Consider the following 57,671-nt stretch of genomic DNA (forward strand, 5'->3'; position numbering starts at 1 on the left):
TACCCCACCCCGATCACCTTCTGCGAGATCTTCCCGCCGGACGACTTCCCGCTGTACTTCTACCGCCGTCCCAAGGCGCCCGATCTGGAGATCCACTCCGCTGAGCTGGACCTCGACGCCATCCGCGCCGCCCGGATCTTCTGGATGACCGGCACCGGGCTCAGCGAGGAGCCCAGCCGCACCAGCACCCTCGCCGCGCTCGCCGCCCGCGCCAGGAGCGGCACCACCGTCTTCGACCTCGACTGGCGGCCGATGTTCTGGGCCGATCCGGAGACCGCCCGACCCTTCTACGCCGAGGCGCTGCGCCACGCCACCGTCGCCGTCGGCAACGTCGACGAGTGCGAGATCGCCACGGGCGCGCGCGAGCCCAAGGCATGCGCGCAGGCGCTGCTGGACGCGGGCGTGGAGATCGCCGTCGTCAAACAGGGCCCGCGCGGGGTGCTCGCCGTGCACCGCGACGGCACCACCGCGGAGGTCCCGCCGGTCCCGGTCGAGGTGGTGAACGGGCTCGGCGCGGGTGACGCGTTCGGTGGCGCCCTGTGCCACGGGCTGCTCTCGGGCTGGCCCCTGGAGCGCGTGATGCGGTACGCCAACGCGGCGGGCGCCATCGTCGCGTCCCGCCTCGCCTGCTCCTCCGCGATGCCCACCACGGCGGAGGTCGAGGCTCTGCTGGCCGGGGACTGACCCCGGCGCCAGGCCCTCCCCCTCGTCCGGTCATGCGGTCCCCGCGCCCCGTGTGCCCTTCATGAATCGCGAATGCGAGGAAAATCCCTTGAGTATCAGCGTTTCCGACCTTGTGACGGTGCGCAGCCGCCACCCGGAGGCCATCGCCGAGGCGGCCGCCCGCCGGGTCCGCCGCCCCCTCATCGGTGACAGCGGCCGTCTGATGATCGTGGCCGCCGATCACCCGGCGCGCGGCGCCCTCGCCGTCGGCGGCCACAAGCTGGCCATGGCCAACCGGGTCGAACTGCTGGAGCGGCTGTGCGTGGCGCTGTCCCGGCCCGGGGTCGACGGGGTGCTCGCCACCGCCGACATCCTCGAGGACCTGCTGCTGCTCGGCGCCCTCGACGGCAAGGTCGTCATGGGCTCGATGAACCGCGGCGGCCTCGCCGGGGCCTCGTTCGAGCTCGACGACCGGTTCACCGGACACCGCCCCCAGGACATCGAGCGCCTCCGCTTCGACGCCGGCAAGCTGCTGCTGCGCATCGACTACGAGGACGCCGGTTCGCTGACCACCATGGTCACCACGGCCCGCGCCATCGACGACATGGCGGAGCGGCGGCTGCCCGTCTTCGTCGAGCCGTTCATCTCCCGGCGGACGGGCGGAAAGGTCGTCAACGACCTGTCCGCCGAGGCCGTCACCAAGTCCATAGCCATCGCCTCCGGCCTCGCCGGAACCTCCGCCTACACCTGGCTGAAGGTGCCCGTCACCGACGACGCCGACGAGATGGCGGCGGTGATGGAGACGAGCACTCTTCCGGCGGTGTTGCTCGGCGGCGACGTGGGCAAGTCTCCGCAGGACCAGGAGGAGGCGTACGAGAAGTGGCGCAAGGCGCTGGGCCTGCCCACCGTGCAGGGGCTGGTCGTCGGCCGCTCCCTGCTCTATCCGGCGGAGGGCAGTGTCGAGACCGCCGTGGACACCGCCGTCGGACTGCTGTGACGCTGTAAGAAAGGCAGAGACTTCACGCCATGACCACCACCGATCCGTTCCCCGGCTTCCATGTGCAGGCCGGCAAGGCGGCCGACGGCCCCTACGCCGTGGACATCGACCCCGAGCGGGCCGGCTGGGGCCACTCCAGCCTGCGGATCCTCGATCTGCCGCCCGGCGGTTCGCACTCGCTGGCCACCGGGGACAGCGAGTGGATCGTGCTGCCGCTGAGCGGCGGCTGCACCGTGATCGCCGAGGGCGAGACATTCGAACTGCTCGGCCGGGAGAGCGTGTTCAGCGGGGTGAGCGACTTCGTCTATCTGCCGCGCGACTCCCACGCCCAGATCGCCAGCGGCGCGGGCGGCCGCTTCGCGCTCACCGGCGCCCGCTGCGAGCGCCGGCTGCCCGCGCGCTACGGACCGGCCTCCGCCGTCCCCGTCGAACTGCGCGGCAGCGGCAACTGCTCGCGCCAGGTCAACAACTTCGCCGCCGCAAGCGTCTTCGAGTGCGACAAGCTCATCGCCGTCGAGGTGCTCACCCCGGGCGGCAACTGGTCCTCGTACCCGCCGCACAAGCACGACCAGTGCCGCCCCGGTGAGGAGAGCGAGCTGGAGGAGATCTACTACTTCGAGATCGCCGAGGCCCACGGCAACGAGGGCGTCGGCTATCAGCGGGTCTCGCCGTCCGGCCACGGCCGCGGCACCGATGTGCTCGCCGAGGTCCGCTCCGGTGACACCGTCCTGATCCCCGACGGCTGGCACGGCCCCTCCATCGCCGCCCCCGGGCATGACATGTACTACCTCAACGTCATGGCGGGACCGGAGGCGGAGCGCGCCTGGCTCATCTGCGACCACCCCGACCACGCCTGGATCCGCTCCACCTGGCCGGACCAGCCCGTCGACCCCCGTCTGCCCCTCTACCAAGCACCCGCTGGAGAACCACGATGAACGCTTCGGCAGTGCGCCGCCTCACCGTCGCCCAGGCACTGGTGGAGTTCCTGGCCCACCAGTACACCGAGCGGGACGGGCAGCGGCATCGCCTGATCAACGCCACCTGGGGGATCTTCGGCCATGGCAATGTGGCCGGGCTCGGCCAGGCGCTGCTGGAGTCCGGGCCGGACACCATGCCGTACCTCCAGGGCCGTAACGAACAGGCGATGGTGCACGCCGCGGTCGGCTACGCCCGGCAGAACAACCGGCTCGCCGCCCAGGCCGTCACCACCTCCATCGGCCCCGGCGCCACCAACCTGGTCACCGGTGCCGCGCTCGCGACCGTCAACCGGCTGCCGGTGCTGCTGCTGCCCGGCGACACCTTCGCCACCCGGCCCGCCGACCCGGTGCTCCAGCAGCTCGAAGTGGGTTACGCGGGCGACATCTCGGTGAACGACGCGCTGCGCCCGGTCTCCCGCTACTTCGACCGGGTGGTGCGCCCCGAGGCGCTGATCCCGGCCGCGCTCCAGGCCATGCGGGTGCTGGCGGACCCGGCCGAGACCGGCGCCGTCACGCTGGCCCTGCCGCAGGACGTCCAGGCCGAGGCGTTCGACTGGCCCGAGGAGTTCTTCGCCGACCGGGTGTGGCACGTGCGCCGCCCCGTCCCCGAGGCGGCCGAGGTGGCCGCCGCCGCGCGGACCATCCGCGCCGCCCGCCGGCCGCTGATCGTCGCGGGCGGCGGGGTCCACCACAGCGAGGCCGAGGACAGCCTGCGCGCCCTCGTGGACGCGACCGGCATCCCGGTGGCCTCCACCCAGGCGGGCAAGGGCTCGCTGCGCTACGACCACCCGGCCGACATCGGCGGCATCGGCCACACCGGCACCGCCGTCGCGGACGACCTCGCCCGCACCGCCGACCTGGTCATCGGCGTGGGCACCCGCTACAGCGACTTCACCACCGCCTCCGCGACCCTGTTCGCGGACCCGGCCGTCCGCTTCCTCAACCTCAACTTCACGCCGTTCGACGCCCATAAGCTCGGTGCCACCACCGTGGTCGCCGACGCCCGCGCCGCGCTCGAAGCGCTCACCGCCGAGCTGACGGGCCATCGCGTCGACGAGACGTACGAGGCCGAGTACCGCACCGGGAAGACCGCGTGGGAGCGCCGGGTGGACGCCGCGTACGCCGCCGGGGACGAGACCGCCCGCCCGTCCCAGACCCAGGTCCTGGGCGCGCTGGACGCGGTCGTCGGGGACGAGGACGTGGTGATCAACGCGGCGGGCTCGCTGCCGGGCGACCTCCACAAGCTGTGGCGCGCCCGCTCCCCGCGCCAGTACCACCTCGAATACGGCTACTCCTGCATGGGATACGAGATCCCCGGCGCCATCGGCGTACGGCTCGCGGCGCCCGGCACCCCGGTCTGGGCGCTGGTCGGCGACGGTACGTATCTGATGATGCCCACCGAGATCGTCACCGCGGTCCAGGAGGGCATCAACATCAACGTCGTGCTGCTCCAGAACCACGGCTACGCCTCGATCGGCGGTCTGTCGGAGACCACCGGCGCCGAGCGCTTCGGCACCGCCTACCGCTTCCGGGCGGCCGACGGGCAGTACACCGGCGATCCGCTCCCGGTCGACCTGGCCGCCAACGCCGCCTCGCTGGGCATGGACGTGCTGCGCGCGGAGAGCGTGGGCGGGCTGCGGGAGGCGCTCGCCGAGGCCCGCGCCTCGGACCGGCCCACATGTGTCTATGTGGAGACCGAAACGGCCGACACAGTGTCCGGCGCACCCGAGGCACAGGCGTGGTGGGATGTGCCTGTCGCCCAGACCGCGACCCGTCCGGCCGCCGTGAAGGCCCGCGAGGACTACGACCGGCAGGCCGCCGCACGCCGCCGCCACCTCTGACGTTTTTCTAGAGAAAGGCTCCGCACCCATGCAGACCGTCAACCACTGGATCGGCGGCAAGACCGTCGAGGGCGCGACCGGCGCGTACGGGCCGGTCTACAACCCCGCCACCGGCGCCCAGGACACCCAGGTCGCCCTGGCCTCCGTGGACGAGGTCGACGCGGCCGTGGCCGCGGCCAGGGAGGCGTTCCGCTCCTGGGGCACGGTGTCCCTCGCCAAGCGCACCGCGATCCTCTACAAGTACCGCGAGCTGCTGGACGCCCACCGCGACGAGATCGCCGAGCTGATCACCGCCGAGCACGGCAAGGTCCACTCGGACGCGCTCGGCGAGGTGGCCCGCGGTCTGGAGATCGTGGAACTGGCCTGCGGGATCGCCGAGAAGCTGAAGGGCGAGCTGTCCACCCAGGTCTCCACCGGGGTCGACGTCTCCTCGATCCGCCAGCCGCTGGGTGTGGTCGCGGGCATCACGCCGTTCAACTTCCCGGCCATGGTGCCGCTGTGGATGTTCCCGGTGGCCATCGCCTGCGGTAACGCCTTCGTCCTCAAGCCCAGCGAGAAGGACCCCTCGGCCTCCCGCCGGCTGGCCGAGCTGGCCTCCGAGGCGGGGCTGCCGGACGGGGTGCTCAACGTGGTCAACGGCGACAAGGTCGCCGTCGACCGGCTGCTTGAGCACCCGGACGTCGCCGCCGTCAGCTTCGTGGGCTCGACCCCGATCGCGAAGTACATCCAGTCCAAGGCCGTCGAGCACGGCAAGCGGGTGCAGGCGCTCGGCGGCGCCAAGAACCACATGCTGGTGCTGCCCGACGCCGATCTGGACTTCGCGGCGGACAACGCCATCAACGCGGCCTACGGCTCGGCCGGTGAGCGCTGCATGGCGGTCTCCGTCGTGGTCGCGGTCGGCGACGCGGGCGACGACCTGGTGAAGAAGATCGCCGACCGGGCCGCCAAGTTGCGGATCGGCCCCGGGAACGACCCGGCCTCCGAGATGGGCCCGCTCATCACCAAGGAGCACCGCGACAAGGTCGCCTCCTATGTGCACGGGGCCGCGGCCCAGGGCGCCGAGGTGGTCGTGGACGGCACCGGGTACTCCGTGGAGGGCCATGAGAACGGCTTCTTCATCGGCGTCTCGCTGCTGGACCGGGTCCCGCCGACCGCCGACGCCTACCGTGACGAGATCTTCGGCCCGGTGCTGTGCGTGGTGCGCGCCGAGACCTACGACGAGGCCATCGCGCTGATCAACAGCTCGCAGTGGGGCAACGGCACGGCCATCTTCACCCGTGACGGCGGCGCCGCCCGCCGCTTCCAGCTGGAGGTGGAGGCGGGCATGGTCGGCGTCAACGTGCCGATCCCGGTGCCGGTGGGCTACCACTCCTTCGGCGGCTGGAAGGACTCGCTCTTCGGCGACCACCACATCTACGGCAACGACGGGGTGCACTTCTACACCCGTGGCAAGGTCGTCACCACCCGCTGGCCGGAGCCTTCGGAGGAGGTCGGCATCAACCTCGGCTTCCCGAAGAACCACTGAGGTGTATGTGACGTGTGATGCGCACGTCTGAGTGGTTTCCCCGCCCCCTGCCGGACCCGGTCCGGCAGGGGGTTTCGCCGTTGTGAGGTGCGGGGATCCTGCGGGGATCCCAGGGGCCGCATGCGAAGTTCTCATGTCCCAGGGACAGTTGAGCAACCATTCGAGGGGCTGAAGGGTCTTCTTGTGTGCTCGCCCGGCTAAGGGGCGAATCATCAGCGCAAGACCATACACAGGGGGATTTTCCATGCTTGATTCCATTCGTGCGCTTCGTTCCCGAGCCGCGGTGGCCGGCGGCTGTGTGGCCGCGCTCGGCCTCGGATTCGCCCTGGCCGCCGGGTCGCCCGCCTCGGCCACCGAGCGGACCGACCCGAACGGCCGCTACACCGCCGAGGAGATCCACCACTTCCTGGAGGGCTTCTACGGAAACCACGGCCCGCGCCCCTGGGAGCGGGAGCACCTGGTCTCGGACCAGCTCAAGGAGGAGGCCGCCCAGACGCCCGACTACGACCTGCTGCTGTGCGCGCAGAACGAGCCGCAGGACATCGAGGTCGGCGAGGTGACCACGGCCCAGTCGGCGCGGGTCGGCTGGGCGACCATCACCACCCACTGGGGCCAGGCACCGACGACCCGGTCCTTCACCGCGTATGTGGACCTCGACGCCAGCCGGCCGATCCAGCTCCTCCAGGTGGACTGCGCGCCCGGGGACTGACCCCCGCCAGGGGCCGTGCCTGGGAGAACCGGACCGGAACGGCTGGTTCAGTTCTCCCGGGGCCACCCCGTAGTCTCGCCGCATGACCTGGTCGCACGCGCTGAAGGAGACCGCCCGGACGGGCCTCGCGATCGAGCGCACCAGGACCGAACCACTGGTCGCGGTCCGCGGCGCGTGCGGGGTCGCGCTCGTCGTCGGGGTGGCGCTGTGGCTGGGCTCGCCGACACTGGCCGTCTCGGCGGCCTTCGGCGCCTTCTCCGCCGGGATCGCCACCTTCCAGCGCAGCTGGCGCCCCCGCCCCTGGCTGGCGCTGGCCGCCGCGAGCGGTCTCGCGGTGAGCACCTTCCTCGGCTATCTGGCCGCCGCCCACACCCTCACCTTCGTCCTGATGCTCGCCGTATGGACGCTGATGACGGGCATGTCGTGGGCGGTCGGCCCGGTTTCCGGGCTGGTCTCCACCCAGATGGTGGCCGTCATGCTGATCACGGTCACCCTCCCGACCTCGGTCACGGGCGCCCTCGGGCACGCCCTGCTGGTCGGGCTCGGCGGTGTGGTGCAGGCCGCGCTGATCGTGCTCTTTCCGGTGCGGCCGTGGGGTGTGCAGCGCGACGCCCTCGCCGACGCGCTCGCCGCCGTGGCCGACTACGCCCGCAGGCTGCGCCACGAGCCGGTGGCGCCCTTCGACCCCAAGCCGCTGATGGACGCCCGCGGCGCCGCCGCCGTGACGCCCCGTCAGGCCCGGCGGCGGCCCCGGCAGCTCAGCGGCTACCGGCTGCTGGCCGAGCGGATCCGCCCGGTGCTCGCCTCGCTCGCCGACCCGGTGGTCGGCGCCCCCGAGGAGGGGCCCGAGCGGGACCGGGTGCGGGAACTGCTGGCCGCCACGGCCACCGTGCTGGACGCGGTGGCCCACGCCATCCGCCACGGCACACCGGTGCGGGTGCCCTCCGGGGCCATGGCCGTCCTGCGGATGCCGGCGGACGGACCCAAGCTGACCGGTGCCGCCCGCCGTGCCGCGCTGCGGCTCTTCTCACTGGTGGCGGACGTGGTGGAGGCGTCCGACGAGCCGGTGGAGGAGGTGTCCGCCGAGGGCCGGACGGTGCACCGCTTCCTGCCCCGCCCCGGTATCGGGGGCACCGCCGCCATGGCGCTGCGCGCCGTCCGCCGCGAGACCCGCTGGTCCTCGCCGGTGCTGCGCCACGCGGTGCGGCTGTGCGCGGTGAGCGTCAGCGGCTATCTGCTGAGCACGACGCTGCCGCTGGGCCACTCCTACTGGGCGCCGCTGACCTCCACGATGGTCCTGCGGCCGGACTTCGCCCAGACCTACTCCCGCGGTGTCGCCCGCTTCCTGGGCACCCTGGCCGGGGTGCTGGTCGGCGGCGGGGTGGTGGCGCTGGTCCACCCCGGTTCGTATCTGAGCGCCGGGCTGGCCGTGCTGTCCGTCCTGTCGATGTATCTGCTGCTGCGCACCGGCTTCATCGTGACCTCCGCGTGCGTGAGCGCGTACGTGGTCTTCCTTCTCAGCATCGCGGGCGAGGCATGGCATCAGACCGTGCAGGCACGGGTGGCGCTGACGCTGCTCGGCGGGGTCCTGGCGATGGTCGCGTACGCGGTCTTCCCCGCCTGGGAGACACCGCGGCTGCGGGACCGGCTCGCGGACTGGCTGGCCGCCAACGGCGCGTTCGCCACCGCCGTCTTCGACGCCTACGCCCGGCCCGCCGACCGCCGTCCCCGCCAGGTGCGGGACGCCCTGCTGGACGCCCGCGCGGTGCGGGCGGCCTGGGAACAGAGTGAGACCCAGGCGCACCGCGAACCGGTGCGCCACCGCGGGCTGTCGCGGCCCGCGGCGCGGGCCGCGCAGACGGCGCTGTCCACGATGGGCCGGGTCGCCATGTTGCTGGAGGCGCATCTGCCGGAGCGGGACGCGCCGCCGTCGGAGGAGGCCGGGGATTTCGCCGAGGCGCTGCGGCAGGCGCTGCCGGAGGCGGTGAAGGCGGTACGGGAGCGGCGGCCGCTCAACTGGTCGCCGGTGCACCGGTCGCTGGAGCGTTGGCGGCAGCGGTCCGGGGACCGTCCGGGGGTGGCGCTGCGCGACGCGGAGCAACTCGTCGACGCCCTGGACGATCTGGTGGAGGCGCTCAACAAGAGCGCACGACAGTCACGCACGCCCCGTGACCCCAGTCAAGAAGAATCCCCCTAGACTAGGGGTGCCCCCTACATCATTGGGCGTGTTAATCATGAAGGGGCGGTGCTTGCCGACGTGTCCTCGGGCGCGTGCCGGGTACGCTCTGCCGTCTGTCCCCCACATATTGCTTGACGAGCGAAAGACTTTCCCTACGCATGGGTGCACAGCGAGAAGACAGCGTCTGGATACGACGATTCCATCCGGTGCCCGAGAGTCGCGCCCGTCTGGTCTGTCTGCCCCACGCCGGGGGTTCGGCGTCGTTCTTCTTCCCGATGTCCCAAACGCTTTCGTCGTCCGCCGATGTCCTGTGCGTGCAGTATCCGGGGCGTCAGGACCGGCGGCAGGACCCGCTGATCGAGAACATCGACGAGTACGCCGACGCCATCGCCGCGGAGTTGAAGCCCTGGCTCGATCTCCCGGTCGTCTTCTTCGGGCACAGCATGGGCGCCGTTCTCGCGTTCGAGGTGGCCCGCCGGCTGGAGGAGGCCGACCCGGAGTTCTCCGCGCTCGCCCTCTTCGCCTCGGGCCGCCGGGCGCCGTCCCGTTACCGCGACGAGAATGTGCACCGGCGCGATGACGACGGCGTCGTACGCGAGATGAAGCTGCTGAGCGGCACCGATTCCCGCGTCCTCGGAAATGAGGAGATCCTGCGCATGGCGATGCCGGCGATTCGCGGTGACTACAAGGCGATCGAGACCTACCGCTCGCTGCCCGGTGCCGCCGTCCGTTCGCCGATCACCGTGCTGACCGGCGACAACGACCCCAGGACCAGCCTGGAGGAGGCCGAGGCGTGGCGGTCGCACACCACCGGCGCGTGTCACATCCGGGTGTTCCCCGGTGGTCACTTCTTCTTGGCCGGGCAGCAAGGGCCGATTATGAGTCTCGTCGCGGAGGCGCTTTCGGGGTCGAGACCCTGAGCCGGCCGCCTCAGGAACTTGCCCGACGCTCCGGAAAACACCACTCGTCATGCTCGATGCCCCCGGCGGTCCGCTGGGGGCATCAGGTGGCTTCATCGGGGGATGAATTTCTTTGCCTGCGAACCTCTTCGAATGGGAGAACCACCTCTCCGCGCTGCGTGAGATGCTGCGCGGCGCGACGCAGGGCCGGGGCCGGCTGGCTCTTGTCAGCGGTGCGGTGGCCAGTGGCAAGACCACACTGCTGAACACTTTTGCCGAACAGGCCATCGAAAGTGGTGCGTTGCTCCTGGAAGCGACCGGTTCGCGGGCCGAGCGGGACCTTCCCTTCGGAATTGTCCGAAAGATTTTCGATAACGGTGCGATGCCCGCCGATGTGCGATCCGAAGTGATCGCGCTACTTGACGGAAACACACTGGAATCCACCGACGCGGGGCGCATGCACGTCATGTCCCAGATTTCCTCGGCGCTGCTGCGAATGGTCGACGATCGCACACTTGTCGTCCTTGTCGACGATGTGCACTGCGGCGACGACCAGTCCCTGCAATTCCTGCTCCACCTGGCCCGCCGGGTGCGGCAGGCGAAGGTTCTCATCGTCCTCACCGAATCCCCCCGGCTTCGCCAGGAACAGTTCACCTTCCACGCCGAGCTGCTCCGCCAGCCCAACTGTGTGCGCATGCGGCTGCACATGCTCACCGAGTCGGGCGTCGCCGAGGCGCTGTCCGGCACCCTGTCCGCCACCGTCGCCGCCCGCCTCGCCCCCGAATGCCACCGCGTCTCCGGCGGCAACCCACTGCTGCTGCGCGCCCTGCTGGAGGACTGGCGGACCGTCGGCGAGCACGGCGAGGCCCAGCAGCGCCCGGTGCCCGGCGAGGCGTTCGCCCACGCCGTCCTCGGCTGTCTGCACCGCGGCGAGCCCGAGGTGCTGCGGATCGCCCGCGGGGTCGCCGTCCTCGGCGACGCCCGCTCCCCACGGCTGCTCGGCCAGCTCCTCGACCTCAGCGCCAGCACGGTCCAGCAGGGCGCCCAGGATCTGCACCAGTGCGCCATCCTCGAGCACAACGCCTTCCGCGACGAGGTGGCCCGTACCGCGGTGCTCGACGCGACCCCCGCCACCGCCCGCGGCGCACTGCACACCCGCGCCGCCCGGCTGCTGCACGCCGACGGCGCCTCCGCGCTCGACGTGGCCCGCCAACTGGTCTCCGCCCGGCAGGACGCCGAGCGCTGGGCCGTCCCCGTGCTGCGCGAGGCCGCCGAATTCGCCCTGGTCGAGGAGGAGTTGGAGTTCGCGCTCCGCTGCCTCGAATGCGCCCACCACGCCTGCGCGCCCGGCCCCGAGCGTACCGCGCTCAAGGCCCGGCTGGTCAGCATCGCCTGGCGGATCGGCCCGGCCGCCGCCGAGAGCCATCTGCCGGAGCTCACCGAGGGCGCCGAGCGGGGCCGGCTCGCCCCGCGCGACGTCGCCCCGATCACCTCCTACCTCGCCTGGTCGGGACGGCTGGACGCGGCGACCGGCGCCGTCTCCGCGCTGGCCCGCTCGGCCGCCACCGGCGACGACCCCGCGATGACCGCCGCCGTCTCCGCCTCCGCCCAGTGGCTGACCATGCTCAGCCCCCCGCTGCGCGACCGTCTCCCCACCGTCGGGACCGGCGCCACCGGCGCCACCGCCGGAGCCCCGCGCGACCTGGCCGACCTGGCCCACGCCCACGCCGCCGCCACCATGTCCGCCGTGCTCACCGAGGGCCAGGCCGACCGGGCCGTCATCGAGGCCGAGCGGGTGCTGCAGCGCTACCACCTGAGCGACAGCACCCTCCAGCCGCTGGTCGTCGCGCTGATGGCACTCGTGCTGGCCGGCCGGCTCGACCTCGCCCTGTCCTGGTGCGAGCGGCTGCAGGGCGAATGCTCCGCCCGCCGCGTGCCCACCTGGCAGGCGCTGCTGTCCGCCGTACGGGCCGAAATCGCGCTCCGCCAGGGCGATCTGCAGGTCGCCGCGCACCAGGCGCGCACCGCGATGTCGCGCATCTCGGTCCAGGGCTGGGGCCTCGGCATCGGACTGCTGCTGTCCACCCTGATCCAGGCCGAGACCGGGATGGGCCACTACGACGAGGCCATGGCGCTGCTCGAACAGCCCCTGCCCGAGGAGCTCTTCCAGACCCTCCCCGGGCTGTTCTACCTGCGCGCCAGAGGCCGCTGCCATCTGGCCACCGGCCGCTACCACGCCGCGCTCGGCGACTTCACGGCCGCCGGTGAGCTGATGGGCGCCTGGCGGACGGACATCCCCCTGCTGACCCCCTGGCGGCTGGACGCCGCCGAGACCTGGCTGGCCCTCGGCGACCCCGGGCGCGCCCGCGCGCTGGCCGAGGAGCAGCTGCGGCAGGGCCCGGAGGACGCCCGGCTGCGCGGCGCCCTGCTGGTCGTCCTGGCCCGCACCGACGAGCTCAAGCGCCGGGTGCCCCGGCTCAAGGAGGCCGTGGAGATCCTGGAGGGTGGCGAGGACCGCGTCCAGCTGGCCGTCGCGCTCGGTGAACTCGGCCGCGCCTACCGCTCGCTGGGCGACTTCAACCGGGGCCGGGTGCTCGTCCGCAAGGCCTGGCACGTGGCCAAGACCTGCGGCGCCGATCCGCTCTGCCGTGAGCTGATGCCCCGGCACGCGGACCCCGGCGAGCTCGCCGCGGCCACCGCCCAGCCGGGCCAGGGGACCGAGGCGCAGCGCGATGTGGAGGCGCTGACCGAGGCGGAGGTGCGGATCGCGGTGCTGGCCGCGCACGGCAACACCAACCGGGAGATCGCCTCCAAGCTGTTCGTCACCGTCAGCACGGTGGAGCAGCACCTGACCCGCATCTACCGCAAGCTGAACGTCAAGCGCCGCCGCGACCTCCCCGCGAAGCTCTCCGACAGCAGCCTCACGGGGACGGTGTGAGCGCCCTCAGTTCAACAAGCCAAGCTCCAAGGCCTTCATCACCGCGGCCGTGCGGTCGGAGACACCGAGCTTCCGGTACGAGCGCAGCAGATGCGTCTTGACCGTGGCCTCGCTGACGAACAGCTCGGCGCCGATCTCGGCGTTGGTCAGCCCCCGGCCGACCAGCCGCAGCACCTCGCGCTCACGGCCGGAGAGCGGGGACGGCTCGGGGGCCCGGGTGCGGAAGAGCTTGCCCGCGAGGGACGGGGTGAGCACGGTCTCGCCACGCGCCGCGGTCTGCACCGCGTCGATCAGCTCCTGGCGTGAACTGCCCTTCAGCAGATAGCCCGCGGCGCCCGCCTCCACCGCGCGCAGGATGTCGGAGTCGTCCTCGTACGTGGTCACGATGACCACCTTGCAGCCCGGCACCTGGCGCAGGATCTGCCCGGTGGCCTCGACCCCGTCCATTCCGCCCATGCGCAGATCCAGCAGGGTGATGTCCGGCCGCAGCGCGACCGCCTGGACCACCGCCTCCTCACCGGAACCGGCCTGCCCGACCACCGTGATCCCCTCGGCGGACTCCAGCATGGCGCTCAGCCCCTCCCGCACCACGGGATGGTCGTCGGCCAGCAGGACCCTGATCGGGCTCGGCCCGCCCGGCGTACCCTCAGCCATTCACTGTCTCCCCGGCCGGCGCCGTCATCGGCACGCTCACCTCCACGGTGGTGCCCCGTCCGGGGCCGCTGGTGATGGACGCCACCCCGTCGATCTCCTCCACCCGGGCCTGCATACCGCGCAGCCCGTAGCCTTCCTGGGTGCCGTCCGGGGTGAACCCCTCGCCGTCGTCGCGGACCAGCAGCCGGACCCCGCCCTGGTCGAAGACCACGATCACATCGACCGTACGGGCCTGTTCGGCGTGCTTGCGCACATTGGCGATGGCCTCCTGCACCGTACGCAGCAGCACCACGCTCACCGCCATCGGCAGCGACCTCTCCTCGCCCATCACCGAACACCGCACCTCCAGGCCGGTCTCGGCGATCAGCCCGTCCGCCTGCCGCCGCACCGCCTGGGAGAGCGAACCGCCGCGCAGCGCCGGCGGGGTGAGGGCGGCCACGAAGCCACGGGCCTCGGCGAGCGACTCCTTGGCCACCCGCCCGGCCAGCGACAGATGGCTCACCGCCTGGTCCGGGGTCTCGCGCACCTCCGACTCGGCCGCCTGCACCAGGCTGATGATGCTGGTCAGGCCCTGCGCCAGGGTGTCGTGGATCTCCCGGGCCAGCCGCTCGCGCTCGGCCGAGATACCGGCCTCGTGGGAGAGCCGGGCCACCCGCTCCTGGCTGCGCCGCAACTCCTCGATGAGCAGCCCGCGCTCCTTGCTCTGCCGCACCACCCGCTTGATCCACATCCCCAGCAGCACCGACAGCGCGATGCTCAGCAGCGAGATGGGCAGAACGCCCAGGACGCTCAGCCCCAGGTCCTCGCCGGTGAACGCCACCACCAGCACGGGGCAGAGATTGGCCACCGTGGCCAGCACCACCGCCGAGACCATCGGCAGGCTCATGATCAGCATCGGGATGACGGCGAACAGCGCGAACGCGCCGATGAGGTTGAACGCCGTGGTGAGACAGAACAGCGTCACCAGGCCGGCCGCGAAGACCAGGTTGCGCGGGCCGTAGGTGTCCTCGATCATCAGCGTCCGGCCGACCGCCGCGTACCAGGGCACGGTCAGGGTCAGCGCGGCGATCGGGATGGAGTGGTTGACCTGCGAGCCGCCGGAGAGGAAGAGCAGGACCGCCGTAACGAGATAGGAGACGGCGAAGAAGCCGTCCCACAGGCCGAACCAGCGGGTGCCGGACTCGGGACCGTAGTACGCCCCGGTCTGCGAGCCGTCCCCCGGAGAGTGATTGCGCACGGCTCAGTACTACCACGCGTGTCCACCGTGTCCACCGGACGGTTGACAGCCAGAACCCACCGTTCAGTCGTCTCGCGGTGGCGCGCCCGCTTCTAGCGTTGAGCTAGGTGAGGCGGAGAACCGTCACACCGAACGCACATCCCCGTTTGGCTTGGAGAACGTCGCATATGCCACAGATGAGCCAGTTCCTGTCCGCACTGATCGCCAGTGGCACGATCCTGATCATCATCCTGGCGACCGACATCGGCCGCCGCCGCATCACCACGATGCGGATGGTGCGCTCGGTCATCGCCGTGGCCGTGGTCATCGCGATCTTCGTCGAGTCCTTCCCGACCAAGGGCAATGACATTTCCCTGCAGCTCGTGGGCGTCGGCACCGGAGTCATCTGCGGCCTGATCGCCGGAGTGCTGCTGCCCGCCTACAAGGACGCCACGTCCGGTGAGCTCTACACCATCGGTGGCATCGGCTACGCCCTGGTGTGGATCGTCCTCTCCGGCGGACGCATCCTCTTCGCCTACGGCGCCGAGCACTGGTTCACCATGGACCTGGTCAAGTTCTCCATCGACTACAAGATCAGCGGCCAGGACACCTACGCCAACGCCTTCGTCTTCATGTCGCTGGCCATGGTGCTGACCCGAACCGCCGTACTGCTGGCCAAGATGCGCAAGCTGAAGGACCAGCACACCGGAAGCGGTCAGCTGCCGCAGCAGACCGCCACCGGTGCGTCGGTCTGAGCCGCCTGATTTCATAGTCCACCAACCCCCGCCGGGCCCCGCCCCGGCACCCGTCAGACGCAAGAGCAGGGTGAAGCAGTGGAACGCCATGACAACCTGAGGCTCCGACCGCCTCGGCACCGGGTCGACCGCCGTGCGATCGGCTGGTGGACGCTGCAGTCCGCACTCTTCGCCCTGCCCCTGCCGCTCGTCTTCGGGATCCTGTGGGCCTCCATTCCCCCCACGCGTGAGTTCTTCATGTGGGCCACGCTGATCTCGCTGGTCCCCGGGCTGCTCTACATGGCCGTCATGCCGGCCTGGCGCTACCGGGTCCACCGCTGGGAGGCCACCGACGAGGCGGTCTACGCGGCCTCCGGCTGGCTCTGGCAGCAGTGGCGGGTCGTGCCGCTGTCCCGGGTCCAGACGGTGGACACCCTGCGCGGCCCGCTGCAGCAGATGTTCGGGCTGTCCGGCGTCACCGTGACCACCGCCTCCGCCGCGGGCGCGGTGAAGATCAAGGGCATCGACCACAAGCTCGCCGCGGACCTGGTGGAGTACCTGGCCAAGTCCACCCAGGCCGTGCCGGGAGACGCCACATGAGCTCCGAGACCACCGTGCGGTCGGCCTCCCACGCGGCCGGCCGCGACTGGGGGCGGCTCAACGGGCGGCTGCTCCTGGTCAACCTCTCCATCCTCGCCGCGCCGGTGGCCATGTTCCTGGCCAGCCTCGCGGTCACCGGAGGCGACACCAACCTCCAGGTCATCATCACCCTCGGCTCGCTGTTCGTGACCTTCCTGGTCATCAGCGGCATCGGGCTGATGCGGCTGTTCACCACCCGCTACCGGCTCACCGAGGACCGCTTCGAGCTCCACACCGGACTGCTCTTCCGCAGCGAGCGCTCGGTCCCGATCGGCCGCATCCGCGGTGTCGACGTCACCGCCAACCCGGTCCACCGGATCTTCGGTCTCACCACGCTGCGCATCGACAGCGGGGACCAGAGCGACGCCGCCGCGCGCAGGCTCGCCCTCGACGGCATCACCAAGGCCGAGGCCGTGGAGCTGCGCCGGCAGATCATCGCCCTGCGCGACGCGGGCCGGGCCCGGCCGGTGGCCGACAGCGACGGTGTGCTCAGCCGGCTGGACTGGTCCTGGCTGCGCTACGGCCCGCTGACCGTATGGGGCGTGGGCGGTGTCTTCATCGCCGCCGCCAGTACCTACCGCACCCTGAGCGAGCTCCAGGTGAACCCGCTGGACCTCGGTGTCGTCAAGGACCTCGAGGACCGATTCGGCACCATTCCGCTCTGGTACGGAATCCTGCTGGCCGCCGTCGTCATCGCCGTCCTCGGCATGATCGGCTCCACCGCCACCTACATCGAGAACTGGGCCGGTTACGAACTGCGCCGCGAGGACGGCGGAATCCTCCGCATCCGCCGCGGACTGCTGGCCACCCGGTCCGTGAGCATCGAGGAGCGCCATCTGCGCGGCCTCGAACTCGTCGAGCCCGTCCCGCTGCGCTGGGCCAAGGGCGCCAAGCTCAACGCCGTCGCCAGCGGCCTGGGCAACCAGGAGGACAACCGCAGGCGCCGCGGACTGACCCCGCCCACCCCGCGCGAAGAGGCCATGCGGGTCGCCGCCCAGGCGCTGCCGACCGGCCCCGGGCTGATCGAGCGCAAGGGGCTCCTCCCGCACCCCAAGGCGGCCCTGCGGCGCCGGATCAACCGCGCCCTCATGTGGTCGGTCCTGATCGCGGCCGTACCCGTAGGCCTGGGCCTGTGGCTGGGCCGGTGGCTCGTCATCACCGGCGTGATCACCGGTGTGGTGCTGGTGCCGGCCCTGGTGGCGTTCGCCTTCAGCGCCTACCACAGCCTCGGCCACGGGTTGCGCGACCGCTATCTGGCCGCGTGCTCCGGCGCGTTCGCCCGCCGCACCGTCGCCCTCCAGCGCGACGGGATCATCGGCTGGAAGCTCACCCGGACGCCCTTCCAGCGCCGGGCCGGGCTGATCACCCTCGGCGCCACCACCGCCGCGGGCGAGGGCGTCTACCACGTGCACGACCTGACCGAAGGCCAGGGAATCGCCCTCGCCGAGTCCGCGGTACCGGGGCTGCTGGCCCCGTTCATCGAGAGAGCCCCCGACCGCGGCTGACCACCCCGAGACCAACTGGCGATCCCCCGAGAGGTGGAGGGGCGGACCGAAAGGCCGCCCCTCCACCTCTGAACCCCTTCAGCTCTCAAAAAATTGAATACTGGGCGCATTATTTGCTCGAGATCCTTGTCGCCACCGGAATTCTCATGCACTCTGGTGAATTAACGGTGGCCATTGCGCGATGCCCCTCGGATACGGGACCCCAAAGGGATGATAGGGGTCCATAGGGGGTTTGAAGGGGTTTCTGGTCGCCCTGCCCTGTGTAAAGCTGACGTACGGTCTTGGTGTTATGTCTGCGAGGGTAATGGGGCGCGCGATGGTGAGTGAGTCCGTGGATTTCACGCCCGAGCACACCGAAAAGGGGGGTACGAGCCCGGAAGGGCCGTCCCCGTGGCGTGACCGGCTCGCCGCCCTCCCCGAGGCCGAACGCGCCGAGGCCCTCACCGCCTGGGTCGGCGAGATCGTCGAACAGGCCCTCAAGGACAAGGCGCCGGACCTCCTCGACCCCGAGCGTCCCTTCCTCGACCTGGGCTTCGACTCCCTCGCCACCGTCGATCTGCACGCCCGGCTGACCGCCGCCACCGGACTGCGGCTGCCCGTCACCCTCGCCTTCGACCACCCCACCCCCGCCGACCTCGCCCGCCATGTACGGGCCGAACTGCTCGGCGGGAACGACGACTCCGACGCTTCACCGGCCGACGCCGGAATGGGCCCGACAGCCGCCGACGAACCCATCGCCATTGTCGGAATGAGCTGCCGGTTCCCCGGTGAGGCCGGATCCCCCGAAGAACTCTGGGAAATCGTCGCGGGCGGAAAAGACGTCATCTCCGAATTCCCGGTGAGCCGGGGCTGGGATCTCGCCGGGCTTTACGACCCCGACCCGGACCGGCCGGGCAGCAGCTATACCCGCGAAGGCGGATTCCTGCACGACGCCGATGAGTTCGATCCGGCGTTCTTCGGAATCTCCCCGCGCGAGGCCCTCGCGATGGATCCGCAGCAGCGGCTGCTGCTGGAGACCTCCTGGGAGGTCTTCGAACGCGCCGGTATCGACCCCGCGATCCTCCGGGGCGGCCGCACCGGTGTGTTTGTCGGCGCCGAGACCCAGGACTACGGACCCCGGCTGCACGAGGCCGAGCAGGGTTTCGAGGGCTATCTGGTCACCGGCAACGCCGCCAGCGTCGCCTCCGGCCGGATCGCCTACACCTTCGGCTTCGAAGGCCCCACCGTCACCGTCGACACCGCCTGCTCCTCCTCCCTGGTGGCGCTCCACCTGGCCGTCCAGGCGCTGCGCGCGGGCGAGTGCACCATGGCGCTCGCCGGTGGCGCGGCGGTCATGGCCAACCCCGGCTCGTTCATCGCCTTCAGCCGCCAGCGCGGCCTCGCCCCCGACGGCCGCTGCAAGCCGTTCGCCGCCGCGGCCGACGGCACCGCCTGGGGCGAGGGCGTCGGCATGCTGCTCGTCGAGCGGCTCTCGGAGGCCCGTCGATACGGCCACCGGGTCCTCGCCGTCGTCCGGGGCACCGCCATCAACCAGGACGGCGCCAGCAACGGCCTCACCGCCCCCAGCGGCCCCGCCCAGCAGCGGGTCATCCGCCAGGCCCTCGCCAACGCGGGACTGACGGCCGGCGAGGTCGACACGGTCGAGGCCCACGGCACCGGTACGACACTGGGCGACCCCATCGAGGCCCAGGCGCTGCTCGCCACCTACGGCCGGGACCGCGAGGCGGACCGGCCGCTGTGGCTCGGCTCGCTCAAGTCCAACATCGGCCACACCCAGTCCGCGGCCGGTGTCGGCGGCATCATCAAGATGGTCATGGCGATGCGCCACGGGGTGCTGCCGCGGACGCTGCACGTGGACGAGCCGACCCCGCATGTCGACTGGACCACCGGTGACATCGAGCTGCTGACCGAGGCGCGGCCCTGGCCGGAGACCGACCGCCCGCGCCGCGCGGGCGTCTCGTCGTTCGGCATGAGCGGCACCAACGCGCACGCCATCATCGAGCAGCCGCCGGTCGAGGACGCGGAGCGGAGCGGGACCGAGGAGCCCGAGGGTGAGGGTTCCGCTGAACCCGCCCTGCTGCCCTGGGCCCTGTCCGCGAAGACCACCGACGCCCTCCAGGGCCAGGCCGAGCGGCTGCACGCGCTGCTGGAGGCCGACCCCGACCTCGCCCTCACCGACATCGGCCACTCCCTGGCCACCACCCGCGCCACCTTCGAGCAGCGCGCCGTGCTCCTCGCCGGTGACCGCGACGGCTTCCGCTCCGCCCTGCGCACCCTCGCCGACGGCGGCGACGGGCCGTCCGTCGTGCGCGGCGCCCCCGTCGCCGGAAAGCTCGCCCTGCTGTTCACCGGACAGGGCAGCCAGCGCCTCGGCATGGGCCGTGAGCTCCACGCCGCCTACCCCGTCTTCGCCGAGGCCCTCGACGACGCCTGCTGGTACCTCGAGGAGCAGCTGGAACTCCCGCTCCTCGATGTGCTCTTCGCCGAGGAGGGCAGCCCCGAGGCCGCCCTCCTGGACCGCACCGACTACACCCAGCCCGCCCTGTTCGCCATCGAGGTCGCGCTCTACCGCCTCATCGAGTCCTGGGGAGTGCGCCCCGAACTGCTCGCCGGACACTCCATCGGCGAACTCGCGGCCGCCCATGTGGCGGGTGTGCTGTCCCTGGAGGACGCCGCCGCCCTGGTCGCCGCCCGTGGCCGTCTGATGCAGGAACTTCCGGCCGGTGGCGCGGCTGGCGCGATGGTCGCGGTCCAGGCGTCGGAGGACGAGGTGCTGCCGCTGCTCGCCGGGCGCGAGGACCGGATCGGCATCGCCGCGATCAACGGCCCCCAGTCCGTCGTCGTCTCCGGCGCCGAGGAGGACGCGCTGGAGATCGCGGCGTCCCTCGAGGAGCGGGGCCGCAAGACCAAGCGGCTCACCGTGAGCCACGCGTTCCACTCCCCGCTGATGGACGGCATGCTCGCCGAATTCCGGCGCGTCGCCCAGGTGCTGGAGTACGCGCCGCCGCGCATCCCCGTGGTCTCCACCGTCACCGGGCGCGTCGCCACCGCCGAGGAGCTGTGCTCGCCCGAGTACTGGGTGCGCCATGTCCGCGAGGCCGTCCGCTTCCTCGACGGTGTGCGCACCCTGGCCGACAAGGGCGCCACCACCTTCCTGGAGCTCGGCCCCGACGCCGTGCTCACCGCCATGGCCCAGGACTGTCTGCCCGACGCCGACGCCGACGCCGACGCCGACGCCGACGGCACCGCGTATGCCGCCGCGCTGCGCGCCGGGCGCCCCGAGGCGGAGACCCTGACGGCTGCCGTGGCGCAGGCGTACGTCCGGGGCAAGAAGGCCGACTGGGCCGCCCCGTACGCCACCACCGGCGCCCGCACGATCGACCTGCCCACCTACGCCTTCCAGCGCCAGCCCTACTGGCTCAACGCCCCGGCCCCGGCCGGAACGGCGACCGAGGCCGGGCCGGGCTCGGCGGTGGACGGCCGGTTCTGGGATGTGGTGGAGCGCGGGGATGTGGCCGCGTTGGCGGCGGAGCTGGCGGTGGATCCGGGGCTTTCGCTGGGTGAGGTGTTGCCTGCGTTGTCGTTGTGGCGGCGGCAGGAGTCGGTGCGTTCGGTGGTGGATGGCTGGCGTTATCGGGTGTTGTGGCGGCCGGTGTCGGAGCGGTTGGCGGCCGGGGTGTTGGGTGGTTGCTGGCTGGTGGTCGTTCCGGGGGATGAGGCTGGGGGTGTCTGGGCCTCGGGTGTGGTGCGGATGTTGGCCGGGCGTGGTGTGGATGTGCGGGTGGTCGAGTCGGACGCGGTGGACCGTGCCGGGCTGGCGGAGGAGCTGCGTACGGCGGTCGTGGGCGGTTCGGTGGCGGGGGTGTTCTCCCTGCTGGCGGTCGGGTCCGCGTCGGGTCTGTTGCGTTCGGCTGTGTTGGTGCAGGCGTTGGGTGATGCGGGTGTGGGTGCGCCGTTGTGGGTGGCGACGCGGGGTGGGGTGTCGGTGGGGCGCTCCGATGGTGTGGTGGTGCCTGGTCAGGCTTTGGTGTGGGGGCTTGGTCGGGTGGCTGCGTTGGAGTTGCCGGAGCGGTGGGGTGGTCTGGTCGATCTGCCGGAGTCGGTGGATGAGCGTGCGTTGGGTCGGTTGGCGGGTGTGCTGGCCGGGGCCGGTGGTTCGGGCGAGGATCAGGTCGCGGTGCGGGCCTCGGGCGTCTTCGGCCGTCGGCTGGTGCGGGCGGTCGGGCCCCGCACGTCGGGCGGCGAGGGCTGGCGAGCCTCGGGTTCGGTGCTGGTGACCGGTGGTACGGGTGCGCTGGGTGCGCATGTGGCCCGTTGGCTGGTGGCGAACGGTGCCGAGCATGTGGTGCTCACCAGCCGTCGTGGGCTGGAGGCTCCGGGCGCGGTGGAGCTGCGGGATGAGCTGGCGGCTTCGGGTGCTCGGGTGACGGTTGCCGCGTGTGATGTGGCGGACCGGGACGCGCTCGCCGAGCTGCTGGCGTCCATACCGGCCGAGTTCCCGCTGACCGCCGTCGTGCACGCGGCCGGTGTGCTGGACGACGGCGTACTGGACGCGCTCACGCCCGAACGGTTCGCCTCGGTGCTCCGGGCGAAGGCCGACGCCGCGCTCCATCTGGACGAGCTGACACGCGACCTGGACCTCTCGGCGTTCGTCCTCTTCTCCTCGATCACCGGGTCGGTGGGCGCCGCCGGTCAGGGCAACTACGCGGCCGCCAACGCCTATTTGGACGCGCTGGCCGAGCGGCGCCGCGCCGAGGGCTTGCCCGCCACCTCGATCGCCTGGGGCCCGTGGGCGGACTCCGGGATGGCCGGTGACGACGCCATGGAGCGCCGGATGCGCCGCGAGGGCATGCCGCCGATGGCGCCCGAGTCGGCTGTCGCCGCGCTGGGGCAGGCGCTGGACCTCGATGACACCGCCGTGACGGTCGCGGACATCGAGTGGGAGAACTTCACCTGCACCCTCACCGCCGTCCGGCCGAGCCCGCTGATCGCCGAGCTGGCGGCGGAGGCCGGATCGGGCGCGGCGACCGGTGCCGACACCGGCAAGGTCGTCACCGACGCCGACTCCGCCTCTCCGCTCGGCGAGCGTCTGAGCGGTCTGCCGAGGGCCGAACAGGACCGCGCGCTGCTGGAGTTGGTGCGTGCGCAGGTCGCGTCGGTGCTGGGGCATGGCGGGGCCGAGGCGGTGGAGGCCGGGCGTGCCTTCAAGGAGCTGGGCTTCGACTCGCTGGCCGCGATCGAGCTGCGCAACCGGCTGAACGCGGCGACGGGCCTGCGCCTGGCCGCCACGCTCATTTACGACTACCCGAACGCCACCGTGCTCGCCGACCATCTGCGGACGGAGCTGGTGGGCTCGGATGCTGTGGCGGCGGGTGGTGTGGTGGCTCCGGGCGTCGCGGTGGCCGACGATCCGATCGCGATTGTGGCGATGAGTTGCCGTTTTCCGGGTGGGGTGCGGTCGCCGGAGGAGCTGTGGGCGCTGCTGACGTCGGGTGGGGACGCGATTGCGGAGTTCCCGTCTGACCGTGGTTGGGATCTGGCGGGGCTGTACGACCCGGATCCGGATCGTCAGGGGACGTCGTATGCGCGTGAGGGTGGTTTCCTTTACGACGCGGGGGACTTCGACGCGTCGTTCTTCGGGATTTCGCCGCGTGAGGCCCTCGCGATGGATCCGCAGCAGCGGTTGCTGCTGGAGACCTCCTGGGAGGCGTTCGAGCGCGCGGGCATCGACCCGGCCACGCTGCGCGGCAGCCGTACCGGTGTCTTCGCGGGCACCAACGGCCAGGACTACGCCGGGCTCGTCTCGACCCCGCCCGAGGGTCTGGAGGGCCATCTGGGCACGGGCAACGCGGCGAGCGTGGTGTCCGGGCGGGTCGCTTACACCTTCGGCCTCGAAGGCCCGGCGGTCACGGTGGACACGGCGTGTTCGTCGTCGCTGGTGGCCTTGCACATGGCCGTTCAGGCGCTGCGGCAGGGCGAGTGCACGATGGCGCTCGCGGGCGGCGTCACGGTGATGTCCACGCCGGAGGCGTTCGTGGACTTCAGCCGTCAGCGCGGCCTGGCCGCCGATGGCCGGATCAAGGCGTTCGCGGCCGGTGCGGATGGCACCGGCTGGGGCGAGGGCGCGGGCATGCTGCTGGTCGAGCGGCTGTCGGACGCCGAGAAGAACGGCCACCCGGTGCTGGCCATCGTGCGGGGCAGCGCGATCAACCAGGACGGTGCGTCCAATGGTCTGACGGCGCCGAATGGCCCCTCGCAGCAGCGGGTGATCCGGCAGGCGCTGGCCGGTGCGGGGCTGTCGGCCGGGGATGTGGACGCGGTCGAGGCACACGGTACGGGCACGACGCTGGGTGACCCGATCGAGGCGCAGGCGCTGCTGGCCACGTACGGGCAGGAGCGCGCCCCGGAGCAGCCGTTGTGGCTGGGGTCCATCAAGTCCAACATCGGTCACACGCAGGCCGCCGCCGGTGTCGCGGGCATCATCAAGATGGTGCTGGCCATGCGGCACGGTGAGCTGCCGCAGACGCTGCACGTGGACGCGCCGTCACCCCATGTGGACTGGTCGGCGGGGGCCGTTTCGCTGCTGACGGAGCGGGTGGAGTGGCCGGAGACCGGCCGTCCGCGCCGCGCGGGAGTGTCGTCCTTCGGACTCAGCGGCACCAACGCGCACACCATCATCGAGCAGGCCCCGGCCGTTGCGGCCCTCCCGGCCGCCCCGGTCGTCCCGGGCGAGCGGCCCGCGCCGGTTGAGCTGACCGTGCTGCCGTGGCTGCTGTCGGCGAAGGACGGGCAGGCACTGCGCGCCCAGGCCGCACAGCTGGCCACCCACCTCCGCGCCCACCCCGAACTGAGCGCGACCGACCTCGCCTTCTCGCTCGCCACCAGCCGCGCCGCGCTGGAGCAGCGCGCGGCGCTCGTCACCACGGACCGCGAGACGTTCCTGGCGGGCCTGGACGCGGTGGCCCGGGGCGAGTCCGCCTCGGGTGTGGTGGAGGGGACGGTTACTGAGGGCAAGTTGGCGTTCCTGTTTACGGGGCAGGGGAGTCAGCGGCTGGGGATGGGGCGTGAGCTGTACGACGCCTTGCCGGTGTTCGCGGATGCGTTGGATGAGGTGTGTGCGCATCTGGATCTGTATCTGGAGCGGCCGCTGCGGGATGTGTTGTTCGGGGGCGATGCGGCGGTACTGGATCAGACGGGGTTCACTCAGCCTGCGTTGTTCGCGGTTGAGGTGGCGTTGTTCCGGTTGGTTTCGGAGGCGTGGGGGCTGCGGCCCGATTTCCTCTCCGGGCATTCGATCGGTGAGTTGGCTGCCGCGCATGTGGCGGGTGTGTTGTCGCTGGCGGATGCGGCGCGGTTGGTGGCTGCGCGTGGGCGTTTGATGCAGGAGCTTCCGGTCGGTGGCGCGATGGTCGCGGTGCAGGCGTCGGAGGACGAGGTGGCGCCGCTCCTCACCGAGCGGGTCAGCATTGCCGCGCTCAACGGGCCGTCGTCGGTGGTCATCGCGGGTGATGAGGACGCGGCTCTGGAGATCGCGGCTGGTTTCGAGGCGCAGGGCCGTAAGACCAAGCGGCTCACCGTCAGCCACGCGTTCCACTCCCCGCGCATGGACGGGATGCTGGAGGCGTTCCGCGAGGTGGCCGAGGGCCTGTCGTACGAGGCGCCGCGCATCCCGATCGTCTCCAACCTCACCGGTGGCGTGGTCTCCGCCGAGGAGATCACCAGCCCGGATTTCTGGGTGCGCCATGTCCGCGAAGCCGTCCGTTTCCTCGACGGTGTGCGGACGCTGGAAGCGGAGGGTGTGACGACCTTCGTCGAGCTCGGCCCCGATGGCGTTCTCTCCGCGATGGCGCAGGAGTGTGTGACCGGCGAGGACGCCGCGTTCGCCGCCGCGCTGCGGAAGGGGCGTGCCGAGGCCGAGTCGGTGACCGCCGCCCTCGCCCTGCCACATGTCCGGGGCCAGTCCCCGGACTGGAGCGGCTACTTCGAGGGCACCGGGGCCCGGCGGGTCGAGCTGCCGACGTATGCCTTCCAGCGCACCCGGTACTGGTGGGAGGAGGCCCCGGCGGCGGAGGAGGTCGTGCCGGGCAGTGCCGTCGATGGCCGGTTCTGGGATGTGGTGGAGCGCGGGGATGTGGCCGCGTTGGCGGCGGAGCTGGCGGTGGATCCGGGGCTTTCGCTGGGTGAGGTGTTGCCTGCGTTGTCGTTGTGGCGGCGGCAGGAGTCGGTGCGTTCGGTGGTGGATGGCTGGCGTTATCGGGTGTTGTGGCGGCCGGTGTCGGAGCGGTTGGCGGCCGGGGTGTTGGGTGGTTGCTGGGTGGTTGTGGTGCCTGCCGGTGAGGCCGGAGGCGTGTGGGCCTCGGGTGTGGTGCGGGTGCTGGCCGGGCGTGGTGTGGATGTGCGGGTGGTCGAGTCGGACGCGGTGGATCGTGCCGGGCTGGCGGAGGAGCTGCGTACGGCGGTCGTGGGCGGTTCGGTGGCAGGGGTGTTCTCCCTGCTGGCGATGGTCGACGATGAGACGGGTCCGCTGCGGACGGCCGCGTTGGTGCAGGCATTGGGTGATGCGGGTGTGGGTGCGCCGTTGTGGGTGGCGACGCGGGGTGCGGTGTCGGTGGGGCGTTCGGACGGTGCCGTGAGCCCGCGTCAGGCCCTGGTGTGGGGTCTGGGCCGGGTGGCGGCGCTGGAGCTGCCCGAGCGGTGGGGCGGTCTGGTCGACCTTCCCGAGACGGCCGACGAGCGTGCGCTCGGACGGTTGGCGGGCGTGCTGGCCGGGGCCGGTGGCGAGGACCAGGTCGCCGTTCGCGGTTCGGGCGTCTTCGGCCGTCGGCTGACGGAGGCTTCCGGGACGCGGACGCGGACGCGGGCTCGGACGTCCGGCGATGAGGGCTGGCGCGCCTCCGGTTCGGTGCTGGTGACGGGCGGTACGGGTGCGCTGGGTGCGCATGTGGCGCGCTGGCTGCTGGCGAACGGTGCCGAGCATGTCGTTCTCACCAGCCGTCGTGGGCTGGAGGCTCCGGGCGCGGTGGAGCTGCGGGATGAGCTGGCGGCTTCGGGTGCTCGGGTGACGGTTGCCGCGTGTGATGTGGCGGACCGGGACGCGCTCGCCGAGCTGCTGGCGTCCATACCGGCCGAGTTCCCGCTGACCGCCGTCGTGCACGCCGCCGGTGTGCTGGACGACGGTCTGGTGGACACGCTGGACGCCGAGCGTCTGGAGCGGGTGGTGTGCGCCAAGGCCACCTCCGCGCAGAACCTCCATGAGCTCACCCGCGACCTGGACCTTTCGGCGTTCGTGCTCTTCTCCTCGCTCGCCGGGTCGGTGGGCGCCGCCGGACAGGGCAACTACGCGGCGGCGAACGCCTATCTCGACGCGCTGGCCGAGCTGCGCCGCGCCCAGGGCTTGCCGGCCACCTCGATCGCCTGGGGCCCGTGGGCCGAGGGCGGCATGGCCGCCGATGAGGCGCTGGAGCGCCGGATGCGCCGCGACGGAGTGCCGCCGATGGCGCCCGAGTCGGCGCTCACCGCGCTGGGGCAGGCGCTGGACCTCGATGACACCGCCGTGACGGTCGCGGACCTCGACTGGAACCGGTTCCTCGCCGAGTTCACCGCCGTACGGCCGAGCGCGCTGTTCGGCGAGGTGCGGGCCGCGCGTCCGGCGCCGGCCGCCGAGGGCGCGCCGCGCCCGGCCGCCACCGCCGGGACCGGCACCGGCACACTCGCGGAGCGGCTGTCCGGGCTGACGGAGAACGAACGCGCACAGACCCTGCTGGAGCTCGTGCGTACGCAGGTCGCGTCCGTGCTGGGGCACGGCGGGGCCGATGCGGTGGAGGCCGGGCGTGCCTTCAAGGAGCTGGGCTTCGACTCGCTCACCGCCGTTGAACTCCGCAACCGGCTCAACGCGGCGACCGGCCTGCGGCTGCCCGCCACGCTCATCTACGACTACCCGAACGCCACCGCGCTCGCCGACCACCTGCGCGCCGAACTGCTGGGCGCGGACGCGGCGGTGAGTGGTGGTGTGGTGGCTCCGGGCGTCGCGGTGGCCGACGATCCGATCGCGATTGTGGCGATGAGTTGCCGTTTTCCGGGTGGGGTGCGGTCGCCGGAGGAGCTGTGGGCGCTGCTGACGTCGGGTGGGGACGCGATTGCGGAGTTCCCGTCTGACCGTGGTTGGGATCTGGCGGGGCTGTATGACCCGGATCCGGATCGTCAGGGGACGTCGTATGCGCGTGAGGGTGGTTTCCTTTACGACGCGGGGGACTTCGACGCGTCGTTCTTCGGGATTTCGCCGCGTGAGGCTCTCGCGATGGATCCGCAGCAGCGGTTGCTGCTGGAGACCTCCTGGGAGGCGTTCGAGCGCGCGGGCATCGACCCGGGTGCGCTGCGCGGTCAGCAGGTCGGTGTCTTCGCCGGGACCAACGGCCAGGACTATCTGTCGCTGCTGATGCAGGCGCCCGAGGGTCTGGAGGGCCATCTGGGCACGGGCAACGCGGCGAGCGTGGTGTCCGGGCGGGTGGCGTACACCTTCGGTCTCGAAGGCCCGGCCGTCACGGTCGACACGGCCTGCTCGTCCTCGCTGGTGGCGCTGCATCTGGCGGTGCAGGCGCTGCGGCAGGGCGAGTGCACGATGGCGCTCGCGGGTGGCGTCACGGTGATGTCCACCCCCGAGAACTTCATCGACTTCAGCCGTCAGCGCGGCCTGGCCGCGGATGGCCGGATCAAGGCGTTCGCGGCCGGTGCGGATGGCACCGGCTGGGGCGAGGGCGTGGGCATGCTGCTCGTGGAGCGGCTGTCGGACGCGCGGCGCAACGGCCACCCGGTGCTCGCGGTGGTCCGGGGCTCGGCGATCAACCAGGACGGTGCGTCCAATGGTCTGACGGCGCCGAACGGCCCGTCCCAGCAGCGCGTCATCCGGCAGGCGCTGACCAGCGCCGGGCTGACGACCGGCGATGTCGATGTCGTCGAGGCACATGGCACGGGGACGACGCTGGGTGACCCGATCGAGGCGCAGGCGCTGCTGGCCACGTACGGGCAGCAGCGGGAGGCCGAGCGGCCGTTGTGGCTGGGGTCCATCAAGTCCAACATCGGTCACACGCAGGCCGCCGCCGGTGTCGCGGGCATCATCAAGATGGTGCTGGCCATGCGGCACGGTGTGTTGCCGCAGACGCTGCACGTGGACGCGCCGTCACCCCATGTGGACTGGTCGGCGGGGGCCGTTTCGCTGCTGAGCGAGCGGGTGGAGTGGCCGGAGACCGGCCGTCCGCGCCGCGCCGGTATCTCCTCGTTCGGCATCAGCGGCACCAACGCGCACACCATCATCGAGCAGGCCCCGGCGGTCGACGCACCGGCCGAGGCACCCGAGAAGCGGAACGGCCTCGGCGGACTTCTGCCGTTCGCCCTGTCGGCCAAGAACGCCGAAGCGCTGCGGGAGCAGGCCGCGCGGCTGCACACTCACATCGCGTCGCGGCCCGAGTCGGCGCCGCTCGACCTCGCCCACGCCCTGGCCGTCGGCCGCGCCGCCCTGGAGCGGCGTGCGGTGCTGAGCGTCCGCGACCGGGACGAACTGCTGCGGACACTCGATGCGCTGGCCCGGGGCGAGTCCGCCCCGGATGTGGTTGAGGGGACGGTCGCTGAGGGCAAGTTGGCGTTCCTGTTTACGGGGCAGGGGAGCCAGCGGCTGGGGATGGGGCGTGAGCTGTACGACGCCTTCCCGGTGTTCGCGGATGCGTTGGATGAGGTGTGTGCGCATCTGGATCTGTATCTGGAGCGGCCGCTGCGGGATGTGTTGTTCGGGGGCGATGCGGCGGTACTGGGTCAGACGGGGTTCACTCAGCCTGCGTTGTTCGCGGTTGAGGTGGCGTTGTTCCGGCTGGTTTCGGAGGCGTGGGGGCTGCGGCCCGATTTCCTCTCCGGTCATTCGATCGGTGAGTTGGCTGCCGCGCATGTGGCGGGTGTGCTGTCGCTGGCGGACGCGGCGAAGTTGGTGGCGGCTCGTGGCCGGTTGATGCAGGAGCTTCCGGCCGGTGGCGCGATGATCGCGCTGCAGGCGTCCGAGGACGAGGTGGCGTCGCTGCTGACCGAGCGGGTTTCGATCGCCGCCCTCAATGGTCCGACTTCCGTCGTCGTCGCGGGTGATGAGGACGCGGCGCTGGAGATCGCTTCCGGTTTCGAGGCCGAGGGCCGTAAGACCAAGCGGCTCACGGTCAGCCATGCGTTCCACTCGCCGCGTATGGACGGGATGCTGGAGGCGTTCCGTGAGGTGGCGCAGGAGCTGACCTACGAGGCCCCGCGCATCCCGATCGTCTCCAACCTCACCGGGAACGTCGTCTCCGCAGAGGAGATCACGACGGCCGACTTCTGGGTGCGCCACGTCCGCGAGGCCGTGCGCTTCCTCGACGGTGTCCGGACCTTGGAGGCCCAGGGCGTCACCACCTACCTCGAACTCGGCCCCGATGGCGTCCTGTCCGCGATGGCGCAGGAGTGCGTGGCCGACTCCGCGTCCGACTCCGACTCCGCGTCCGGCTCCGCCTTCGCCGCCGCCCTGCGCAAGGACCGTCCCGAGCCCGAGGCGCTGCTCGCGGCCGTCGCACGCGCGCATGTCCGTGGTGTGACGCCCGACTGGGCGGCCGTGTTCGCCGGTGCGGGGGCCGCCCCCGTGGACCCGGCCGAGCTGCCCACCTACGCCTTCCAGCGCACCCGGTACTGGCCCAGCGCCGCCGCCCTCGCGGCGGGTGACCCCGAGTCGATCGGGCTGGGCGACATCGACCATCCGCTCCTCGGCGCAGCCGTCGCGCTCGCGGACGCCGACGGCCTCCTGCTCACCGGGGTCCTCTCCACCCGTACCCACCCCTGGCTGGCCGACCACGCGGTCATGGACACCGTGCTGCTGCCCGGCACGGCCTTCGTCGAGCTGGCGAGCACGGCGGGCGCCCAGGTCGGCTGTGAGCGGCTGGACGAACTGACCCTCGAAGCACCGCTCGTGCTGCCCGAGCACACCGGGGTACGGGTGCAGCTCGTCGTGGACGGGCCGGACGAGTCCGGCCGCCGCTCCTTCAGCCTGCACTCGCGCCGTCAGGACGCGCTCGGCACCGAGCCGTGGACACGCCACGCCACCGGTGTGCTCGCCCCCGGTGTCCGGGTGTCCGAGTCGGACCAGACCGATGAACTGGCCGTATGGCCGCCGCAGGGCGCGACGCCGATCGCGGTCGAGGGGCTGTACGAGGAGCTGGCGGGGGCGGGCCTCGGCTACGGGCCGGTGTTCCAGGGGCTCAAGGGCGCCTGGCGGCTCGGCGAGAACCTCTACGCCGAGGTGGGCTTCCCCGAGGGCGCGCCGCTGACGTCGGGCGCCGAGGCCGAGCGGTTCGGGCTGCACCCGGCCCTGCTCGACGCCGCGCTGCACGTCATCGGCCTCGACAGCGCCGACCGCGAGTCGGCGCCGGCCGAGGGCGCGCTGCTGCCGTTCGCGTGGAACGGCGTACAGCTGCACGCGGCCGGTGCCGGTGCGCTGCGGGTGCGGCTGTCCGAGCGGTCGTCGAACGCGGTTTCGCTGCTGGTGGCAGACGGCACGGGCCGTCCGGTGGCCACGGTCGAGTCCGTGGCGCTGCGGGCGGCCTCGGCCGACCAGGTGCGCGCGGCGCGCGGCGGGCTGCACGAGTCGCTGTTCCGGCTGGACTGGACGGCGGTTCCGGCGCCCGCGACCGGCGCGGTCACGGGCGACTGGGCGGTGCTCGGCGCTGACGCCGCCGAACTGGCCGTGCTGGAGGGCGCGTTCGGGCCCGGGGCGCGGCTCGCCGCGTACCGCGATCTGGCGGTGCTGCGGACGGCCGTGGAGTCCGGGGCACCCGCGCCCGACACCGTCCTGCTGAGCGCCACCGGTGGCGACGGCGGCGCACCGGCCGTGCACGAGGCCACGCGGACCGTGCTCGCCCTGCTCCAGGAGTGGCTGGCCGATGAGCGGTTCGCCGGGTCGCGGCTGGTGCTGCTGACCCGGGGCGCGGTGGAGACCGAGCCGGGCACGGGTGTGGCGGATCTGCCGTACGCCGCCGTGCGCGGTCTGTTCCGCTCCGCGCAGTCGGAGAACCCGGGGCGGCTGGCGCTGCTGGACGTGGACGGCGAGGAGGGCTCGTACCGTACGGTGCCCGCCGCGCTCGGCGTGGACGAGGCGGAGCTGGCGCTGCGCGCGGGCGTGGCGCTCGCACCACGGCTGGCGCGGGTGCCGGTCACGGCTGACGCGGACGGCGAAAACAGCGCGGAAACCGTCGCCGTCCCGTCGTACGACCCCAACGGCACCGTATTGATCACCGGTGCCACCGGAACCCTCGGCGGCCTCTTCGCCCGCCACCTCGTCACCGTCCACGGCGTACGCCACCTGCTGCTGGTCAGCCGGCGTGGCGCCGACGCCGAGGGCGCCGAGGAGCTGGGCGCCGGGCTCACGGCGGCCGGTGCCACCGTCACCTGGGCGGCCTGCGATGTGGCCGACCGCGACGCGCTCGCCGCGACCCTGGCCGCCATCCCGGCCGAGCATCCGCTGACCGCCGTGGTGCACACGGCGGGCGTGCTGGACGACGGCGTCCTCGGCTCGCTGACGCCCGAGCGGGTGGCACACGTGCTGCGCCCCAAGGTGGACGCGGCGCTCAACCTGCACGAGCTGACGCTCGACCACGAGCTGTCCGCGTTCGTGCTGTTCTCCGGTGCCGCCGCTGTGTTCGGCGCGCCTGGGCAGGCGAGCTACGCCGCCGCCAACTCCTTCCTGGAGGCCCTTGCCGGGCACCGGGTCGCCCAGGGACTCCCGGCCACCGCGCTGGCCTGGGGCCTGTGGGCCGGTGCGGGCATGGGCAGCGAGCTGGACGAGGTGGACCTGCGGCGCATCGCACGCGGCGGGGTCGCCCCGATCGCCGCCGACGAGGGGCTCGCGCTCTTCGACGCGGCCCGCGCCGACGGTTCCGCCGTGTTGTTCCCGATGCGGCTCGACTACGCGGGGCTGCGCACCGAGGCCACGGTGGCCGGGACCGTACCGGCCCTGTTCCGGGGCCTGGTGCGGACTCCGGTCCGGCGGGCCGCCGCCACGGCCGCCACCGCCGACGGCTCCTCGCTCGCCCAGCGCCTCGCCGGGCTCGCGCGGCCCGAACAGGACCGTGAGCTTCTGGAGTTGGTGTGCGGCCGGGTCGCCGCGGTGCTCGGTTACGCGGGCCCGGACGCGGTCGAGGCCGGGCGGGCGTTCAAGGAGCTGGGCTTCGACTCGCTCACCGCCGTCGAACTCCGTAACGACCTCAAGACCGTCACCGGGCTGCGGCTCCCGGCGACGCTCGTCTTCGACTACCCGACCCCCACCGCCCTCGCCGGCCATCTGCGCGAGGAACTGCTGGGCGCCGAGGAGACCACCGCGCCGCAGGTCCCCGTACGGACCGGGGCGGCCCCGGCGCTCGACGACGACCCGATCGTCATCGTCGGCATGAGCTGCCGCTACCCGGGCGGGGTGCGCACCCCGGAGGAGCTGTGGGAGCTCGTCGCCACCGGTGGCGACGGCATCTCCGGCTTCCCCGTGGACCGTGGCTGGGACCTCGACGGCCTCTACCACCCGGACCCCGACCACACGGGCACCTCGTACACCCGCGAGGGCGGCTTCCTGCACGACGCGGCCGACTTCGACCCCGACTTCTTCGGGATCTCGCCGCGTGAGGCGCTGGCGATGGACCCGCAGCAGCGGCTGCTGCTGGAGACGTCTTGGGAGGCGTTCGAGCGCGCGGGCATCGACCCGGCGCGGGTGCGCGGCAGCCGTGTCGGCGTCTTCGCGGGCGTCATGTACCACGACTACGTGACCGGCCTCGACGGCATCCCCGACGGTGTCGAGGGCTACATCGGCACCGGCAACGCGGGCTCCATCGCCTCCGGCCGGGTGGCGTACACCCTCGGCCTCGAAGGCCCGGCGGTCACCGTGGACACGGCGTGCTCGTCGTCGCTGGTGGCGCTGCACTGGGCGATCCAGGCGCTGCGCGCGGGCGAGTGCACGATGGCGCTGGCCGGTGGTGTGGCGGTCATGGCCACGCCCGAGACGTTCATCGACTTCAGCCGTCAGCGCGGCCTGGCCACGGACGGCCGCTGCAAGTCGTTCGCGGCCGGTGCGGACGGCACGGGCTGGGCCGAGGGCGCGGGCATGCTGCTCGTGGAGCGGCTGTCGGACGCGCGGCGCAACGGCCACCCGGTGCTGGCGGTCGTCCGGGGCTCCGCCATCAACCAGGACGGTGCGTCCAATGGTCTGACGGCGCCGAACGGCCCGTCCCAGCAGCGCGTCATCCGGCAGGCGCTGACCAGCGCCGGGCTGACGACCGGCGATGTCGATGTCGTCGAGGCGCATGGCACGGGTACGACGCTGGGCGACCCCATCGAGGCGCAGGCGCTGCTGGCCACGTACGGGCAGCAGCGGGAGGCCGAGCGGCCGTTGTGGCTGGGATCCATCAAGTCCAACATCGGTCACACGCAGGCCGCCGCCGGTGTCGCGGGCATCATCAAGATGGTGATGGCCATGCGGCACGGTGTGCTGCCGCAGACGCTGCACGTGGACGCGCCCTCGCCGAACGTCGACTGGGAGGACGGCGCGGTCTCGCTGCTGACCGAGCGGGTGGAGTGGCCGGAGACCGGCCGTCCGCGCCGCGCCGGTGTGTCGTCATTCGGCATCAGCGGCACCAACGCGCACACCATCATCGAGCAGCCGCCGGCCGTCGAGGAGCGCGAGGACGCGGCGGCGCGGCCGTCCGCCGTACCGCCGGTGCTGCCGTGGCCGCTGTCGGCCGTGGGCGGCGACGCGCTGCGCGACCAGGCCCGCCGCCTGCGCGACGGGCTGCACGACCGGCTCCGCGCCGCCGACGAGGACGTGGACCTGGCCGCCATCGGCTACACCCTCGCCGCCGGGCGCACCGCCTTCGAGGACCGCGCGGTGCTGGTGGCCGACGGCAGCGACGGCTTCCTGCGCGCCCTGGACGCGCTGGCCTCCGGCGAACCGGCCACGGGCCTGGTGCAGGGCTCGCCGGTGGCCGGGAAGCTGGCCTTCCTGTTCACCGGGCAGGGGAGTCAGCGGCTGGGGATGGGGCGTGAGCTGTACGACGCCTACCCGGTGTTCGCGGAGGCCTTGGACGCGGTCTGCGATGAGCTGGACGGGCACCTTGAGCGGCCGTTGCGGGATGTGTTGTTCGGGGGCGATGCGGCGGTATTGGATCAGACGGGGTTCACTCAGCCTGCGTTGTTCGCGGTTGAGGTGGCGTTGTTCCGGTTGGTTTCGGAGGCGTGGGGGCTGCGGCCTGACTTCCTTTCCGGGCATTCGATTGGTGAGTTGGCTGCCGCGCATGTGGCGGGTGTGTTGTCGCTGGCGGATGCGGCGCGGTTGGTGGCTGCGCGTGGGCGTTTGATGCAGGAGCTTCCGGTCGGTGGCGCGATGGTCGCGGTGCAGGCGTCGGAGGACGAGGTGGCGCCGCTGCTGACGGAGCGGGTGTCGATCGCGGCGCTCAATGGGCCGTCGTCGGTGGTCATCGCGGGTGATGAGGACGCGGCTCTGGAGATCGCGGCTGGTTTCGAGGCGCGGGGTCGTAAGACCAAGCGGCTCACCGTGAGCCATGCGTTCCATTCGCCGCGTATGGACGGGATGCTGGAGGCGTTCCGCGAGGTGGCCGAGGGGTTGTCGTACGAGGCTCCGCGCATCCCGATCGTCTCCAACCTCACCGGGAACGTCGTCTCCGCAGAGGAGATCACGACCCCCGACTTCTGGGTGCGCCACGTCCGCGAGGCCGTGCGCTTCCTCGATGGTGTCCGGACGATGGAGGCCCAGGGCGTCACCACCTACCTCGAACTCGGCCCCGACGGTGTCCTCACCGCCATGGGCCAGGACTGCCTGGCCGAGGGCGGCACGGCAGCGGGCTTCGTCGCCGCCCTGCGTGGTGGCCGACCCGAGGCCGAGGCCGTCACCACCGCCCTCGCCGCCCTGCACACCCGAGGGCTCGCCCTGGACTGGGAGGCGTTCTACGCCGGAACCGGCGCACGGCGCGTGGAGCTGCCGACGTACGCCTTCCAGCGGCGGCGCTACTGGCTTGACGTACGGACCGCCACCGCCACCCCCGGCGCCACGCCTCAGGACGCGGTCGACGCCCGCTTCTGGGAGGCCGTCGAGCGCGCGGACCTGGCTTCGCTCGCCGAGACCCTGAACCTCGGCACCGAGGACAACGGCGCGCTGGAGGCCCTGCTGCCCTCGCTGTCGTCGTGGCGGCGGCAGCAGTCGGAGCGTTCGACGGTGGACGGCTGGCGCTACCGGGTGTCGTGGAAGCCGGTCACCGACCGTTCCGCCGCGTCGTCGCTGAGCGGCGGCTGGCTCGTGGTGGTACCGGCCGAGGCGGCCGAGGACGCCTGGGCCGCGGCTGCCGTACGGATGCTGAACGACCGTGGCCTCGACGTACGCCACGTCGAGCTGACCGCCGACGACGACCGCGCCACGGTGGCCGAACGGCTGGCCGGGGCCGTCGGCGACGCGCCCGTGACCGGCGGTGTGCTCTCCCTGCTGGCCTTCGCAGACAGTGATGGCAATGGCAATGGCGACGGCGATGTGCTGCTGCGGACGGCCGCGCTGACACAGGCCCTGGGTGATACGGGCATCGGCGCGCCGCTGTGGGTGGCCACGCGGGGAGCGGTGGCCGTGGGCCGTTCGGACGGAACGGTCAGCCCCGCTCAGGCGCGGCTGTGGGGTCTGGGCCGGGTGGCCGCGCTGGAGGTGCCCGAGCGCTGGGGCGGTCTGGTCGACCTCCCCGAGACGGCCGACGAGCGTGCGCTGGGACGGCTGGCGGAGGTGCTGGCCGGTGCCGGTGCCGGTGCCGGTGTCGGTGCCGGGGTTGGCGGCGGTGCCGCTGCCGGTGGCGAGGACCAGGTGGCGGTGCGGGCGTCGGGCGTGTTCGGACGCCGCCTCGTCCGGGCCTCCGCGCCCGCGTCCGTGCTCGCGCCCGCGTCCGCGTCCGGCAGTGGCTCCTGGACACCGGGCCCCGGTACGACCCTGGTCACCGGCGGTACGGGCGCGCTGGGCGCGCGGGTGGCCCGCTGGCTGGTCGCGGGCGGTGCCGAGCATGTGCTGCTCACCAGCCGCCGTGGCCTCGACGCCCCAGGCGCCGCCGAGCTGCGCGATGAACTCGCCGCCTCCGGCGCGCGGGTGACGGTGGCCGCGTGCGATGTGGCCGACCGGGACGCGCTCGCGCGTCTCCTCGCCGGTGTCCCGGCCGAGCTGCCGCTGACGGCCGTGGTGCACACGGCCGGGGTGCTGGACGACGGCGTACTGGACTCGCTCACCCCCGAGCGCTTCACGAGCGTCCTGCGTGCCAAGGCGGCCGCCGCGGCCCATCTCGACGAGCTGACGCGCGATCGGGAGCTGTCGGCCTTTGTGCTGTTCTCCTCGATCAGCGGCACGTTCGGCGCCGCAGGACAGGGCAACTACGCGGCCGCCAACGCCTATGTGGACGCGCTCGCCGAGCGGCGGCGCGCCGAGGGCCTGCCGGCCACCTCGATCGCCTGGGGCCCGTGGGCCGAGGGCGGGATGGCCACGGACGGGGCACTGGAGCAGCGTCTGCGGCGCGGTGGACTGCCGCCGCTGGACGCCGAGTTGGCGCTCGGCGCGCTTCAGCGGGCGCTCGACCTCGACGACACGGTGGTCACCGTCGCGGACATCGACTGGGACCGGTTCGCACCGGACTTCACCGCCGGGCGGCCCAGCCGTCTGCTCGCGGACCTCCCGGAGATCCGCGCGGCGGCGGAGGCCACCGCCACCGCCACCACGCCCGCCGCCGACGGCTCCTCGCTCGCCGCCCGGCTGGCCGGGCTGGGCGAGGCGGAGCGGGACCGGCTGCTGCTGGACCTGGTCCGTGCGCAGGTGGCCGCGGTGCTCGGGCACGACGGCTCGGAGTCCATCGGCGCCGACCGGGCCTTCGGCGAGCTGGGCTTCGACTCGCTGACCGCCGTCGAGCTGCGCAACCGGCTCGGTGCCGCCAGCGGTGTCCAGCTGCCCGCGACCCTGGTCTTCGACTACCCGACGGCCTCCGCCCTCGCGGGCTATCTGCGCGGCGAGCTCATCGGGACCGGCACCGCCGCCGACGCCTCCCGCCCGGCTTCAGTGATGGCCGCCGCCGATGACGACCCGATCGCCATCGTCGCCATGAGCTGCCGCTTCCCGGGCGGGGTGCGGTCGCCCGAGGAGCTGTGGCAGCTGCTCGCCGGGGGCGGGGACGCCATCGCCGAGTTCCCGGCCGACCGCGGCTGGGACCTGGACGCGCTCTACGACCCGGACCCGGACGCGCGCGGCACCTTCTACGCCCGCGAGGGCGGATTCCTCTACGACGCGGGCCACTTCGACGCCGCGTTCTTCGGGATCTCGCCGCGTGAGGCGCTGGCCATGGACCCGCAGCAGCGGCTGCTGCTGGAGACCTCGTGGGAGGCGTTCGAGCGCGCGGGCATCGACCCGGCCACGCTGCGCGGTACCTCCGCCGGGGTGTTCGTCGGCTCCAACGGGCAGGACTACGACGCCTCGCTGCACACCGTCCCCGAGGGGGTCGAGGGCTACCTGGGCACGGGCAACGCGGCCAGCGTGGTCTCCGGCCGGCTCGCCTACACCTTCGGCCTTGAGGGCCCGGCGGTCACCGTCGACACGGCGTGCTCGTCGTCGCTGGTGGCGCTGCACTGGGCGATCCAGGCGCTGCGCCAGGGCGAGTGCTCGCTCGCGCTCGCGGGCGGTGTGACGGTCATGTCCAGCCCCGGTGCGTACATCGAGTTCAGCCGTCAGCGCGGGCTGGCCCCGGACGGCCGCTGCAAGGCGTTCGCGGCGGGCGCCGATGGCACCGGCTGGGGCGAGGGCGTGGGCATGCTGCTCGTGGAGCGGCTGTCGGACGCGCGGCGCAACGGCCACCCGGTGCTGGCGCTCGTCCGTGGCTCCGCCATCAACCAGGACGGCGCCTCCAACGGTCTGACCGCGCCCAACGGCCCCGCCCAGCAGCGGGTCATCCGTCAGGCGCTGGCCGGTGCGGGCCTGTCCGCCGCCGAGGTGGACGCGGTCGAGGCCCATGGCACCGGCACCCGGCTGGGCGACCCGATCGAGGCGCAGGCGCTGCTCGCCACCTACGGCCAGGAGCGGGACGCGGAGCGGCCGCTGTGGCTGGGCGCCATCAAGTCCAACATCGGCCACACCCAGGCCGCGGCGGGTGTCGCGGGCGTCATCAAGATGGTGCTGGCGATGCGCCACGGGGTGCTGCCGCGCACCCTGCACGTGGACGAGCCGTCGTCGCATGTGGACTGGTCTGCGGGCGCGGTCTCGCTGCTGACGGAGCAGGTGGAGTGGCCGGAGACCGGCCGTCCGCGCCGCGCCGGGGTCTCCTCGTTCGGCTTCAGCGGCACCAACGCCCATACGGTCCTGGAGCAGGCACCGGTCCACGACGAGACCGCCCAGGCACCGGTCCACGACGAGGCGGATGACAGCGCACCGCGGCGCCCGCTCGTCCGCCCCGATGTGGTGGCCTGGCCGCTGTCGGCCAAGGGCGAGGACGCGCTGCGGGCCCAGGCCGAGCGGCTCCGCGCCCACCTCCAGGCCGACACCGGGCTCGACGCGCGGGACGTGGCGTACTCGCTGGCCACCACCCGCTCCACCCTGGAGCACCGCGCGGTGGTCCTCGGGCCGGACCGGGACCGGCTGCTCGCCGGGCTGACCGCCCTCGCGCGCGGCGAGTCCGCGGCGCAGCTGGTCCGGGGCGTGCCCGCGGAGGGCCGCACCGCCGTGCTCTTCACCGGGCAGGGCAGCCAGCGGCTCGGCATGGGCCGTGAGCTGTACGAGGCCAGCCCGGTCTTCGCGGAGGCGCTGGACGCGGTCTGCGCCGAGCTGGACCGGCACCTGGAACGGCCGCTGTACGACGTGCTGTTCGGGGCCGACGAGGAACCGCTGGGCCGGACCGGGTTCACCCAGCCCGCGCTGTTCGCCGTCGAGGTGGCGCTGTTCCGGCTGGCCGAGGCCGCCGGGCTGCGGCCGGACGTCCTGACCGGGCACTCCATCGGTGAGCTGGCCGCCGCCCATGTGGCCGGGGTGCTGTCGCTGGAGGACGCCGCCACGCTGGTGGCCGCGCGCGGCCGGCTGATGCAGGAACTGCCCTCCGGCGGCGCGATGATCGCGCTCCAGGCGGCGGAGGACGAGGTCGAGCCGCTGCTCACCGAGCGTGTCGGTCTCGCCGCGCTCAACGGGCCCACGTCGGTGGTCGTCGCGGGCGACGAGGACGCGGCTGTCGCGATCGCGGCGTCGTTCCAGGAGCGGGGCCGCAAGACCAAGCGGCTCACCGTGAGCCACGCGTTCCACTCCCCGCTGATGGACGGCATGCTCGCCGAGTTCCGCAAGGTCGCCGAGGGGCTGACCTACAACGCGCCGCGCATCCCGATCGTCTCCACCGTCACCGGACAGCAGATCTCCGACGAGCTGGGCATGGCCGCCGACTACTGGGTGCGCCACGTCCGCCACGCCGTCCGCTTCCTCGACGGGGTCCGCGCCCTGGAGGCCCAGGGCGTCACCACGTACGTCGAACTGGGCCCGGACGGGGTGCTGTCCGCCATGGCGCAGGACTGCGTCACCACCGGGGACGAGGGTGCCGGGGGCGAGGGCGCCGGGGACGTGGCCTTCGTGCCCGTGCTGCGCGCCGGGCGCCCGGAGCCGGAGACGCTGACCGGCGCCCTCGCCACACTGCACGTCCGGGGCGCGGCGCTGGACTGGGAGGCGCTGTTCGCCGGGACCGGCGCCCGCCGCGTCGAGCTGCCCACGTACGCGTTCCAGCGGCGGCGGTACTGGCTCGATGGCACCCCGCGGCACACGCCCGGCCGGGAGGCCACGGACCTCGACACGGCCGGTGCCAGGTTCTGGGAGGCGGTCGAGAGCGACGACCTCGCCTCGCTGTCGGACGCGGTGGGCATCGACGTGGACCAGCCGCTCAGCGCGCTGCTTCCGGCGCTGTCCGCGTGGCGGCGCCGCGAACGCGAGCGGTCCGTGCTCGACGGCTGGCGCTACCGCGTCACCTGGAAGCCGCTGGAGGAGCCCCGGCTCGCCGCCGTCCCCGGCGTCTGGCTGGTCGCCGAACCGGCCGGGGCCGCGGGCCACGCCGACACCGTGCGGCGTGTCGTGGCCGCGCTGGCCGACCGGGGTGCCGACATCCGGCGCGTCGCGGCCGATGGTGGCGACCTCGACCGGGACGCGCTGGCCGAGCGGATCCGCCGGGCCGCCGCCGACGAGCCCGTGCACGGGGTGCTCTCGCTGCTCGCGCTGGACGAGCGTGCGCACCCCGACCACCCCGCCGTGCCCACCGGGCTGCTGCGCACCGGAGTGCTGGTGCAGGCGCTCGGGGACGCGGGCCTGGCCGCCCCGCTGTGGTGCGCCACCACCGGCGCCGTCGCCACCGCAGCATCGGAGCCGGTCGGCAGCGCCGCACAGGCGCAGATCTGGGGCCTGGGCCGGGTGGTCGCGCTGGAGCACCCCGAGCGCTGGGGCGGTCTGATCGACCTGCCCGCGACGCTCGACGAACGGGCCGCCGACCGGCTGGCCGGTGTGCTCGGCGGACACGGTGACGGCAACGGCGACGAGGACCAGCTGGCGATCCGTACGGCGGGAGTCCTGGCCCGCCGCCTCGCCCACGCCGAGCGCGCGCACGCCACGCGCGCCGACGCCGACCGTGCCCACGCCAAGGGCGCCCCGGCCACCGGCGCGCCGTGGCGGCCGCGTGGCACGGTCCTGGTCACGGGTGGCACCGGCGCGCTGGGCGCCCATGTGGCCCGCTGGCTGGCGGAGAACGGCGCCGAGCATCTCGTGCTCACCAGCCGCCGTGGCCCCGACGCCCCCGGCGCCACCGAACTGCGCGAAGAACTCGCCACGTCCGGCGCCCGGGTGACCGTCGTCGCCTGCGATGTGACCGACCGGGACGCGGTGGCCGGGCTGCTGGCCCGGATCCGCGACGACCACCCGCGGCACCCGCTCACGGCGGTCGTGCACACGGCGGGGGCCGGGCAGTTCGCACCGCTCGCGGAGACCACCCCGGCCGATGTCGCCGATGTGGTCGCCGCCAAGGTGGCGGGCGCGGCCCATCTGGACGCGCTGCTCGGCGACACCGAGCTGGACGCCTTCGTGCTCTTCTCCTCGATCGCCGCCGTGTGGGGCAGTGGCGGCCAGGGCGCCTACGCGGCCGGAAACGCCTTCCTCGACGCACTGGCCGAACAGCGCCGGGCCCGCGGCCTCACCGCCACCTCCGTGGCCTGGGGCCCGTGGGCGGACGGCGGGCTCGTCGCCGACGACGAGACGGCCGAGCAACTGCGCCGCCGTGGCCTGCCGGTGATGGCCCCGCACTCCGCCGTCGCCGCACTCCAACAGGCGCTGGACCGGGACGAGACCGCCGTGGCCGTGGCCGACGTCGACTGGGGCCGCTTCGCCCCCGCCTTCGCCGCGGCCCGCCCCCGTCCGCTCATCGCCGATCTGCCCGAGGTGCGTGCCGCCTTCGCGGCGGACCCGGCGGAGGGCCCGGGCGGCGGCGGTTCGGCCGACGCACCGGCGGAGTCCCTGCGGCAGCGGCTCGCCGGGCTCACCGGGCCCGAGGCCGAGAAGGCCCTGCTCGACCTCGTCCGTACGGAGGTCGCCGCCGTCCTCGGACACGACGACACCACGGCCGTCCAGGCGGGCCGGGCCTTCAAGGAACTGGGCTTCGACTCCCTCACCGCCGTCGAACTCCGCAACCGGCTCAACGCGGCCACCGGACTCCAGCTCACCGCCACCCTGGTCTTCGACCATCCGACGCCCAGCGCGCTCGCCGGTGTGCTGCGCGCCGACCTCCTCGGCCAGGACACCACACCCGGGCTCCCCGTCCTCGCCGAAATCGACAAGCTGGAATTCACCCTTTCCAACGTCTCCGACGACGCGACAGAACGCGAGCGGGTCACCGCGCGCCTCGAAGCGCTGTTGCGGACCTGGAACGAGAACGAGAGCGCGGCGGGCGCCGACGGCGCCGACGACGATGAACTCGATCTCGACGCCGCCTCCGCCGAAGACATCTTCGACATCATCAACAATGAATTCGGAAGGTCCTGACGTGATGACCGCCCTCAATTCAACCGACCTCAGGAGGTGACGTTTCCGTGGCTAGCGCGAACGAAGAGAAGCTTCTCGACAATCTGAAGTGGATGACCACTGAGCTGCGCCGGGCCCGTCGCCGCCTGACCGAGGTGGAGGCGGACGCGCAGGAACCGATCGCCATTGTGGCGATGAGCTGCCGTTTCCCCGGTGGCGTCGGTTCACCCGAGGATCTGTGGCAACTGGTCGCGGAGGGCGGCGACGCCATTTCCGGATTCCCCGCCGACCGCGGCTGGGACATCGAGGGACTGGCCGATCCGGACCCCGACCGCAAGGGCACCTTTTACAACAGCGGCGGCGGATTCCTCGACGGCGCCGCCGAATTCGACCCCGGATTCTTCGGCATTTCGCCGCGCGAGGCCCTTGCCATGGACCCGCAGCAGCGGCTGCTGCTGGAGACGTCGTGGGAGGCGTTCGAGCGCGCGGGAATCGACCCGACGTCCGTCAAGGGCAGCCGCACCGGTGTGTATGTGGGCGCCTCGGCCATGGGCTACGGCTCCGATGTCCAGGGCGCGCCGGAGGAACTGGAGGGCCTGCTGCTCACCGGCGGTGCCACCAGCGTGCTGTCCGGCCGTATCGCCTACACCTTCGGCCTCGAGGGCCCGGCCGCCACGATCGACACCGCGTGCTCGTCGTCGCTGGTCGCGCTGCACTGGGCGGCCCAGGCGCTGCGGCAGCGCGAATGCTCGCTCGCCCTCGTCGGCGGCGTCACCGTGATGCCCAACCCCGATGTCTTCGTGGAGTTCAGCCGCCAGCGCGGCCTCGCCCCCGACGGACGCTGCAAGTCCTTCGCCGCGTCGGCGGACGGCACCGGCTGGTCCGAGGGCGTCGGCGTACTGCTGGTCGAGCGGCTGTCGGACGCGCGCCGACACGGCCACCAGGTGCTGGCCGTCGTGCGCGGCAGCGCCGTGAACCAGGACGGCGCGTCGAACGGTCTGACGGCGCCGAACGGCCCGTCCCAGCGGCGTGTCATCCGCCAGGCGCTGGAGAACGCCCGGCTGTCAGCCGCCGAGATCGACGTCGTCGAGGCGCACGGCACGGGCACCACGCTGGGCGACCCCATCGAGGCGCAGGCGCTGCTCGCCACCTACGGCCAGGAGCGGCCCGAGGGGCGGCCCCTGTGGCTGGGCTCGCTCAAGTCCAACCTGGGCCACGCCCAGGCGGCGGCGGGCGTCGCGGGCGTCATCAAGATGGTCATGGCCATACGCCACGGCCTCATGCCCAAGACCCTCCACGTCGATGAGCCCTCCCCGACCGTCGACTGGACGGCGGGCGAGGTGTCCCTGCTGACCGAGGCCCGTCCCTGGGACGAGACCGGCAGGCCGCGCCGAGCCGGTGTCTCGGCCTTCGGCGTGAGCGGCACCAACGCCCACACCATCCTGGAGCAGGCCCCCGAGCAGGAGGAGGCTCGGGAAGATTCTCCGGAGCCGGACGGGGACGCCACCCCGGCCGCGAACGCCGCGCCGGTCACCGCCACCGTGCTGCCGTGGCTCCTCTCCGCCAGGAACGCGGCGGCGCTGCGCGACAACGCCCGGCGCCTCGCCTCCCACCTCGACCGCGAACCCGCCCTCGGCACCGTCGACGTGGGCCACTCACTGGCCACCGGCCGGGCGGCCCTGGAGCACCGCGCGGTGCACGTGGGCGAGGACCGCGCCGGGCTGGCGGCGGGCCTGGAGGCGCTGGCGCGGGGGGAGTCCGCGCCGGGGCTGGTCGAGGGCACGGTCGTCGAGGGCGAGACGGCGTTCCTGTTTGCGGGGCAGGGGAGTCAGCGGCTGGGGATGGGGCGTGAGTTGTATGGCGCCTATCCGGTGTTCGCGGAGGCGTTGGATGAGGTGTGTGCGGAGCTGGATCCGCATCTTGAGCGGCCGCTGAAGGATGTCCTGTTCGGGGGCGATGCCGAGGCGCTGGGTCAGACGGGGTTCACTCAGCCTGCGTTGTTCGCGGTTGAGGTGGCGTTGTTCCGGCTGGTTTCGGAGGCGTGGGGTCTGCGGCCCGATTTCCTTTCCGGGCATTCGATTGGTGAGTTGGCCGCCGCGCATGTGGCGGGCGTGTTGTCGCTGGCGGATGCGGCGCGGTTGGTGGCGGCGCGTGGGCGTTTGATGCAGGAGCTTCCGACCGGTGGCGCGATGGTCGCGGTGCAGGCGTCGGAGGACGAGGTGGCGCCGCTGCTGACGGAGCGGGTGTCGATCGCGGCGCTCAATGGGCCGTCGTCGGTGGTCATCGCGGGTGATGAGGACGCGGCTCTGGAGATCGCTTCCGGTTTCGAGGCGCGGGGTCGTAAGACCAAGCGGCTCACCGTGAGCCACGCGTTCCATTCGCCGCGTATGGACGGGATGCTGGAGGCGTTCCGCGAGGTGGCGCAGGGGCTGTCGTACGAGGCTCCGAAGATTCCGATCGTGTCGAATCTGACCGGTGGCGTGGTGTCCGCCGAGGAGATCACGACTCCCGACTTCTGGGTGCGCCACGTCCGCGAGGCCGTCCGCTTCCTGGATGGCATCCGCACCCTCGAAGCGCGCAACGTCACCACGTACATCGAGCTGGGCCCGGACGGGGTCCTGACCGCGATGGCGCAGGACTGCGTGACCGACGCCACGTCCGACGCCGCGTTCATCTCGGCGCTGCGCAAGGACCGTCCCGAGGCCGAGGCGCTGACCACGGCCGTCGCGCGTGCCCATGTGCGCGGTGTGGCGGTGGACTGGGCCGGATACTTCGCCGGTAGGGACGCCCAGCACGTCGATCTGCCGACGTATGCCTTCCAGCACGAGCGGTTCTGGCTGGAGCCGGGTGCGGCGTCCGTAGGCGATGTGGCGTCCGTGGGCCTGGAGCTGGCCGGGCATCCGCTGCTCGGCGCCGCCGTGCCGCTGGCGGAGACCGATGGGCTGGTGTTCACGGGACGGCTGGGTGTGGATACGCATCCGTGGCTGGCCGATCATGTGGTGCAGGGCGCGGTGGTGCTGCCCGGTACGGCGTTCGTGGAGCTTGCCGTTCGCGCCGGTGACCAGGTCGGCTGCGACCTGCTCGACGAGCTGACCCTGCACGCCCCGCTGGTGCTGCCGGAACGCGGTGGCGTCCGGCTTCAGCTCACCGTCGGCGCGCCCGATGGCGCCGGACGGCGGTCGCTGACCGTGCTGTCCCGCGCGGAGGACGCCCCGGCCGAGCAGCCTTGGACGCGACACGCCGACGGTGTGCTCGCCACGGGCGCGCCCCGGCCGTCGTTCGCGCTGACCGCGTGGCCGCCGCAGGGCGCCGAGGCGGCCCGTACCGAGGAGCTGTACGCGGCGCTCGCGGACGGCGGGCTGCGGTACGGCCCGGTGTTCCAGGGGCTCACGGCCGCCTGGCGGCGCGGGGACGAACTCTTCGCCGAGGTCCGGCTGGACGAGTCCGCCGCCTCCGACGCGCAGGCGTACGGCCTGCACCCGGCGCTGCTCGACTCGGCGCTGCACGCGCTCGGCCTGGACGGCCTGGGCGACGGTGATGGCGACGGCGACGGCCAGGGGCGGCTGCCGTTCGCCTGGAGCGGTGTGTCGCTGTACGCGAGCGGCGCGCCCGCGCTGCGGGTACGGCTTGAGCCGCGTGGCGCGGACGGTGTCCGGCTGGAGATCGCGGACGCGGCCGGTGCGCCGGTCGCGGCCGTGGACTCACTGGTGCTGCGCGCCGTGTCGGCCGAGCAGGTGCGGGCCGCGCGGGCGGCATACCACGAGTCGCTGTTCCGCGTGGAGTGGACCGAGCTCCCGGCCGGGGCGGGCGCCGGCGCGCCCGGCGGCGGTCGCTGGGCGGTGCTGGGCACGGATGCGTTCGGGTTGGGTGCCACGGCATACGCGGACCTCGCGGAGCTGGGCGAGGCCGTCGATTCCGGAACGGCCCTGCCGGACCAGGTCGTGGTTTCCCTGACGTGGGATGGTGCGGCACTCGAATGCCCGGGTGCGGCATCTCCGGCCCGTCCGGCGTTTGAGGACCGGGGCCTTGGGTCGGAGCCTCAAGTTTCGGGAAGGGGCGGGGTGGGGGAATCGCCCGCCACCACGGCGCACCAGGCCACCACCCAGGTGCTGGGCCTGCTGCAGCAGTGGCTGGCCGACGACCGCTTCACGGACTCACGTCTGGTCCTGCTGACCTCGGGGGCCGTGGCCACCGAGGCCGGAGAGCCGGTGGCGGACCTCGCGGGCGCCGCCGTCCACGGTCTGCTGCGCACGGCGCAGGCCGAGAACCCGGACCGCTTCGTCCTCCTGGACGTCGACGGCCAGGACGCGTCGCTCGCGGCGCTTCCGGCCGCGCTGGCGGCGGGCGAGGAGCAGCTGACCGTACGTGCGGGCGTGGCCCGCATCCCGAGGCTGGCCAGGGTGCCGGTCGCGGAAGAGACGACCACCGAGAACACCTTCGACCCCGAGGGCACGGTGCTGGTGACCGGCGCGTCCGGTTCGCTGGGCGGGCTGGTGGCGCGGCATCTGGTGGCCGAGCGTGGCGTACGGCATCTGCTGCTGGTGAGCCGCCGTGGCGAACAGGCCCCCGGTGCGGCCGAACTCGGCTCCGAGCTGGCCGGGTTGGGCGCCGAGGTGGCCTGGGCGGCGTGTGATGTGGCGGACCGGGACGCGCTCGTCGCGGCCCTCGCCACCGTTCCCGCCGAGCATCCGCTGACCGCCGTGGTCCACACCGCCGGTGTGCTGGACGACGGTGTGATCGGCTCGCTGACGCCTGAGCGCATAACGCACGTCATGCGCCCGAAGGTGGACGCGGCCTGGAACCTCCACGAGCTCACCCGCGAGCTGGACCTGACCGCCTTCGTGCTGTTCTCCTCCGCCTCGGGCGTGTTCGGCACCCCCGGCCAGGGCAACTACGCGGCCGCCAACGCCTTCCTGGACGCCCTGGCCGCACACCGCCGCGCCGAGGGTCTGCCCGCCGTCTCGCCGGCCTGGGGCCCCTGGGCGGGCGCCGGGATGGCCGGTGGCCTGGACGAGGCCGACATCAGCCGGATGCGGCGCGCCGGACTGCCGCCGCTGTCCCCGGCGGAGGGCCTGGCGCTCCTGGACGCCGCGCTCACCACGGACGAGGTGGCACCGGTCCCGATGCGCGTGGACGCCGTGGCGCTGCGCGCCCAGGCCGCGGCGGGCGCGCTGGCGCCGCTGCTGCGCGGGCTGGTGCGGGTCCCGGTGCGCCGCGCGGTGGACACCGCCGCGGGCGGCGGTTCCGCGCTGGCGGAGCGGCTGGCCGGGCTGGGCGAGGCGGAGCGGGACCGGGTGCTGCTGGACCTGGTGCGTACGCAGGTGGCGGCCGTCCTCGGCTATGCGGGCCCGCAGGCCGTCGAGGAGGGCCGGGCGTTCAAGGACCTGGGCTTCGACTCCCTGACCGCCGTCGAACTGCGCAACCTGCTGCGCGAGGCCACCGGGCTGCGGCTGCCGCCGACGCTCGTCTTCGACTACCCCACCTCGACCGCCCTGGCGGGCCATCTGCGCCAGGAGATCGTGGGGGACCCGGCCGACGCCATCGTCCCCGACCGGGTGATCAGCGCGGTGGACCGCGACGACCCGATCGCGATCGTCGCCATGAGCTGCCGCTTCCCCGGCGGGGTGCACTCGCCCGAGGAGCTGTGGCAGTTGCTGGTGGCGGGTGACGACGCCATCACGCCGTTCCCGGCCGACCGCGGCTGGGACCTCGCCACCCTCTACAGCGACGACCCCGACCTCGAGGGCACCAGCTACACCCGCGAGGGCGGCTTCCTGCACGACGTGGCCGACTTCGACGCCTCGTTCTTCGGCATCTCGCCGCGCGAGGCCCTCGCCATGGACCCGCAGCAGCGGCTGCTGATGGAGACCACCTGGGAGGCGTTCGAGCGGGCCGGGATCGACCCGGCCGCGCTGCGCGGCAGCCGTACCGGCGTCTACATCGGCTCCAACGACCAGGACTACCTGACCCTGTGGCTGAACGAGCCGCAGGGCCTCGAAGGCCACCTCGGCACCGGCAACTCCTCCAGCGTGGCCTCCGGCCGCCTCTCCTACGCCTTCGGGCTCGAAGGCCCGGCGGTCACCATCGACACCGCCTGCTCGTCCTCGGTGGTGGCGCTGCACCTGGCGGCGCAGGCGCTGCGCAACGGCGAATGCTCGCTCGCGCTGGCCGGTGCCGTCACCGTCATGTCCACCCCGGGCGCCTTCCTGGAGTTCAGCCGGCAGCGCGGACTGGCCGCCGACGGCCGGATCAAGGCGTTCTCCGGTGACGCGGACGGCACCAACTGGTCCGAGGGCGTCGGCCTGTTCCTGGTGGAGCGGCTCTCCGACGCCCGCAGGAACGGTCACCCGGTGCTCGCCGTCCTGCGCTCCACCGCCATCAACCAGGACGGCGCGTCCAACGGCTTGACGGCGCCCAACGGCCCGTCCCAGCAGCGCGTCATCCGGCAGGCCCTCGCCAACGCCGGGCTGTCGGCCACGGACATCGACGTCGTGGAGGCCCACGGCACCGGCACGACGCTCGGCGACCCGATCGAGGCGCAGGCGCTGCTCGCCACCTACGGCCAGGACCGGCCCGAGGACCGCCCGCTGTGGCTGGGCTCGGTGAAGTCCAACATCGGCCACACCCAGGCCGTGGCGGGCGCCGCCGGCATCATGAAGATGGTCATGGCGATGCGCCACGGTGTGCTGCCGCGGACCCTGCACGTCAGCGAGCCGACCCCGCACGTCGACTGGACGGCGGGGGACATCGAGCTGCTGACCGAGGCCCGGCCCTGGCCGGAGACCGGCCGTCCGCGCCGCGCGGGCGTGTCGTCGTTCGGCTTCAGCGGCACCAACTCGCACGCCATTATCGAGCAGGCCCCGGCCATGGATGCGGTCCCCGCGCCCGCCCCGGAGCGGTCCCTGCCCGTCCTCGCCTGGCCGGTCTCGGCCCGCACCGAGGACGCGCTACGGGCCCAGGCCGCCCGGCTGCGCCGCTCCGTGGCCGCAGCCGGGGCCGACGGTCCGCGCCCGCTCGACCTCGCGTACTCCCTGGCCACTTCGCGCGCCGCCCTGGAACACCGGGCCGTGCTGCTCGGCCGGGACGGCGACCTCCTCGGCGACCAGCTGGCGGCGCTGGCCGAGGGGCGTGGCACGGCGGGGCTCGTCGCGGGCTCGGTGGCCGGTGGCAAGGTGGCGTTCCTGTTCACCGGTCAGGGCAGCCAGCGGCTGGGGATGGGGCGTGAGCTGTACGACGCCCACCCGGTGTTCGCGGAGGCTCTGGACGCGGTGTGTGCTGAGCTGGACGGGCACCTTGAGCGGCCGTTGAAGGACGTCCTGTTCGGGGATGACGCCGAGGCGCTGGACCGGACGGGGTTCACTCAGCCCGCGCTGTTCGCGGTCGAGGTGGCGCTGTTCCGGCTGGTCTCGGAGGCGTGGGGGCTGAAGGCGGACTTCCTGTCCGGGCATTCGATCGGTGAGCTGGCCGCCGCGCATGTGGCGGGTGTGCTGTCGCTCGCCGACGCCGCGAAGTTGGTGGCCGCCCGTGGGCGTCTGATGCAGGAGCTGCCCACCGGTGGCGCGATGATCGCGATCCAGGCGTCCGAAGACGAGGTGACGCCGCTGCTCACCGAGCGCGTCTCGATCGCCGCGCTCAACGGGCCCACCTCCGTGGTCATCGCGGGCGATGAGGACGCGGCGCTGGAGATCGCTTCCGGTTTCGAGGCTCAGGGCCGTAAGACCAAGCGGCTCACGGTCAGCCACGCCTTCCACTCCCCGCGCATGGACGGCATGCTGGACGCGTTCCGCGAGGTGGCGCGGGGGCTCACCTACGAATCCCCGCGCATCCCCATCGTGTCCAACCTGACGGGCGAGCTGGTCTCCGCCGAGGAGATCACCAGCCCCGACTTCTGGGTGCGCCACGTCCGCGAGGCGGTTCGCTTCCTGGACGGCGTACGGACGTTGGAAGCCCAAGGCGTCACCACCTACGTCGAGCTGGGCCCCGACGGTGTCCTCACCGCCATGGCCCAGGACTGCGTGACCGACGCCGACACGGCCGCCTTCGCCACCGCGCTGCGCAAGGGCCGCCCCGAGGCGGAGACCGTCACCACCGCGCTCGCCCAGGCGTATGTCCGGGGCGCCGAGGTGGACTGGGCCGGGTACTTCGCCGGGACCGGCGCGCACCGCGTGGACCTGCCGACGTACGCGTTCCAGCGCCGCCGCTACTGGCCGGACACCGCCCCGGCGGCCGGGACCCCGGCCGAGGGTGCCATGGACGCGGTGGACGCGCGGTTCTGGGAGGCGGTCGAGCGCGAGGACTGGGAGTCGCTCGCCGGTGAGCTGCGGGTCGAGGGCGACCAGCCGCTCAGCGCGGTGCTGCCCGCCCTGTCGTCGTGGCGCCGCGCCCAGCGTGAGCGGTCCGCCGCCGACGGCCACCTCTACAACGTGATGTGGAAGCCGCGTCCGCGGGGCGGCCCGTCGGGCGCCCCGGCCCCGTCCGGCACCTGGCTGACCGTCGTCCCGGCGAGCCACGCCGACGACCCGCGGCTCACCGCCGTGGCCGAGGATCTGACGCGGCGCGGCGTGCACGTCGTCACGCTCGAACTGGACACCGTGGACACCGACCCCGCCGCCGTGGCCGACCGCCTCGCCGCGGCGACGGTCGACGGCCCGGTGGCCGGGGTGCTGTCCCTGCTGGCGCTGGACGAGCGGCCGCACCCCGAGCATCCGGCGGTGCCGGTCGGCCTCGCGCTGACCGGTGCGCTGGCCGAGGCGCTGGCGCGGCGGGGCGGCGACGCCCCGGCGCGGCTGTGGTGCGCCACCCGGGGCGCGGTCTCGACCGGCGGCGCCGACCGGCTGGACAGCGCCACCCAGGCCCAGGTCTGGGGCTACGGCCGCGTGGTCGCCCTGGAACAGCCCGAGCGCTGGGGCGGTCTGGTCGATCTGCCGGAGACCGTGGACGAGCGGGCGCTGGACCGGCTCGCGGCCGTACTCGCCGGGTCGGACGACGAGGACCAGGTGGCCATCCGCGCCACCGGGGTCTTCGTACGCCGTCTCGTCCCGGCCCCGCGCACCGCGGCCACCGCGGCCGCCGAGCCCTGGACGCCGCGCGGCACCGTGCTGGTGACCGGTGGCACGGGCGCCCTGGGGCGGCATGTGGCCCGCTGGCTGGCCGACCACGGCGCGGAGCGGCTGGTGCTGCTCAGCCGCCGTGGCCCCGACGCGCCGGGCGCGGCCGAGATCATGGCCGAACTGTCCGGCACCGACACCGCCGTGACCGTCGAGGCGTGCGATGTGGCCGACCGCCAGGCACTCGCCGCGCTGGTGGAGAAGCTGGCCGTGGGCGGCACCCCGGTCCGGGCCGTGGTGCACTCGGCCGGGATCTCCCAGGAGCCCGGCACCGGCACCGAACTCCCCGAGTTCGCCCGGATCGTGGCGGCCAAGACGACCGGTGCGGTCCACCTCGACGCACTCTTCGGCGCGGACGCCGACCCGCTGGACGCCTTCGTGCTCTTCTCCTCGATCGCCGGGGTGTGGGGCAGTGGCGGCCAGGGCGCGTACGCGGCCGGAAACGCGTTCCTCGACGCGCTGGCCGAACAGCGCCGGGCCCGTGGCCTGCCCGCCACCTCCGTGGCCTGGGGCCCGTGGGCGGAGGGCGGCATGGCCGCCGAGGGCGACGCCGGGGAGCAGCTGCGCCGCCGTGGACTGCCGCCCATGGCACCGGAGTTGAACATGGTCGCCTTCCAGCGGGTGCTCTCCCGCGAGGAGACCGCCGTGACGGTTGCCGATGTCGACTGGGAGCGTTTCGCCCCGGCCTTCACCGCCGCCCGCCCCCGCCCGCTGATCGACGATCTGCCGCAGGTGGCCAAGGCCCTGCGCGGCGACGTCGAGCCGGCGGACACGGTGGCGGCCGACGGCGCGTCGGGCCTGCGCGAGCGGCTCGCCGGGCGGTCCGCGGCCGAGCGCGAGGACGCGGTGCTCGAGCTGGTCCGCACCCATGTGGCCAGCGCCCTCGGCCACGCCTCCGCCGACGAGGTCGAGGCCGGACGCGCCTTCAACGAACTGGGCTTCGACTCGCTCACCGCGGTCGAACTGCGCACCCGGCTCGGCGCCGCCACCGGCCTCAAGCTGCCCGCGAGCCTGGTCTACGACTACCCGACACCGGCCGCGCTCGCCGAGCACCTGCTGACCGAGCTGGTCCCGGACGGACCGGGCCACGGCCCCGGCCACGCCCTGCCCGATGTGGACCTCGACCCGCAGGACGCCGAGCTGCGCCGCACCCTGGCCACCATCCCGATGAGCCGGATCCGGGAGGCCGGGCTGCTGGACACGCTGCTCAGGCTGGCCGATCCACAAGCCGCCACTTCCGACCCCAGCCGCGCCGAGGACGAGGCGGAGTCCATCGACGAGATGGACGTCCAGCACCTCATCGACATGGCACTCGACCTCGACAGCCTCGACGGCAACGATTCCTGACGCGGGCCCAAGCACGGAGTACACGATGACAACCCCCAACGAAAAGCTCGTTGACGCGCTGCGGGCCTCGCTGAAGGAAACCGAGCGGCTGCGGAAACAGAACCAGCAGCTCACCGACGCCTCCCGGGAACCGATCGCGATCGTCGGCATGAGCTGCCGGTTCCCCGGCGGCGTCGGCAGCCCCGAGGAGCTGTGGCGGCTCGTCGCGGACGGCCAGGACGCCATCTCCGGCTTCCCCGACGACCGCGGCTGGGACATCGAGTCGCTGTACGACCCGGACCCGGAGCGCGAGGGCACCTTCTACGCCCGCGGGGGCGGCTTCCTGTACGACGCGAGCCGGTTCGACCCGGGCTTCTTCGGGATCTCGCCGCGCGAGGCGCTGGCGATGGACCCGCAGCAGCGGCTGCTGCTGGAGACGTCGTGGGAGGCGTTCGAGCGGGCCGGGATCGACCCGGCGACGACGCGGGGTTCGCGTACCGGTGTGTTCGTCGGCGCGTCCACGCAGGCGTACGGGGCGGGGGAGTACGACCTGCCGGAGGGTGTCGAGGGCCATCTGCTCACCGGCACCGCCTCCAGCGTCGCGTCCGGGCGGCTCTCCTACGCCTTCGGTCTCGAGGGCCCGGCGGCCACCATCGACACCGCCTGCTCCTCGTCCTCGGTCGCGCTGCATCTGGCGGTCCAGGCGCTGCGGCAGAGCGAATGCTCGCTGGCGGTGGCGGCGGGCGCGACCGTGCTGTCATCCCCGGATGTGTTCGTGGAGTTCAGCCGCCAGCGCGGACTCTCCGCCGACGGCCGCTGCAAGTCCTTCGCGGCCTCGGCGGATGGCACGGGCTGGTCCGAAGGCGTCGCCGTGCTGCTGGTCGAGCGGCTGTCGGACGCGCGGCGGAACGGCCACCCGGTGCTTGCGGTGGTGCGCGGCAGCGCCGTGAACCAGGATGGTGCGTCCAATGGTCTGACGGCGCCGAACGGCCCGTCCCAGCGGCGTGTCATCCGGCAAGCACTGGAGAACGCCCGGCTCGCCCCCTCCGACGTGGACGCGGTGGAGGCGCACGGCACGGGCACGACGCTCGGCGACCCCATCGAGGCGCAGGCGCTGCTCGCCACGTACGGCCAGGAGCGGCCGGAGGGCCGGCCGCTGTGGCTCGGTTCGCTGAAGTCGAACATCGGCCACACCCAGAACGTCGCCGGTATCGGCGGCGTCATCAAGATGGTCATGGCGATGCGGCACGGGGTGCTGCCGCGGACGCTGCACGTGGACGAGCCCACCCCGCATGTCGACTGGTCGGCGGGAGAGGTGTCCCTGCTGACCGAGGCGCGGCCGTGGCCCGAGACCGGCCGGCCGCGCCGGGCGGGCATCTCGTCGTTCGGTGTGAGCGGCACGAATGTGCACACCATCATCGAGCAGGCGCCGGAGGCGGAGGTCGCGGAGGTGGCTGAGGCGCCTTCGGGTGCTGTGGCCCCGGGTGTGGTGCCGTGGGTGCTCTCGGGTCGGGGTGCGGATGCGCTGCGTGCTCAGGCGGAGCGGCTGGTGGTGCATGTGGAGGCTCGGCCCGAGCTGCGGCCGGTGGATGTGGGGTTCTCGCTCGCGACCGGGCGGTCGGCCTTTGAGCGTCGTGCGGTGGTGGTGGCTGAGGGCCGGGATGGGCTGCTGGCCGGGTTGGGTGCGCTGGCGCGAGAGGAATCCGCGCCCGGGCTGGTCGAAGGTTCGGTGGCCGGTGGCAAGGTGGCGTTCCTGTTCACCGGTCAGGGCAGCCAGCGGCTGGGGATGGGGCGTGAGTTGTATGACGCCTATCCGGTGTTCGCGGAGGCTCTGGACGCGGTGTGTGCGGAGCTGGATCCGCATCTTGAGCGGCCGCTGCGGGATGTGTTGTTCGGGGATGACGTCGAGGCGCTGGATCAGACGGGGTTCACTCAGCCTGCGTTGTTCGCGGTTGAGGTGGCGTTGTTCCGGCTGGTCTCGGAGGCGTGGGGGCTGAAGGCGGACTTCCTGTCCGGGCACTCGATCGGTGAGCTTGCCGCCGCGCATGTGGCGGGTGTGCTGTCTTTGGCGGACGCGGCGAAGTTGGTGGCGGCGCGTGGGCGGTTGATGCAGGAGCTTCCGGCGGGTGGCGCGATGGTCGCGGTGCAGGCGTCGGAGGATGAGGTGGCGCCGCTGTTGACCGAGCGGGTGTCGATCGCGGCGCTCAATGGGCCGTCGTCGGTGGTCATCGCGGGTGATGAGGACGCGGCGGCTGAGATCGCGGCCGTATTCGAGGCGCGGGGCCGTAAGGCCAAGCGGCTCACGGTCAGCCACGCGTTCCACTCGCCGCGCATGGACGGCATGTTGGACGCCTTCCGCGAGGTGGTGGAGGGGCTGTCGTACGAGGCCCCGCGGATCCCGATCGTCTCCAACCTGACCGGTGCCGTCGTCTCCGCCGAGGAGATCACGACCCCCGACTTCTGGGTGCGCCATGTCCGCGAGGCCGTGCGCTTCCTGGACGGGGTGCGGACCCTTGAGGCGCAGAACGTCGCCACTTTCATCGAGTTGGGCCCGGACGGTGTGCTCACCGCGATGGCCCAGGACTGCGTGACCGACGCCGCGTCCGACGCCGCGTTCATCTCGGCGCTGCGCAAGGACCGTCCCGAGGCCGAGGCGCTGACCACGGCCGTCGCACGTGCCCATGTGCGCGGCGTGGCACCGGACTGGGCCGCGTACTTCGCCGGTACGGGCGCGCACCGCGTGGACCTGCCCACGTACGCCTTCCAGCGCGAGCGGTTCTGGCTGGAGCCGGGCGCGGCGTCCGTGGGTGATGTGGCGTCCGTGGGCCTGGAGTTGGCCGGGCATCCGCTGCTGGGCGCCGCGGTGCCGCTGGCGGAGACCGATGGGCTGGTGTTCACGGGACGGCTGGGTGTGGATACCCATCCGTGGCTGGCCGAGCACACGATCCGGGACGCGGCGGTGGTGCCGGGCTCGGCGTTCGTGGAGCTTGCCGTCCGGGCCGGTGACCAGCTCGGCTGTGACCTCCTTGACGAGCTGACCCCGCACACCCCGCTGGTGCTGCCCGTACGCGGTGGCGTCCGGCTCCAGGTCACGGTCGGCGCGCCGGACGACGCCGGGCGCCGCTCGTTCACCGTCTCCTCCCGCGCGGAGGACGCCGCCGCCGACACGGCATGGGTGCGCAACGCGAGCGGAGTGCTCGCCTCCGGCGCCCCCAGCCCGTCGTTCGACCTCGCCGAGTGGCCACCGAACGCCGCCGAGACCATCGAGCCCGAGGCGCTTTATGCCCGGCTGGCCGAGGACGGGCTGCGGTACGGCCCGGCGTTCCAGGGGCTCACGGCTGCCTGGCGGCGCGGGGACGAACTCTTCGCCGAGATCCGGCTGGACGACGACGCCAAGCCCGGCGCCGAGGAGTTCGCCGTCCACCCGGCGCTGCTGGACGCCGCCCTGCACGCCCTCCACGGCCGCGACGGCGCCCAGCTGACCGATGGCTGGCAGGGCGTCTCCCTGTACGCGGAGGGCGCGTCCGCGCTGCGCGTACGCATCGCACCCGCCGGAGCCGACACGGTCTCCCTGGCGCTGGCCGACGCCACGGGCGAACCGGTCGCCGCCGTGGACGGCCTGCGCCGCCGTCCGCTGCCCGACGACCTCACCGGTGACGCGGACGTGGCGCGGCAGAGCCTGTTCCGGCTGGACTGGGTGGCCCCGCAGACCGCCTCCGCCGGTCCGGACGCCGCCGCGCGCCGTATCGTCCTGGGCGAGGACCCGTTCGGGCTGGTCGCCGCCGGAGCGGCCGCCGACTCCGCCCCCGATCTGGCCGCGCTGGGCGCGTCCGTCGAGGCGGGCGACACCGCCGCCCCCGAGCTGGTCCTCGCGTCCTTCGCCCCCATATGCGGCGACGCGAACGAGAACGTGGCCGAGGCCGCGCACCGGGAGGCGCGGCGTGCGCTGGCCCTGGTGCAGGGTTGGCTGGCCGATGAGCGGTTCGCCGCCGCGCGCCTGGTGCTCGTCACCCGGGGCGCGATGGCCACTGATGCCGAGGAGGGCGTCACCGACCTGGCGCACGCGCCCCTGTGGGGTCTGGTGCGCTCCGCCGAGACCGAGAACCCGGGGCGTTTCGTCCTCGTCGACCTCGACGAGACCTCCACCGACGCGCTCTCCGACGCCCTGGCCACCGAGGAGCCGGAACTCGCCCTGCGCACGGGCCGCCCGCTGGCCCCCCGACTGACCCGCGCCTCGGCCCCGGGCCTGGACTCCACCTCGGCCCCGGACCCGGCCTCGGCCCCGGGCAACAACTCCGCGTCCCCTGCCCCCGCGTTCGGCGCCGACGGCACCGTGCTCATCACGGGCGGAACCGGCGCCCTCGGCCAGTTGCTCGCCCGCCACCTGGTGGCCGAGCACGGCGTACGCCATCTGCTGCTGACCAGCCGCCGTGGTGCGGACGCCGACGGGGCCGCCGAGTTGGCCGCCGAACTCCGTGCCCGGGGCGCCGAGGTCACCTTCGCCGCCTGCGACGCCGCGGACCGCGACGCGCTCGCCGCGACCCTGGCCGCCGTTCCGGCCGAGTATCCGCTGACGGCCGTCGTGCACACCGCCGGTGTGCTGGACGACGGCACGGCCGCCGCCCTGACGCCCGAGCAGCTGGAGCGGGTGCTGCGTCCGAAGGTGGACGCGGCGTGG

17 protein-coding genes (2 of these 17 running past the window's edge) are annotated in these 57,671 nt (G+C 73.0%); 15 read left to right on the plus strand and 2 right to left on the minus strand.

What is annotated here, in order from left to right:
• From iolC to LIV37_RS51840, 9 genes are all read left to right on the plus strand, one after another.
• Nucleotides 1-684, plus strand: partial view of a 5-dehydro-2-deoxygluconokinase gene (gene iolC / locus LIV37_RS31875; RefSeq protein WP_020871206.1) — the 3' portion only. It extends 264 nt beyond the left edge of the window; the window shows 684 of its 948 coding nt (coding positions 265-948); the start codon falls outside the window, past its left edge; it ends in the stop codon at nt 682-684.
• A gap of 88 nt (nt 685-772) precedes the next feature.
• Nucleotides 773-1,660, plus strand: coding sequence for a Cgl0159 family (beta/alpha)8-fold protein (locus tag LIV37_RS31880; protein WP_044575027.1), 888 nt, complete (start codon nt 773-775; stop codon nt 1,658-1,660).
• A 29-nt stretch (nt 1,661-1,689) separates the two neighbouring features.
• Nucleotides 1,690-2,595 carry a 5-deoxy-glucuronate isomerase gene (gene iolB / locus LIV37_RS31885; RefSeq protein ID WP_020871208.1) on the plus strand — a complete coding sequence of 302 codons (906 nt, stop codon included), beginning with the start codon at nt 1,690-1,692 and terminating at the stop codon, nt 2,593-2,595.
• Complete coding sequence (iolD, locus tag LIV37_RS31890) at nt 2,592-4,478, plus strand: 3D-(3,5/4)-trihydroxycyclohexane-1,2-dione acylhydrolase (decyclizing) (protein ID WP_121824271.1); 1,887 nt, start codon at nt 2,592-2,594, stop codon at nt 4,476-4,478. The genes iolB and iolD overlap by 4 nt, the downstream gene beginning before the upstream one ends.
• Nucleotides 4,479-4,506: 28 nt before the next feature.
• Nucleotides 4,507-6,003: a CoA-acylating methylmalonate-semialdehyde dehydrogenase gene (locus tag LIV37_RS31895; RefSeq protein WP_020871210.1), complete on the plus strand. Its 1,497-nt coding sequence runs from the start codon at nt 4,507-4,509 to the stop codon at nt 6,001-6,003.
• A 244-nt stretch (nt 6,004-6,247) separates the two neighbouring features.
• Nucleotides 6,248-6,712, plus strand: coding sequence for a hypothetical protein (locus LIV37_RS31900; RefSeq protein ID WP_121824270.1), 465 nt, complete (start codon nt 6,248-6,250; stop codon nt 6,710-6,712).
• Nucleotides 6,713-6,794: 82 nt separating this feature from the next.
• The gene (locus LIV37_RS31905; protein WP_020871212.1) at nt 6,795-8,909 is read left to right on the plus strand and encodes an FUSC family protein; all 2,115 of its coding nucleotides are present in this window, start codon (nt 6,795-6,797) and stop codon (nt 8,907-8,909) included.
• Between the two features lie 140 nt (nt 8,910-9,049).
• On the plus strand, nt 9,050-9,811 hold the full coding sequence (locus LIV37_RS31910) for a thioesterase II family protein (protein WP_121824269.1): 762 nt from the start codon (nt 9,050-9,052) through the stop codon (nt 9,809-9,811).
• A gap of 112 nt (nt 9,812-9,923) precedes the next feature.
• Nucleotides 9,924-12,728: a helix-turn-helix transcriptional regulator gene (locus tag LIV37_RS51840; RefSeq protein WP_020871214.1), complete on the plus strand. Its 2,805-nt coding sequence runs from the start codon at nt 9,924-9,926 to the stop codon at nt 12,726-12,728.
• Nucleotides 12,729-12,734: 6 nt separating this feature from the next.
• On the opposite strand, the gene LIV37_RS31930 is transcribed toward LIV37_RS51840, so the two are convergent.
• Entirely contained in the window at nt 12,735-13,382 is a 648-nt protein-coding gene (locus LIV37_RS31930) for a response regulator transcription factor (RefSeq protein WP_020871215.1), read from the minus strand.
• Nucleotides 13,375-14,619 carry a sensor histidine kinase gene (locus LIV37_RS31935; protein ID WP_020871216.1) on the minus strand — a complete coding sequence of 415 codons (1,245 nt, stop codon included), beginning with the start codon at nt 14,617-14,619 and terminating at the stop codon, nt 13,375-13,377. Before LIV37_RS31935 ends, LIV37_RS31930 begins: the two co-directional genes overlap by 8 nt.
• A gap of 167 nt (nt 14,620-14,786) precedes the next feature.
• On the opposite strand from LIV37_RS31935, the gene LIV37_RS31940 reads away from it, so the two are divergent.
• The 6 genes from LIV37_RS31940 to LIV37_RS31965 all read left to right on the plus strand — a co-directional run.
• Nucleotides 14,787-15,353 carry a hypothetical protein gene (locus tag LIV37_RS31940; protein ID WP_020871217.1) on the plus strand — a complete coding sequence of 189 codons (567 nt, stop codon included), beginning with the start codon at nt 14,787-14,789 and terminating at the stop codon, nt 15,351-15,353.
• A gap of 78 nt (nt 15,354-15,431) precedes the next feature.
• On the plus strand, nt 15,432-15,932 hold the full coding sequence (locus LIV37_RS31945) for a PH domain-containing protein (protein WP_020871218.1): 501 nt from the start codon (nt 15,432-15,434) through the stop codon (nt 15,930-15,932).
• Nucleotides 15,929-17,476: a PH domain-containing protein gene (locus LIV37_RS31950; protein WP_020871219.1), complete on the plus strand. Its 1,548-nt coding sequence runs from the start codon at nt 15,929-15,931 to the stop codon at nt 17,474-17,476. The genes LIV37_RS31945 and LIV37_RS31950 overlap by 4 nt, the downstream gene beginning before the upstream one ends.
• A 319-nt stretch (nt 17,477-17,795) precedes the next feature.
• Nucleotides 17,796-42,581, plus strand: coding sequence for a type I polyketide synthase (locus LIV37_RS31955; protein ID WP_476718419.1), 24,786 nt, complete (start codon nt 17,796-17,798; stop codon nt 42,579-42,581).
• A gap of 47 nt (nt 42,582-42,628) precedes the next feature.
• Nucleotides 42,629-53,014 carry a type I polyketide synthase gene (locus LIV37_RS31960; RefSeq protein WP_121824268.1) on the plus strand — a complete coding sequence of 3,462 codons (10,386 nt, stop codon included), beginning with the start codon at nt 42,629-42,631 and terminating at the stop codon, nt 53,012-53,014.
• A gap of 25 nt (nt 53,015-53,039) precedes the next feature.
• Nucleotides 53,040-57,671, plus strand: the 5' end (the start) of a protein-coding gene (locus LIV37_RS31965) for a type I polyketide synthase (RefSeq protein WP_020871222.1). 20,925 nt of this gene lie beyond the right edge of the window; only the first 4,632 of its 25,557 coding nucleotides appear in the window; it begins with the start codon at nt 53,040-53,042; the stop codon falls past the right edge of the window.

Origin of the sequence: Streptomyces rapamycinicus NRRL 5491 (assembly GCF_024298965.1) — a bacterium.
Taxonomy (GTDB): Bacteria; Actinomycetota; Actinomycetes; order Streptomycetales; family Streptomycetaceae; genus Streptomyces; species Streptomyces rapamycinicus.

Excerpts from the sequence above, each read along its gene's own strand:
- LIV37_RS31910 (WP_121824269.1), top strand. The coding sequence starts at position 9,050 with ATGGGTGCACAGCGAGAAGACAGCGTCTGGATACGACGATTCCATCCG.
- LIV37_RS31950 (WP_020871219.1), top strand. The coding sequence starts at position 15,929 with ATGAGCTCCGAGACCACCGTGCGGTCGGCCTCCCACGCGGCCGGCCGC.
- LIV37_RS31905 (WP_020871212.1), top strand. The coding sequence starts at position 6,795 with ATGACCTGGTCGCACGCGCTGAAGGAGACCGCCCGGACGGGCCTCGCG.
- LIV37_RS31900 (WP_121824270.1), top strand. The coding sequence starts at position 6,248 with ATGCTTGATTCCATTCGTGCGCTTCGTTCCCGAGCCGCGGTGGCCGGC.
- LIV37_RS31895 (WP_020871210.1), top strand. The coding sequence starts at position 4,507 with ATGCAGACCGTCAACCACTGGATCGGCGGCAAGACCGTCGAGGGCGCG.
- iolD (WP_121824271.1), top strand. The coding sequence starts at position 2,592 with ATGAACGCTTCGGCAGTGCGCCGCCTCACCGTCGCCCAGGCACTGGTG.
- LIV37_RS31930 (WP_020871215.1), bottom strand. The coding sequence starts at position 13,382 with ATGGCTGAGGGTACGCCGGGCGGGCCGAGCCCGATCAGGGTCCTGCTG.
- LIV37_RS31940 (WP_020871217.1), top strand. The coding sequence starts at position 14,787 with ATGCCACAGATGAGCCAGTTCCTGTCCGCACTGATCGCCAGTGGCACG.
- iolB (WP_020871208.1), top strand. The coding sequence starts at position 1,690 with ATGACCACCACCGATCCGTTCCCCGGCTTCCATGTGCAGGCCGGCAAG.